Below are 57671 nucleotides of genomic sequence, written 5' to 3' on the forward strand. Positions count from 1 at the left end.
TATCCGTCACGCAGCTCTCGTTCATACCCGGTAACGCCAAGTCCAGCTCGGCCAGTACTTCCCGCACCGAACGGTGGCGATATAGTGCCAAGGCAATGACCAACCACACCACCTGTTGCGCAGGTAACCGGCGTTGCCGAATACTGGCTTTGCCCGTGTGGCTCAGCGCATCTTCTATCCATTCAAATGGCAAATGCTCGCCAAGGCGTCGCCAGTCGGGCGCGGGCAAGTCCGCTGTCGTTAGAGGAAGGGCATCGGAAAACATCGTGCCCGAAGGCTAACAGTTCCGCTTCGCGTTTACAACACCTTCCCGCAGGGTGGCTTCGGTCTTAACTTAACGGCATTAGGGTCAGAGTCGAATATTCCCCGACGCCAAGAGCATCGCCGACTTACAACCCTCCGTAGGCCTGCAACCCGGCATCAGATTCCAGTATTGTTCAGGTAGGTCGCAGGGACACTGGTTGGGCGTTTCAGCCCAACCTATAAAATCATCGATCAATGCAAATCCGGCAAAGCCTTAGTACGCTCAATCTGAACAGCCCGCAATTCCCTCGGATCCAGCGCCAGCAACGAGAGAATTGTCGGCGCAATCTGCGTAGTCTCGACATGATCATCATTTGACTGGTGTGCGATACCAGCACCCCATACTACGATCGGCACATGTCTATCCTGCTGCGCATTGCCGCCGTGCTCGGCAATCTTGGACAACTTGCCACCGGCCCAGACGACTCCTTGCTGCGCGATGCCGACTACATCGGGAACGCGTTCATCTCCACGTTTGGTACCGAACAAATCTTCAGCCTCTTCATCCGCATAGATTTTTGTGACGCCGGCTTGCGTGAATGGTTTGGAGACGGCGTTACCCAAAGTATCCGAGCCGACGCCGGTTCCCGAATAACCAAGCAGGAATTTCTTTGCAAAGTGCGTTGCTTTGGTCGAGCGGTCGGTGAGCCACATCAGAATGCCGTCGTCATCAATTGCATGGGCAACCAAATGGGTTTGGGCAGGGTCTTTGCAGCTTGCGCTATTGTTTTCCCATGCGCAGTTCAATGCGTCAATCATGTCGCCATCATTGACTATCGTCAGTGCCGTGCGGTTCTGTGGCGACTGGCCATGTTTTGCGGAGAGAATTACTACCGTGTTTTTGAGATCATGCGTGAGATCAAGCGCGCTGACCATCGTCTTGAGCTGGTCATCCACAAACGTTAATGCACTTTGCAATACCGGCCCTGGTACCGCGCCATTCAAGGTGTAACCGCCCAAGCCATTGGTCATGATGGTGTTGGGGTCGCTCGGGTCTGTGTAGTAGCCTGATTTGTTGAGTTTCTGCGCGGTGGAGACAGCCTGGAAGTTCATGCCGTAAATTGCTGGCGTACCCAATGCGTTATTGCCAGCATGGTCGAAACCTTTGATCCAATTCACGACCGCCTTTACTTTGAAGGCATCATATTTTTGCGTGTTGGTGTTGTCTTTGGTCCAGTCGTCACCGACACCCGCGGGTGCAGAAGGATCAGTGACTGAACTGTTGATTTCAGGTGCGAACAAGTCATCAATTCCCTTCCCGGATGGGCCGTTGAGAATTTCATACGCTGCGTGCTTGTCCGACCACGCTGTACGTAAATGATGCTGCTTCGCCACTTCAAAAATCGTATTCACTTGAAGATACTGGTGTGGATAGACTGGCAAACATGTTTTTGGATCTACTGGTAATGTTTTTGGATCTATCAAATCTTGTGCATGGCCAGTCAACTGAGAAATTTTTGTAAAGTCCGCATATAACCCGGGAATCTGTTGGCCACTGTCTAAGCGGTTCATGTCTTTTGCGTCAACTTCAGCATAGTAAACTTCCGCCCCCGGTTTCGCTCCTGCACAACTGGTCGTTCCCGCCGGCAGCAGCCCTCGGCTGTAGGCGTCATCGTAATAAATACCCGTGGTTTTCGGATTGCCGCCAGTGACTTGTCCGACCATGCCTGGAAATGAATCCGAAGGAAAAGGGGTTCTGGCGTTGGTGTAGTTCGCGCCTTCACGCACCATGCGTGCGATTGTGGAGTGCGGATACGCGGTAACGAACCAGTCAAGATCTGCCTGATGCAGGCCGTCGACTGAAATAAGCAGGACATGCCTGGCTGGTTTAGCTTGCTGTTTCTCAGCCTCCCTCTCATCAGCATGACTAAACGTCGTTGCACAAGCGAGCAAAGATAGCAGCGCCGCCAAAGTGAATTTTTTCGGGATTCGCATGGTTCTCTTCCTATAGTGAAATAGTGAAATAGAGACGTGAATTGGTAATGCAGACATCCAGCATAAGGTTCATATATGACCGGATAATTACGTACGGCAATATTTTTGTTTTGTAGGAACACTGCGTGTTCTCGCGGAGAAGATTACTAAAATGAGGGAGTTGTTTCGCGTGTTGTTCAGGAGGGAGCCGACGTGTCATGCTTAGAAAAATGACACCCAGTGTCCTAGTGCCGTTCAGTTAGGGGCAGAACGGCATGAAGTAGGGTGGGCAGATTTTCTGCCCGCGCTGAATGCGATCCTCGAGTAATCGATGTTCCGCGTGGGCACGGGTGCCCACCCTACCAGTTCCTGCAAATAAAAATGCCGTCCAGTCTTACCTGAACGGCATTACGCACTGTGTCCGGTGTGTCGCCTCAGCCCCGCCGCACCCACGTCACCTTACCTGCAGTAATCCCCAGCGTGCGCCGGGCTTCCTGGTAATCCATCGTTCCGGCGAATTGCTCGCCATCGCGCTCACCGATGCGCCAGACGCAGCCGGACAACATGGCGACGGCATCCTGTTCGGTCTTGCCTACCACCGCACTATCTTCCTGTTTGTCTGCCGCACACCCCGACGGCGAGTTGCTCGCATGCGTTTCGGTTTGTGGGGTTGGCGCTGGCTCATCCATAGGGGCGCATCCTTGCAGCGCAGCGAAACATGCGGCGGCCAATATAAGTCGATTCATGGTCATTTTCCGTAATCACAATTCAGTGAATTATCCGCAATGTATCAGCGTATCGGCAGCTTGGTAGTGTGCTTGACCTCTTCCATCACTGCATAAGTGTGCGTCTCGCGCACGCCTTTGAGCTGCAACAGCGATTTGCCGAGAAACTCGCGGTAGGCGTTCATGTCCTTGACGCGCGCCTTGACCAGGTAATCGAAGCCGCCGGCCACCATGTGGCATTCCAGCACTTCCGGGATGATTTGCACGCTTTGGCTGAATGCTTCGAATACTTCCGGCGTGGTGCGGTCCAGCACCACCTCGATAAACACCAATAACGCCACGTCCAGCAGCTGCGGATTGAGCTGGGCGGTGTAGTGCAAAATATAGCCGGCCTCCTGCAATTTGCGCACGCGCTCCAGGCAGGCGGCGGGCGACAAATTGACGCGGGCCGAGAGGTCGACATTGCTGATACGACCATCATTTTGCAATTCGGCCAGGATTTTCTTACTTATCTTGTCTAGCATGGGCTGTTTTCTGAAAAATTTTATTCGGTTAAATTTTCTCACCAATAACAAAATTTTGATAGCGGCCATTATTACCAGAATTAATCCATGCCGATGCCGCCTACAATCGAACAACTTAGATTTCTACCGAAACTAAAACAACAATGCCAGCGAGCAAATCTGCGGCTGGACGATGGTGTTGCAATTCCTGCAATATAACTGCGGGCAAAGTCAGCATTGTCGCCCGACAGCGGGTTGCTTACGGCTTGTGGGAGCAACCACAAGTTGACACCTGAATATTCTTACCGAGACCGAGACAATCGCCATGCCGCCGCTACCGCCGTCATCCCAGCCATCCAGCAACACTCCTTCCGCCACCATGTTCAGCACTCCATTCACCGCGTTCCACCACGAAGTCATGACCGATCCGACGCCATTGCGCGCCGCCATCACCGCTGCTTACCGGCGCGATGAAACGCTGGCCGTGCAATGGCTGCTGGCGCAGGTGCAGACCAGCGCCGGCTCGCATGCTGCCAGCCAGACGCTGGCGCGCAAGCTGGTGCAAGCGGTGCGGGAAAAGCGCACACGCGCTTCCGGCGTCGACGCTTTGATGCATGAATTCTCGCTGTCGTCGGAAGAAGGCGTGGCGCTGATGTGCCTGGCGGAGGCGCTGTTGCGGATTCCGGATCACCAGACTGCCGATCGCCTGATCGCCGACAAGATCAGCAAGGGTGACTGGCGCAGCCATCTGGGAGAATCGCCGTCGATGTTCGTCAACGCGGCCACCTGGGGCTTGCTGATTACCGGCAAGCTGGTGGCCACCAATAGCGAGCGTGGGCTGGGCTCGGCGCTGACTAAATTGATCGGCCGCGGTGGTGAACCGCTGATCCGCAAGGGTGTCGACGTTGCCATGCGCATGTTGGGCAATCAATTCGTCACCGGCCAGACCATCGCTGAAGCACTCGACAACAGCCGCGACAATGAAAAGCGCGGCTATCGTTATTCCTACGATATGTTGGGCGAAGCGGCTTTGACGGAAGAAGATGCGGCCGCCTATTACCGCTCGTATGAAGATGCGATCCATGCCATCGGCAAGGCTTCGGCCGGGCGCGGCATCAAGCAGGGGCCGGGGATCTCGGTCAAATTGTCGGCGTTGCACCCGCGTTATTCGCGCGCGCAACGGCAACGTACGATGGAAGAATTGCTGCCGCGTTTAAAACAATTGCTGCTGCTGGCTAAACAGTACGACATCGGTTTGAATATCGACGCTGAAGAAGCCGATCGCCTGGAATTGTCGCTGGATTTGATGGAAGCACTGGCGTTCGATCCTGATCTGGCCGGTTTCGACGGCATCGGTTTTGTGGTGCAGGGTTATCAGAAGCGTTGTCCTTTCGTGATCGATTATCTGGTCGACCTGGCGCATCGCAGCGGCCGTAAATTCATGGTGCGGCTGGTCAAGGGTGCTTATTGGGATTCTGAAATCAAACGCGCGCAGGTCGACGGCTTGTCCGGTTTTCCGGTATATACCCGCAAGGTGTACACCGATGTTTCGTATCTGACCTGTGCACAAAAATTGCTGGCGGCGACCGATGTCATTTACCCGCAATTTGCTACGCATAATGCGCATACGCTGGCTACCATCTACAGCTGGGCGCAAGAAAAAAATATAACCGATTATGAATTCCAATGCCTGCACGGCATGGGTGAAACCTTGTACGACCAGGTGGTCGGCAAGGACATGCTGGACAAGCCTTGCCGGATCTACGCGCCGGTCGGTTCGCATCAGACTTTGCTGGCTTACCTGGTGCGGCGCTTGCTCGAAAACGGCGCCAATTCTTCTTTCGTGAACCAGATCGTCGATGAGAATGTTTCGATTGATTCGCTGATTGCCGATCCGCTGCAAGCCGCACGGGAACTGGGCGGAGAGCCGCATCCGCAAATTGCATTGCCGTTGGCGATGTACGGCGCGGAACGCAAGAATTCGGCCGGCCTGGACTTGAGCAACGAAGAAGTACTGCGTCAGATCGAAAGCGCTTTCGGCGTATTCGGCAAGCAGCAATGGCATGTCGCGCCGATGTTGGCCGAACCGCAAACCTTCAACCAGGCTGCGCGTCCGGTATTGAATCCGGCCGACCAGCGTGACGTGGTCGGCAGCGTGATCGAAGCCAGCGTAGCCGATGTGGATAAAGCTTTGCACGCCGCCAGCGTCTACGCCATGGATTGGCAAACCCTGCCGCCGGCGGAACGGTCCGACAAACTGGATCGCGCCGCAGCATTGTTCGAAGATAATCAGCTGGAATTGATCGCCTTGGCGATCCGCGAGGCAGGAAAATCGCTGCCCAACGCTATTGCTGAAGTACGCGAAGCGGTCGATTTCTTGCGCTACTACTCGGCACAGGTCCGGCATGCGCAGAATGCGCTGGCGCTGGGGCCGGTGGTGTGTATCAGCCCGTGGAATTTCCCGTTGGCGATTTTCATCGGCGAAGTCAGCGCTGCGCTGGCCGCCGGTAACGTGGTGTTGGCCAAGCCGGCCGAACAGACGCCGCTGATCGCCGCGCGCGCAGTACAACTGATGCATGAAGCCGGCGTGCCGCACGCAGCCCTGCAATTCTTGCCGGGCCAGGGTGACACCGTCGGCGCTACACTTACCGCCGATTCACGCGTCAAGGGAGTGATTTTTACCGGCTCGACCGAGGTTGCGCAAATCATCAATCGCACCTTGGCCAAACGTTCGCAGGCGGAATCGGTCGACTTGCCGTTGATCGCCGAAACCGGCGGCCAGAATGCCTTGATCGTCGACTCCAGCGCGTTGCCGGAGCAAGTAGTGCAGGACGTGCTGAGTTCGGCTTTCGATAGCGCCGGCCAGCGCTGTTCTGCTTTGCGCGTACTGTGCCTGCAAAACGATATCGCTGATCGCACCTTGCATATGCTGAAGGGCGCCATGCAGGAGCTGCGGATTGGTAATCCCGATCGTTTGAGTACTGATATCGGGCCGGTGATCGATGCCGATGCGCAGGGCCAGTTGTTGGCCCATATCGAAAAGATGCGCACCACGGCGAAAGATTTCTATCAGTTGCCGCTGCCGGCTGAACAAAGCAACGGCACTTTCGTGGCGCCTACGCTGATCGAAATCGGTTCCATGTCTGAGTTGAAGCGCGAAGTATTCGGCCCGGTATTGCATGTGCTGCGTTATGCGCGCAACGACCTGCCGCAACTGATCGACGCCATCAACGGCAGCGGTTACGGCCTTACCCTGGGCATCCATTCGCGCATCGACGAAACCATCGATTTCATCGTCGCTCACGCGCACGTCGGCAATATCTACGTCAACCGCAATATCGTCGGCGCGGTAGTCGGCGTGCAGCCGTTCGGCGGCGAAGGAAAATCCGGCACAGGGCCGAAGGCCGGCGGTCCTTTGTATCTGAAACGCCTGCAACGTAATTCTGCAGTTTCGTTGGGTGCGCACACGATTCACGCACCGAATGCCGACGCCTCGATCGCAACACCGGTGCTGCAAGCCTTGCTGAGCTGGGCCCGGACCCACGGCCATCAACGCATCGCTGCGCTGGGCGAGGAATACATGCATGCCAGCTGGCTCGGTACTTCGCTGGTGCTGCCCGGTCCGACCGGTGAGCGCAATAGCTTGTCGTTCGCACCACGCGGCGCGATTCTGTGCAGTGCGGATAACGTCGGCGCCATGTTGAATCAACTGGCGGCGGTTTTCGCTACCGGCAATTTACCGGTGGTCGAAACGACTTCGTCTGCGATGATTCCGGAAGGTTTGCCACGTGCGGTGCGTTCTGCGATCCGGGTGGTCGAGAAACTCGCCGGCGACGACCATGCCACACGTCTGCAACTGGCTCTGGTTGACGGCGCAGGCACCGCGCGCCTGCGTCCTTTGTTGACTGCGCTCGGGGAACAAAGCGGGGCATTGGTGCCTTTGCTGGAAACTTCTGAATACGCCTCGATTCCATTGTGGCGTTTGCTGGCCGAACGCGCTGTTTGCGTCAATACCACCGCTGCCGGCGGTAACGCCAGCCTGATGACTTTGCAGGCTTAGGCTAATAGAAATCGAATAGCGACAGGTGAAAACAAGAAGGCTGGCTGAACCATGTGTTCAGCCAGCCTTTTTTTGAACAGCAGCTTAAGGCTAACTGTTTCGGCCGTCCCGATTACATTTTCTCAGCGCGCTTATTTGTGATCGTCTTCCTTCTTTTGCAGATGGATGCCGCCATTGTTATGCGGCTGCTCGTGATTTTGCTGCGGCTGAGCTTGTGGCCGTGGTTGCATTTGCGGCTGTGCCTGAGGTTGTGGCCGTGGTTGCATTTGCGGCTGTGCCTGAGGTTGTGGTCGTGGTTGCATTTGCGGCTGTGCCTGAGGTTGTGGTCGTGGTTGCATTTGCGGCTGTACCTGAGGTTGTGGCTGCGGCCGCACTTGTATTTGCGGTTGAGGCTGAGGCTGTGGCCGCGGTTCCGGACGGTTGAATACCTGAGGAGCAGGATTTGCCGGCGGCCGATTCATTTCCTGATGAAATTGCTGGCCACCATTAGGCCGGTTCTGGAACTGTTCCGGCTGCCGATTCTGCACATTCTGCGGTGGCTGAACTGGCTGTGGTTGTGGCTGCGGCCGTGTCATCTCCGGCGCGACAGGGCGGTTGATGTTCGGCCTTTGCATATTGCCGCCGAAAGGATGCTGGTTCAGGTTCGCGGGCTTTTGCGCTTCCACATTCCTGGGCGGAGCCGGGTGCAGGTTCTGCGCGTTTTGCTGTAGCTGATTCGGCATCGGTCTTGCATTCTGCCCAGGCTGGCCGAACGCCGGATGTCCCTGTTCGCCGGCTTGCGGCTGATTTGGCGCCGGCCGGACAAATCCCGGGCGCGCCAACTGATTCAGATTCGGTGCGCCACCTACACCATTTGCACCTGGCGGAACCTTGCCGAAATTGGGCTTGGTCATGTGGTTGAAATCCGGCTGCGGATGATTCGGCCGGGCATTACCGGCAAGCGGCGCGGCATTCTGATTCGCCTGCGGCTGTGCAGGATTTCCCTGCGCACCGAAGTTAGGCCGGGCTGCATTGAAATTGGGAGCGCCACCGCCTGGCTGGCCAGGGCGCCCGCCATTGGCTAACGCGGGATTGTTGGCAGGGCCGCCAAAATTATTGCGGTTGTTGTTATTGTTGTTGAAGCGGTTGTTATTGTTGTTGTTACTATTGTTATTGATCACCGTATTGTTATTCGTAACGTTATTGGTAACGCGGTTGACGATCGTGGTCGAACGCGACACATAGGTATTGTCGTTATACACAACCGCAGGGCGATGCCAGTTGCCGCCATTCCAGTTGCCACCGCCACCGCCGCCACCAGGACGACCGCCCCAATGCACGCCCCAGGAATTCCAACCCCAGTCGTGATGGCTGATAACGCTGCCCACTACAATCCCCAACCCGAAAGTAAGCACCCCGGCAGTCACAATTTCGCCAGGCGGATAATACACAGGGGCGGGTTCGTAGGAGTAGCCGGGATAAACCGGCAGCGGCTCGCCGTAGACCACTCCTGGATCGTAGGCGGGTACATACACTACGTCCGGTTCGGCCGGTTCAATCACGATGGTTTCCGGCGGCGGTTGCACCATTACCGGGCCGTCGTAGATCGGTGGCTCACCGGGCGCTTGCGCGTAATCGTAAGCTGGCGCCGGCTCGGCGCGCGGCCTCACCGCAATCCGCTGTTGTCTTGTGTTTTTCAGGTTGCCGCTGCTGGCGGCGCGCTGACGCATGACCTGAATCGCGTTCATGACATCGACAGGATCGTTGACATAGGCGTCGCCGAGAGCCGAGGTCCAGGGAATATTGCGGGCCATCTGGTCGAGCACGCTAGGGAACTGGGTCAAGCCTTTTACGCTGACATCCCAGGGTTGTTGATTGGCGGCGTCCTGCAATTGGCTGCCTTTCAGATTCTTGTTCTGCGCCAGCCAGTTGTCTGCAGCCGTCACCTGGTCGGGATAGCTGGATGCTGCCAGTACTTGCGCCACCAGTTTGTCAGGAAACAAGGCGATCGGGCCGACCAGCTGGTATAGCTGATCGGCGGTTGGCGGGACATACGCGGGGGCCGCCTGTGCTTGGGGCACTTGCGGCGCCGTCGCGGCGGGCGTGGTGTCGGCTTTTTTATCGCAGCCCGCGAGCGGCAACATTGCCACACACACGCTCAGCATCAGCGCCAATGGGGTTTTATTGTTTTGCATTTTTTCTCCCGACAGCAAGATATGGATTAGATCGAGGATCGTAGTTACAAGCTAGCACGGCAGATTGTCTATGCAACAAGGGGTTACAAACTCTTGCAAGTCTCACACTCTATATTCACACTCGGCAAACGGCCGGTCTGAATCTGCCCGTATCTTCATTTAACGTTCCCTCATCAGGTCTCGATGACACGCACGATGGCATACAATCATTTATCAAATTCAACATTGCAAAAATAGCAACCTAGATACTGCCGGGACACTTGTCAAATTGAACCTTTTCATCATGATTCAGATCACAAATCTATGACTACCCCTAAATTTCGACCCGCGCGGCTACTTTTATGGTCGATCGCGGCGTTGATCGGTTTGATCGCGCTATGTACAGCATTACTGCTTACCTTTGACTGGAACCGTGCCAAGCCATGGCTCAACGAGCGCGTCAGCAAGGCTACCGGACGCAATTTTGCAATTCGCGGCGATCTGTCGCTGACCTGGGAAAAATCGCAAACCGACCAGGATAGCTGGCGTCGCTGGGTGCCCTGGCCGCGTCTTAGCGCCAAGGACATCGTGCTCGACAATCCGGATTGGGCCAGGACAGGCCCGCATATGGCAGAGATCGGCCAGCTAACGTTTTCATTAAGTCCCTTGCCTCTGCTGGCCCACAATATCGTATTGCCTTCGCTGGAGCTGAACGCACCGAACATTGCATTGGAGCGCAAACCGGATGGCGACAATAACTGGACGTTCAAATCGAGCGGACCGTCTGCCTGGCAGCTGGAACTGAAAAAACTGGTGCTGGCCAAGGGCACGGTGAGATTGCTGGATCCGGTCAGCAAGATAGACATCAAGGCCGATATCGACAGCTTGCCGGTGACCAGTCCGGAAGGCTATGGTATCGGCTGGAAAGTTGGCGGCACGTTTAATAAAGCCGCTGTCAGCGGCGAGGGCAAGGCCGGCGCAGTGTTGTCCTTGCAAAATTCCAGCACGCCGTATCCGCTGCAAGCCAGCGTCCATGTCGGCAAGACCGCGATTGCCATACAGGGAACCCTGACCAAACCGAGCGACCTGGCGGCGCTTGACCTGCGTCTGAAATTGTCTGGCGCCAGCATGTCGAACCTGTATCCGTTGACCGGTATCGTGCTGCCGGCAACCCCGCCATTTGCCACCGAAGGGCGGCTGATCGGCAAGATCAACCGTACCGGCGGCGACTGGACCTACGATAAATTCAGCGGCCGTGTCGGCTCCAGCGATTTGTCCGGGACGCTTGAATATATCGCGCAGAAACCGCGACCATTGTTAAAAGGCGCATTGCTGTCCAACCAGCTCAGACTGCAGGATCTGGCGCCGTTGATCGGCGCTGACTCGAATGCCAGCAAGGCCAATCGTGGCGACGGCGTGGCCCAGCCAGGTAATAAGGTGCTACCTGTCGAGCAGTTCGACACCACGCGCTGGGGCAGCATCGATGCCGATGTGAAATTCACCGGTCGCAAAATTATCCGCGACAAGGAGCTGCCGATCCAGGATCTGGTGGCGGACCTGCATTTGAAAGATAGCGTGCTGTCATTGACGCCTTTGAATTTCGGCGTGGCGGGCGGTAATCTGATTTCCAACATCAAGCTTGATGGCAGCAATAAACAGATCAAGGCTGAGATGAAGATCTCGGCGCGACATCTGAAAATCAAGCAACTATTCCCGACATTGGAATCGGCCCAGGCCAGCCTGGGTGAAATAAACGGCGATGCTTCGCTATCGGCTGTCGGCAATTCCGTCGCCAGCATGCTGGGCAGCGCGAACGGCGAACTGAAAACACTCATCAATCAAGGCTCCATCAGCAAGTTCGTGCTGGAAGCGGCTGGCCTGAACATCGGCAATGTAGTTATTTCCAAGCTGTTCGGCGATAAGCAGGTCAAGGTGAATTGCCTGGCCAGCGATTTTGCGGTGACCAATGGCGTCATGGACGCCCGCACCTTCGTGATGGATACCGACGATGCGATCATCAACGTCGATGGCAAGATCAATCTGGCTCAGGAGTCGCTGGCCCTGATCATTCATCCTAAATCCAAGGGGCTGCGGATTTTCACGCTGAGAACGCCGATATACGTCACAGGCAGCTTCAAGAACCCTGATGTAGGGGTGGACAAGGGTGTATTGGCCTTGAAGGCTGGCGGCGCGATTGCGCTTGCCGTGCTGGCGCCGGTGACGGCTGTGCTGCCGTTGATTAACATCAGCCCGGATCAGCAGAGCGATTGCGCCGGTTTGCTGGCCGAAGCCAGGCAGAAGCCGGTAGCGCCGCCGCCCGGCAAGACTTTGCAGCAAAAGAGAGCTAAAGCGCACTAGGCGCATTTCCTCGCCCGAAGCGGCCGGGTAGGGTGGGACACTGGTGCCCACGCGTGAATTCACGCCACGTACATACCTATTTCTTTGCCGCGCTGGTCGGTACTCCGGTTATCGCGGTAACGCGTGGGCATTCGTGCCCACCCTACAATGGCAACACCGTCCGGCCGGTATTTCTCAATCCAATCCATCAAACACCGCATCGTCCGGCCCCACATGGTGTGGCGAACGCCAGCTGACATCTCGCATCGAATGCTGCACCTGATTCTCCACGCCTAGCAAAGTAGCAAAGATCGCCATTCTTACCGGTATGCCATTGTCGGTCTGGCGGAAAATCGCCAGGCGCGGATCGTGGTTTAGATCCGTGCTGAGGTCGTTGGCGCCGGGGCGGCCGTCGCGCGGCAAAGGATGCATGACGATGGTGTCGGCGCTGCAGGTGGCATCGATCATAGCCTGGTTAATCTGGAAATCCGGGGTATAGCCTTCTATCGCTTCATCGGCAAAGCGCTCCTTCTGGATCCGCGTGGCATATACGATATCGGCACCTTTCAACCCCTGCGCCAGGGAAGTGGATTGTTCCACCACATGGCCACCGCGTGCAATCCGGTCCAGGATATGCGCAGGCATCTCCAGCCCAGGCGGTGCGATCAGGGTGAACCTCAAGCCGCGATACAGCGCCAGCAGCTTGATCAGCGAATGCACTGTGCGGCCGTACTTCAAATCGCCCGCCATGACGATGTGGGCGCCATCTATCAGTTTCCCTAGCCGCGAGAATTCGCGTTGTATGGTGTACAGGTCGAGAATCGCCTGGCTCGGATGCTCGCCGGGGCCATCGCCGCCATTGATCACCGGGATATTCGTAGCGCGGGCGAATTCGTCGACCGCCCCTTGTTCCGGATGCCTGACCACCAACGCGTCGACATATCCGCTAATGACACGGCTGGTGTCGTAAATCGACTCGCCTTTGGTCATGGAAGAGAAGGTGAAGCCGGTTGTATCGCATACCGAACCACCCAGCCGGCAAAAGGCCGCCCCAAAACTGATACGCGTGCGCGTGCTGGCTTCAAAGAACAAATTGGCTAGCACGGCACCCTCGAGGATGCGCGAGACCTTCTGGCGCCTTGCAATGGGCTGCATGATGTCCGTCACGCGGAACAGCTGCTCGAGCGAATCTCGCGAAAACTGGTCTACCGACAGGAGTTGCGGTTTGCCGTTATAGGAAATCTGCTCGCGTAGCGGTGCATCTGGTCTTGCTATATATACGCTCTGCGTTAAAGGCGATTTCGTTGACTCGCCCGCAAGGATTTCGTTGACGAATTTGCTGACAATGTCAGGCATGACGCGGAATTCGCCGGAAGTTTCTGGAAGCAACCAGGTATCCAATGCGCGCTTTCGAACGCCGATTCGGTCGGAAAAATTATCCCTGGTGAGGTTCATGCGACGCATAGCGTCGCGGAGAAAAGTCTGTTGATCGCTCATTCGCATTTCCTTATATACGCTATGCGTACATTAAAGCTTTGAATTTCGCTTGTCCAGATTTTTCGTTTTTTTACCGCTGCTTATTATTTAGGCAGAAGAAAAATTTTCTTAAAAATTGCCTGTCTGAACTAAAAAACATCCGTAAACAGCCGTTTTTTTCGATTTTGTGGATAAATCTGTGGATATTGTGCTTTTCAATTGTGGATATCTGGAATAGTTTTCCACAGCCGTCTTTTTATCCAAGAACTATTCTTCGGGGATACACCGATTACTCAGCCTTTATCCAATTCGCAAGTCATTGAATGAATGGTAAAATTTATAGTTATCCACAGAAAAGCAGGACGTTAACTACTACTACTATTTATATATATAAATCTTTAAATACAAAACCGAAAAGCTTTTTCTTTTGAAGTTGCTTTGAAAAAATAATTAACGAAAAGAAGTTAAAAAGCCAACTTTTCAAAAAAAATTAGCTTTTTGTTCAAGTTCTATTTGATGGAGTTTACAAAAGACATCTACTTCAAAAGTAGAAAAGAAGGGGATCCAGAAAAGCAACTGTGGATAAGTCTTTGGATAACTACAGGAATCCATTGTGAATAAATACGTTAGATATCCACACCCTATTTTTTATCCAAGAAATGTTCTTTCCAGATACAAGGTTTACTCAGCCTTTATCCAAGTCGTAAGTACTTGAATGAATAGTCAAATTCGTACTTATCCACAGAAAAACACGTGGTTAACTACTACTACTATTTATATATATAAATCTTTAAATACAAAGCTGAAGAAGCTGGTTTTCCAAAAAAAGAGGGGTTATCCCTTAGAAAAATGCTTTTAAAGCATTAATTACGCCAAATCGTTTTCAATATTGCAAATATTGCAGCGATAACTGGATCGTCTTTACGTTTATCCAGGGTGATAAACGAAAGTTCGGTGGATAAATTGACCGTGTCTGAAATTACCAGGCCATGAGCATGTGCTTCCCGTAATGCAATTGACTCGCGCACCAAAGATAGACCAACTCCGGATTTCACCAGATCCAGCATCGATGGTTCCTGATCAACCAAAGCAACTTTATTCGGAGTAACTTTGTATTGAGCAAAGGTTTTACTGAGTAAACGATGATGGGCCGACTCTGGCGGAGTCCAAATCCAGGGTAATTCAGCCAATGCAGGCCAGTCTTTTCCGGAAACGCGGCTTTTCCAACCTGATGGTGCAAGCACACAGTAAGTAAATTGTGTCAGTGTGAGCCGATGGAAAGTTTTGCTTGGTGTGCCGAGGTAGTAGCCGACATCGAGATGGCCTGATTTGATCTGCCGAAGTACATCACCAGACATGCTGTGTTGCAACTGTGTAGAAAGCTGTGGATAACTTTCTACCAAACGCTGAAGGAAAGCGCCGAGCCGGATAAATTCAGGATCGAGAATAGTGCCGATCGCGAGTTTTCCGCCCAGTATTTCAGAGCTGTTTGAATGCAGGCTTTCTGCTTGTTGACGTAATTCGGACACGGCGGCGATTGCACGTTCGGCAAATGGCAGTAACTTGGTGCCATCAGCGGTTAACGTCATGCCGCTTGGGATGCGTGTAAATAATTGCAGATTCAAGCTGCTCTGCAACGACTTGATTTGCAGGCTGACAGCCGGTTGTGTGACATGTAGTAATTCGGCAGCGCGGGTCAGATTTCCTTCTCTGGCGACGGTGACGAAAGCGCGAAGTTGGGTAATATCCATTTGATTAATTTTTCATCATGGTGATTTGATTATTAGCATTGCTTATATTGATGTTGATCATAACTCATTGGATTGTTGGTAAAGCTAGCGATATTCTGTAAAAACGCTATCCCAACCCGGTTTCACCAAAAGGAATCCTTATGACTGCCTCATTCAATTCATCCAGTTCAACTCCACTAATCCAGCACTACATCAATGGCAAAGTGGTTGAATCCGGCAGCGGCCGCATGCAAGATGTGTTTAATCCCGCTACCGGTGCGGTTTCTGCAAAAGTTGTCCTGGGTAGCGTGGAAGAGGTCAACGCTGCAGTTGCTGCGGCGTCGGCCGCTGCGCCAGCGTGGGCTGACACTGCGCCGCTGAAGCGTGCGCGGGTCATGTTCAGGTTCAAGGAATTGATGGAACAGAATCACGATGCGCTGGCAGCGGCGATTACGCGTGAACATGGCAAGGTATTTTCCGATGCCAAGGGGGAAGTGACGCGTGGTATCGAGATCGTCGAATTTGCTTGCGGCATCCCGCATCTGCTGAAGACGCAATTTACCGACAATATCGGTGGCGGTATTGATAACTGGAATTTGCGTCAACCGCTGGGTGTTACCGTTGGCATCACGCCTTTCAATTTTCCGGTGATGGTGCCGCTTTGGATGGCGCCGATGGCGATTGCTACCGGTAATACTTTTATTCTCAAGCCATCTGAACGCGATCCGTCGCCATCATTGATGATGGCCGATCTATTTCACAAGGCAGGTTTGCCGGATGGCGTATTCAACGTTGTGCAGGGCGATAAGCTGGCAGTCGATACGTTGTTGCAGCATCCTGACGTGAAGGCGGTATCGTTTGTCGGATCGACGCCAATTGCAGAATACATTTATCAGGAAGGCGCCAGGCGCAAAGGCGCTTACCCGCTTAGAGTGCAAGCGCTGGGGGGCGCCAAGAATCATCTGGTGGTGATGCCGGATGCCGATCTGGACCAAGCGGTCGACGCGTTGATGGGGGCCGCTTATGGATCGGCCGGCGAGCGTTGCATGGCGATTTCAGTGGCCGTCGCAGTAGGTAATGTCGCGGACAAATTGATAGCCGCTTTGATTCCACGCGTGAAGGCGCTCAAGATCAAAAATGGCATGGAAGCGGATGCCGAAATGGGCCCGGTTGTCAGCGCCGCACACAAGGATAAGATCGAGACCTATATTGAAGGCGGCGTTGCTGCCGGAGCCAAGTTGCTGGTCGATGGCCGTGGCTTGAAAGTAGCCGGCCTGGAGCATGGATTCTTCCTTGGCGGATCGTTGTTCGATCAGGTTACGCCAGAGATGACGATTTATAAGGAAGAGATTTTCGGGCCGGTTCTGTGCATCGTACGGGTTCCGGATTTTGCTGCCGCCGTGAACCTGATCAACGCCCATGAATTTGGTAACGGCGTATCGTTGTTCACCTCGGACGGCAATACTGCGCGCGAGTTTTCACGTCGGGTTGAGGTCGGGATGGTTGGCATCAACGTACCGATTCCAGTGCCGATGGCATGGCATTCTTTTGGCGGCTGGAAGCGTTCTCTGTTTGGGGATACGCATGCGTATGGCGAGGAAGGATTGCGGTTTTATACGCGGTACAAATCGATCATGCAACGTTGGTCGCAGACGATTTCCAAAGGCGCTGAATTCACGATGCCGGTTGCAAAATAAATAGTATAAATAATAATATAAATAATTAGAAAATAGAAAGAGACGCATGGAAACAGCAGGTAAGTACGACTACATCGTGATTGGCGCGGGGACCGCCGGCTGTGTGTTGGCGAATCGTTTGACACAGGATAGTTCGGTCAGGGTGCTACTGATTGAAGCAGGCGCAAAAGACGATTACATCTGGATCCATATTCCTGTCGGCTACCTGTATTGCATCAATAATCCTCGCACCGACTGGATGTACCGTACTGAACCTGATGTCGGTTTGAATGGACGTAGCCTGATCTATCCGCGCGGTAAGGTATTGGGTGGAAGCTCATCGATCAACGGCATGATTTACATGCGCGGCCAGGCGCGTGATTATGATCAGTGGGCGCAGCTTACCGGCGATCCGGCATGGCGCTGGGAACAGGTGCTGCCATTGTTTAAAAAGAGCGAAGATCACTACGGCGGCGCTAATGAATTCCACGGCGCTGGCGGTGAGTGGCGCGTTGAAAAACAGCGTTTGTCCTGGAAAATCCTGGATGCTTTCCGGGATGCTGCTGCTGAAGTAGGGATCCCTAAGGTTGACGACTTTAATCGCGGCGACAATGAGGGATCCGGCTACTTTGACGTCAACCAGAAACGCGGTATTCGCTGGAACGCAGCCAAGGCGTTTTTGCGTTCCGCCAGCGGCCGCGGCAATTTAACGATCATGACTGGCTGCCAGGCCAAGCGGCTGGTGCTGGAGCGCAGTGAGCAGGGGCTGGTGTGCAAAGGGGTTCAGTTTTCTGGCGGCGGCAAGGAGTGGCATGCCGAGGCCAGCCGCGAAACTTTATTAAGTGCGGGCGCTGTAGGTTCTCCGCAAATTTTGCAATTGTCCGGCATCGGTCCGGCGGCGCTATTGCAGCAGCATCAAATTCCGGTCATGCAGGATACGCCGGGTGTGGGCGAGAATCTGCAAGATCATTTGCAGATCAGGATGGCGTTCAAGGTTAGCGGCGTCAAGACTCTGAACACGATGAGTAACAACTGGTTTGGCAAAGCTAAAATCGGCATGGAATATCTGCTGAGGCAGAGCGGCCCGATGTCGATGGCGCCTTCGCAATTGGGAGCGTTTGCCAAATCCGATGCAGCGCAGTCGACTGCGAATCTGGAATATCACGTGCAGCCTTTATCGCTGGAGAAATTCGGCGATCCTTTGCATGCGTTTCCAGCTTTTACCGCTAGCGTCTGTAATTTGCGTCCGACTTCGCGCGGCCAGGTACGGATCGGTTCAGGTGCGGCGGAGGCAGCACCAAAAATCACGTTGAATTATCTGGATACCGATGAAGACCGTAAAGTGGCGGCAGCTTCGTTGTTGCTTACCAGAAAAATTATTGCTGCACCGGCGTTACAAAGGTATCTGCCGGAAGAATTCAAGCCTGGTTTGCAATACCGGACTGAAGAAGAATTGATCAAGGCTGCCGGTGAGGTAGGCACCACGATTTTCCATCCGGTAGGGACCTGCAAGATGGGCCGTGGCGACGATCCGATGGCGGTGGTAGATAGCCAGCTCAGGGTTAAGGGCGTAGCCGGATTGCGCGTGGTTGATGCCTCCGTGATGCCGACGATCACCTCCGGCAACACCAATTCACCGACCTTGATGATTGCGGAAATGGCAGCAAAATTCATAAAGGAAGGCCGCTAGCAGAGACTATTCAGGGTAATCTAGTTTCCTTGCGTAAATATCGAGCAAACTATTTTGTCAGGCATAGTTAATTTCTGTAAAGTTTTTGTATAGTATTTCTACGTATTGCTCCAGTAGAGTGGCAACGGTAGTATCCATAAAAAAATATAAGGCTGATAAGATGATTGCCATATTATCTTTACGCCAGGAATGTTCCTAACAAGCAATATCAATAGGAGACCAGATGACCGACATCATCTTGGAGACAAAAAACCTGACCAAGGAGTTCAGGGGGTTTACGGCCGTTAATGGCGTTAACCTGCAGGTCGAGCGCGGCCATATCCACGCACTGATCGGTCCCAACGGGGCAGGGAAGACGACTTGTTTCAATCTGCTGACTAAATTCCTGGTGCCGACTTCCGGCCAGATCCTGTTCAATGGCCGCGATATCACCACCGATGCGCCGGCCCAGATCGCGCGCCAGGGGATCATCCGTTCCTTCCAGATTTCTGCTGTTTTCCCGCATTTGAGCGTGATGGAGAATGTCCGCATAGGATTGCAGCGCACACTGGGGACTTCGTACCATTTCTGGAAAAGCGGCAAGTCGCTGGCGCAATTGAATGAGCGCGCGATGGAGTTGCTGGCAGAAGTCGACCTCACCGAGTTTGCCGATACCCTGACAGTCGATTTGCCATACGGCCGCAAGCGGGCGTTGGAGATTGCCACTACCCTGGGTATGGAGCCGGAACTGATGCTGCTGGATGAACCCACGCAAGGCATGGGACATGAAGACGTCGACCGGGTCACGGCACTGATCAAGAAGGTATCTGCCGGCCGCACCATCCTGATGGTGGAGCACAACATGAATGTGGTGTCAGGCATCTGCGACAAGATCAGCGTGCTGCAACGTGGCGCGATGCTGGCGGAAGGCCGCTATGAAGAAGTCTCGAAGAACCCGTTGGTAATGGAAGCCTATATGGGCACCACTACCGAGGTACTGGCAGGAGCGCATTGATGTCTGCAGTTGATTCCCCACAATCCCCATCTGTCGGCGCGGCTGCTAAAGGTACGCCTGCGCTAGAGCTCGAAAATCTGCAAGCCTGGTATGGCGAATCGCATATTTTGCACAATGTGAATCTGAGTGTGAACAAGGGCGAAGTGGTGACGCTGCTGGGCCGCAACGGCGCCGGCCGCACCACCACCATGCGCGCGATCATGGGCCTCACCGGTGCACGTAAGGGATCGATCAAGATCGGCGGCGTTGAAACCATCGCGCTACCGACCTACAAGATTGCCCATCACGGCGTTGGTTATTGTCCTGAAGAGCGCGGCATTTTTTCGTCCCTGTCGACGGAAGAAAACCTGCTGTTGCCGCCGTCGCTGTCGACCACTGAAAAGGGCATGTCTGTCGAAGAAATCTATGACATGTTTCCCAACCTGAAAGAACGCAGGAACAGCCAGGGCACGCGGCTCTCCGGCGGTGAACAGCAGATGCTGGCGGTTGCGCGCATCTTGCGCACCGGTGCACGTTTGTTGTTGCTGGATGAAATTTCCGAAGGCCTGGCGCCGGTGATTGTGCAAACGCTGGCACGCATGATCACCACGTTGAAAGCCAAGGGTTACACGATCGTGATGGTGGAGCAGAACTTCCGGTTTGCAGCGCCTTTGGCCGATCGTTTTTACGTGATGGAACACGGTCAGATTGTCGAGTCGTTTGCGTCGTCGCAGCTGGAAGAAAAGATGCCGGTGTTGAATGCATTATTAGGTGTGTAGTTTGGGCAGGGAGTCTCGCTAATTGCGAGATGACGAGTCGTTTAAAAAATGGAGAAGACAATGAATATCAAATTAAAGACTTTGGCAGTCGCGGTGAGCAGCACCATCGCTCTCGGTTTTGCAGTGCCTGCATCGGCGCAGATTTCCGGTGACGTCATCAAGATCGGTTTCATCACCGACATGTCGAGCGTCTACTCCGACATCGACGGCCCTGGCGGCGCTGAAGCGATCAAGATGGCGATTGCCGATATGGGCGGCAGCATCAACGGCAAGAAGATCGAACTGGTGACGGCTGATCATCAGAATAAAGCCGACATCGCATCGAGCAAGGCACGCGAATGGTTTGACCAGCAAGGACTGGACATGCTGATCGGCGGCACCAACTCCGGTACTGCTTTGGCGATGGCAAAGATTACCGCTGAAAAGAAGAAGCCGTTCTTCGAAATCGGCGCCGGCAGCACGCGCCTGACGAATGAAGAATGCACACCTTACACCGTGCACTATGCTTACGATACCTACGCCTTGGCCAAAGGTACCGGCTCGGCCGTGGTAAATCATGGTGGCAAGACCTGGTATTTCCTGACCGCCGACTATGCATTTGGCGCGTCGCTGGAAAAAGATACGACCGCAGTGGTGAAAGCTGCCGGCGGCACCGTATTGGGCGCGGTCAAGCATCCGCTGAACGCTTCCGATTTCTCTTCCTTCATGCTGCAGGCACAATCGTCCAAAGCACAAATCATCGGCCTGGCGAATGCCGGCGGCGATTTGATCAATGCGGTCAAGGCAGCCAACGAATTTGGTGTCACCAAGAACGCCAAGCTGGCCGGTTTGCTGGTGTTCATCAACGACATCCATTCGCTGACACTGAAACAAACTCAGGGCATGTACCTGACCGACAGCTGGTACTGGGATCAAAACGACGAATCGCGCAAATGGGCCAAGCGCTATTTCGAAAAAATGAAAAAGGAACCGTCCAGTTTGCAAGCGGCCGATTATTCCGCCGCGATGCAATACCTGATGGCGGTCAAGGCGATCGGCACGGATGACGGCGAGAAGGTGATGGCGCACCTGCGCACCGCCAAGTTCAACGACATGTATGCCAAGAACGCTTATCTGCGTCCAGATGGCCGGGTGGTGCATGACATGACGCTGTATCAGGTCAAGGCGCCGGCTGACTCGAAATACCCTTGGGATTACCTGACCAAGATCCAGACTATCCCTGGCGAGCAGGCTTTCACCACCAAGGCCGAGAGCAAGTGCGGATTGTGGAAATGATATAGCAGCTCTGCAGTAACCGCACTTGACCGTGGTTAAGAACCAAGGTTGTGAGCCAAGGTCAATTGCGTGGTCTGAAGATATGCCTGGCGCATCGTCAACCTGCTGCCGGCCTGCACATTTCCGATGAGATGCGCAGGCCGGTTCGCTGTTTGATATTTTGTCCGATGCGCTGTTCGATTGTCCTTCACTCGCCCGAGTGATTTTTTTGATGACATTGCCATGGAAATATTCGGCATTCCTTTTCAAGCCTTGATGAGCCAGCTGTTGCTGGGCCTCGTCAACGGTTCGTTTTACGCCATGCTGTCGCTCGGCCTGGCGGTGATCTTCGGCCTGCTCAACGTGATTAATTTCGCGCACGGTGCGCTGTACATGATGGGCGCGTTCCTGGCCTGGATCGGCCTGACTTATTTCAACCTGAATTACTGGGTGATGCTGATCCTGGCGCCGCTGCTGGTGGGCTTGTTCGGCATCGTCATAGAGAAGACCATGCTGCGCTGGCTGTACAAGCTGGATCATCTTTACGGCTTGTTGCTGACCTTCGGCATCACCTTGATGGTGGAGGGGATCTTCCGCTCGTTCTATGGCGTCTCAGGGCAGCCGTTTTCGGTTCCTGACCTGTTGAGTGGCGCTACCGATCTCGGCTTCATGGTGCTGCCGAATTACCGCGCCTGGGTGGTGGTGGCATCGCTGACGGTGTGTTTCTCAACCTGGTTCGTGATTGAAAAGACCAAGCTCGGCGCATATCTGCGCGCCGGTACCGAGAATCCGAAACTGGTTGAAGCGTTCGGCGTCAACGTGCCGCTGATGGTGACCTTGACTTACGGCTTCGGCGTCGCTTTGGCGGCCTTTGCCGGGGTGCTGGCGGCGCCGGTGATCCAGGTCTCGCCACTGATGGGCTCGAACCTGATTATCGTCGTATTCGCGGTTGTAGTGATCGGTGGCATGGGTTCCATCATGGGATCGATCATTACCGGCCTGGCGTTAGGCGTAATTGAGGGGCTGACCCGGGTGTTTTATCCGGAAGCGTCGGCCACGGTGGTGTTTATCGTGATGGCGATTGTGCTGATGATCCGGCCGGCAGGCCTGTTCGGTAAAGAGAAATGAGCGGAGCAGCTATGAGCATGAGTATGAATACCAAGAAGATCGGCTACGGCTTGCTGTTAGTGGCCTTACTGGCAGCACCGTTCGGTATTTACCCGGTGTTCCTGATGAAGATCATCTGCTTCGCGCTGTTTGCCTGCGCCTTCAATCTGCTGATCGGCTTTACCGGTTTGTTGTCGTTTGGACATGCCGCATTTTTTGGCGGCGCCGGATACATTGCCGGTTATATGTTGACGACTCTGGGCTTGCCAACGGAAGTCGGGCTGATTGCAGGTACTGCCGCGGGTGCTTTGATCGGGCTGGTGATGGGCAGCCTGGCGATCCGTCGCCAGGGGATTTACTTCACGATGATCACTTTGGCGCTGGCGCAGATGCTGTATTTCGTTTGTCTGCAAATGCCGTTCACTGGCGGCGAGGATGGTTTGCAAGGTGTACCGCGCGGGCATTTGCTGGGCTTCATCGATCTTGGTAACGACTTGAATTTGTACTATGTGGTGTTGGCGATTGCCGTGGCCGGCTTTGCGCTGATCGTGCGTACCGTGAATTCTCCGTTTGGCCAGGTACTGAAAGCCATCAAGGAAAATGAGCCGCGCGCCATTTCGCTGGGCTACGACGTTAATCGTTACAAGCTGCTGGCCTTCGTGTTGTCGGCTGCTTTGTCGGGCCTGGCCGGTTCTACCAAGACGCTGGTGCTGGGTTTCGAAACGCTGACCGACGTGCATTGGACGATGTCCGGATTGGTGGTGTTGATGACGCTGGTGGGTGGCTTGGGTACTATCATCGGTCCGATTGTCGGTGCGTTGATCATCATCATGCTGGAAAACAAACTGGGCGATATTGGTACCTGGCTTGCATCTGTTACCCATATTGACTGGTTTAACGGGCTGGGCGAATCGGTGACTATCGTTACCGGTTTCATTTTTATCGTTTGCGTGCTGGCGTTCCGGCGGGGGATTGTCGGTGAGATTTCTGCTTTGATTAGTAAGCGATCTTCCGAAAGTAGATAGTCGATGACGTAATCCTGGCCCGTGGTTAAAAACCCGTACTCAGCTTAGCTGGTACGGGTTTTTTGTTTTAGGGTAAGGATTAACATCATCTGCCCAAATAATAGGCAGCCCGGTAGGATGGGCACGATGTGCCCATCCTACCGGGCTTATCCGAGCCTCCCCATTTTTTCCAGCTAATCGAATTACTTGGATAGCTATGACTAAATAACATAGCCATCCTGCATGCCTATTCAGGTTCAGACACGTAAAATTGCATGTCTTCAATATCCATCAAACTTCGTTTGCCACACCATGCCTGAGTTATTTCCCGATTTTCTTATTTTGGCCGTTGCCAGTTTCGTTGCAGGTTTGATTGATGCGGTGGTTGGAGGAGGGGGCTTGATCCAGATTCCAGCCCTGTTCTCGATGCTGCCTAATACAGCACCAGCCACCATCTTCGGGACTAATAAACTGGCGGGGATATTCGGTACTAGCGCTGCGGCAATCAATTTCTCCAGGCGGGTCAAGCTGGCATGGAGTGCTGCACTGCCTGCGGCGGGAGCGGCATTTGTGCTTTCCTTCCTGGGTGCTTATGTCGTTACCCATATACCGACCGAGGCGATTCGTAAGTCTCTACCCTTTATTTTGCTGGCTGTCGCCATATATACGGTGAAGAAGAAAGACTTCGGTAGCATCCATGCCCCCCTGCATACCGGATCGAAAGAGAAACTGCTCGCGATATTGATTGGTGGCGGTATCGGATTTTATGACGGTGTTTTTGGCCCTGGCACAGGTAGCTTCCTGATTTTCCTGTTTGTACGGTTTTTTGGCTTCGATTTCCTGGCGGCTTCGGCCGTATCCAAGGTTATTAACGTCGCGACCAATTTGGCTGCCTTGCTGTGGTTTGGATATAGCGGACATATCATCTGGCAGCTTGGATTGATAATGGCTATCTGCAATGTCGGTGGATCGTTGGTCGGTACAAGGCTCGCACTCAAACATGGCAGTGGCTTTGTGCGGAAGCTGTTTTTGCTGGTGGTGTCGGTATTGATCTTGAAAACTGGTTACGATGCTTTCCTTAAATAGGTGCCCAAGCAGGTGAGCAGGTAGGTAGAGATACTTTTCCATAAGCGGCGATTGTTTCACGTGAAACAATCGCCGTTTTTGTTTTGACGTTTTCAAGAATCCGATATTGCAATGTTTCACGTGAAACATCTGTTGTGTTGTGGTCGCCGTAGTGATCTGCACACTACACTAGGAGTGTAGGCGAAGGCTGCATGCTTTATAATCACGCCTCTGCTCACTGTTTTTCATCGTCTCTAAGAGGCGCACTATGCTTTTTCCTACAAATTTTGATGTAATCGTCGTCGGCGGCGGTCATGCCGGCACCGAAGCCGCGCTGGCGTCCGCTCGCATGGGCCAAAAGACTTTATTGTTGACTCACAATATCGAGACCTTGGGTCAGATGTCGTGCAATCCTTCAATTGGTGGGATAGGCAAGGGCCACCTTGTAAAAGAGGTTGATGCCATGGGTGGCGCGATGGCTATCGCCACCGATGAAGCAGGTATCCAGTTTCGTATCCTGAATTCCTCAAAAGGTCCGGCAGTACGCGCAACCCGCGCGCAAGCCGACCGTATCCTGTACAAGCAAGCGATTCGCTCCCGGCTGGAAAATCAGGAAAACCTTTGGTTGTTCCAGCAAGCCGTGGATGATCTGCTGGTAGAGGGCGATCGCGTGGTTGGCGCCGTGACGCAAGTTGGCATCCAGTTCCGTAGCAGGGCAGTGGTCTTGACCGCCGGTACTTTCCTGGATGGGAAGATCCACGTTGGTCTCAATAACTATTCGGCTGGTCGCGCCGGCGATCCACCGGCGATTTCCTTGTCGGCACGCCTGAAAGAACTGAAGCTGCCGCAAGGTCGTCTGAAGACCGGCACGCCACCACGTATCGATGGCCGCACCATCGATTTTTCGGTGATGCAGGAGCAACCGGGCGATCTCGATCCGGTGCCAGTATTTTCCGTGATGGGGAATACTGCGATGCACCCGGCGCAACTGCCATGCTGGATTACCCATACCAACCAGCAAACGCATGACATCATTCGTGCCGGCCTCGATCGCAGCCCGATGTATACCGGCGTGATAGAGGGAGTGGGGCCGCGTTACTGTCCATCCATCGAAGACAAGATCCATCGCTTTGCCGGCAAGGATTCGCATCAGATATTCCTGGAACCGGAAGGCTTGACCACCAACGAGTTCTACCCGAATGGCATTTCGACAAGTTTGCCATTCGATGTGCAGCTGGCTTTGGTGCATTCGATGCGCGGGTTGGAGAACGCGCACATCCTGCGCCCCGGTTACGCTATCGAATACGATTACTTCGATCCACGTGGTTTGAAGGCTTCGCTGGAAACCAAATTGATTCAAGGCTTGTACTTTGCGGGTCAGATCAATGGCACTACAGGTTATGAAGAGGCAGCGGCCCAAGGTATGCTGGCCGGCTTGAACGCCGCTTTGCAAACACAAGAACGCGATGCCTGGACTCCACGGCGCGACGAGGCTTACCTTGGTGTACTGGTCGACGACCTGATTACCCAAGGCGTGCAAGAGCCTTACCGCATGTTCACCAGCCGCGCCGAGTATCGCCTCAGCCTGCGCGAAGATAACGCTGACTTGCGCCTGACAGAGATCGGCCGTCAGCTCGGTTGCGTCGGTGATGCGCAATGGGTGCAGTTCGAGAAGAAACGCGAAGCGGTAGCGCTGGAGATGGAACGCCTGCGTTCAACCTGGGTGAATCCCCGCATCGTGGCCGAAGCAGAAGCCGAGCGTTTGCTTGGCAAGTCCATTGAGCGCGAATATTCCCTGGTCGACCTGTTGCGCCGGCCAAACGTTACTTATGATCAACTGATGACGCTCAAGGGTATCGATGGCCAGGATCTGGGTGGCCCGGGCGTTCAGGACGATACGGTCAAGGAACAAGTCGAGATCCAGGTTAAATACGCCGGCTACATTGACCGCCAGGCGAAAGAAGTAGAGCGCCATGAGCACAATGAAAACCTGAAGCTGCCTGCCGATCTGGATTACATGGATGTGCAAGCCTTGTCGATTGAGGTGCGCCAAAAGCTGAACCTGCACAAGCCGGAAACTTTCGGCCAGGCTTCGCGGATTTCAGGCGTCACGCCGGCGGCGTTGTCGCTGTTGCTGGTGCACCTGAAAAAAGGTGGCATGAAGCGTCTGGATGCAGACGATCAGGCTGCCTGATTGCTAAATTACGTAATTGCTTAATAATCAACTACCATCAAGGTAATTGCCGGGATAATCGAGGAGTGGCACCATGAGTTCAACGCAGACCGCGCCAGCGGCACAACAAGCGCTGGAAGCGAGCCTGCAGCAAGGTGCGCAAGCATTGGGGATCGAATTGGATCCCCAACAGCAGCAGCAATTGCTGGCTTATCTGGCATTGTTGGCGAAGTGGAACCGGACCTATAACCTGACTTCGATCCGCGAACCAGCGCAGATGATGACGCACCATTTGCTGGACTCCCTGGCGGTGGTGCCGGCCTTTGCCGCGGCGGAGCATGTGCTGGACGTCGGCTCGGGCGGCGGCCTGCCAGGAGTGATCCTGGCGATCTGGGCTGCCAAGGCCAAGCCGGCGATGCGGGTGTCGATGATCGACACGGTGCACAAGAAAACGGCATTCCTGACGCAGGTCAAAGCCGAGCTAGGCCTTGCCAACGTCACAGTTCATACCGCAAGAGTAGAGCAGTTGCAGGTAGTGCAAAAATTTGATGTGATCACTTCCAGGGCATTTGCCGAGCTGGCGGATTTTATTAACTGGTCAGCGCATTTGTTGACGGATAATGGCCAATTCATTGCTCTCAAGGGCATACAGCCGGACGAAGAAATCGCGCGCCTGCCAGCCGGTTGGCAAGTGACGGAAGTGCGGCCACTAAAGGTGCCGGGACTGGATGCAGAACGCCATCTGATTTTTATCAAACGCAGTGCAGCGTAGACGAAGCAGTAATACCAAACTACAGTAAGGTAGCCTGTCCAATCTCAGCCTGATCCATCACAGGAGTAAATTCATCATGAGCGCCTTGTTTCATACCCTCGGCATTACCGATGTCTGGCAATTGATCGTCGCCACCATGGTGTTCCTGATGCTGCCGGGTGCCGGTACTTTTTGTATCCTGACCAGCGCCGGCCGGCATGGCGTGCGGGGCGGTTATGCATCGCTGTTCGGCATCATGCTGGGCGACGCCGTGCTGATGTTTTTGGCAGCGATAGGCGTAGCAGCCTTGCTGACAGCGAATCCGCTGGTGTTCAAGGGCGTGCAATATTTAGGCGCTGCTTATCTGGCTTACCTCGGCTGCAAATTGTTATTTGCGAAGAAGGGTGCTGACGCCAGTGCCGCTGTCGGTTTTACCGGCGCCGGCAATTTTTCCCGCGGCTTCCTGGTGACCTTGGTCAATCCCAAGGCAATTGTGTTTTACATGGCGTTTTTCCCGTTGTTCATCGATCCGGCGACGCAGCGCGGCAGCCTCACATTCCTGACCATGGCTGCAATCATCTCCAGTTGCGCGCTGTTTTACGGTAGTCTGCTGGTACTGCTCGGGAACACTGCTGCCAAACGCCTGGGACACAATCGCCGTATTGCCGCATTCGCCTCCAAAGCCGCAGGAATTTTCCTGATCGGTTTTGGCATCAAATTAACGACTAACTAAATCACGACCTTCATACCAATACATGGCAAAAATATTTTGTGTCGCCAATCAAAAGGGCGGGGTCGGTAAAACCACCACCGCCGTCAATCTGGCCGCTGGCCTGGCGCAACTGAATCAACGCGTCTTGCTGGCCGATCTCGATCCACAGGGTAATGCCACCATGGGCGCCGGGATCAACAAGGGCACGCTGACGGCGTCGATCTACGAAGTGCTGTTGGGGATGTCGGATATCAAAGCGGTCCGCAAAACTTCAGAGACCGGCGGCTTTGATGTGCTACCGGCAAATCGTGAACTGGCCGGTGCCGAAGTGGAAATGGTCGAGCTGGAAAATCGCGAGAAACGTTTGAAGGATGCTTTCACCAGCGTTGCAGACGAATACGATTTCATCCTGATCGACTGTCCGCCGGCGCTCTCGATGCTGACGCTGAACGGATTGTGCGCAGCGAACGGGGTAATCATCCCGATGCAGTGTGAATACTATGCGCTGGAAGGTTTGTCGGACCTGGTCAACACCATCAAGAAGGTACACGCCAACCTGAATCCCGACCTCAAGATCATCGGCCTGCTGCGTGTCATGTTCGATCCACGCATGACTTTATCGCAACAGGTTTCGGAGGAGTTGGAAAAGCACTTTGGCGACAAGGTGTTCAAGACGGTTATCCCGCGCAACGTGCGTCTGGCGGAAGCGCCGTCGTATGGCATGCCGGGTGTCACTTTTGACGCCGCTTCCAAAGGGGCGCAGGCTTATATCGCCTTTGGCGCCGAGATGGTAGAACGTATCAAGACAATGTAATACATAAGTTGTACACCGGCTATACACCGCCTTTGCACAGACTTATACGCAACTCATCAACAGCTTATCAATATGGTTGCAAACAGGGTTATCAACAGAGTTATCCACAACCCCGTTGCAAGGTAATCAGTAATTTACGGTAGGAAAAGATGGTCACGAAAAAATCAAAAGGATTGGGCCGCGGCCTGGAGGCTTTACTGGGCGGCTCCACCGATATCACGGAAGCTGTGCCGACTATTGCCGGCGCGCCATCGGTATTGGCGGTCACCGTCATGCAAGCCGGTAAATACCAGCCGCGTACGCGCATGGACGAGGGCGCCTTGGCCGAGCTGGCAGCGTCGATCAAGGAGCAGGGCTTGCTGCAGCCGATCCTGGTGCGGCCGATCGCCTTGCACAATGGTTCCCAGCACTATGAAATCATCGCGGGTGAGCGGCGCTTCCGTGCGGCGCAGCTGGCCGGCCTGATCGAGGTGCCGGTGCTGGTCAAGGATGTCGACGACCAGACCACTGCGGCGATGGCGCTGATCGAAAACATGCAGCGCGAAGACCTGAATCCGCTGGAAGAAGCGCAAGGTATTCACCGTCTGATCACCGATTTCAGCTTTACCCATGAGCAGGCAGCGGTATCGGTAGGGCGTTCGCGCAGTGCGGTCTCGAATCTGTTGCGATTGCTGAACCTGGCCAGGCCGGTGCAAACCATGCTGATGGCGGGCGATATCGATATGGGCCACGCGCGGGCGCTGCTGGCGGTGGACGCCGCAACCCAGATCACGCTGGCCAACCAGGTCGTGGCCAAACGGATGTCGGTACGCGATACCGAAAAACTCGTGGTGCGCACCACCACCGAGGCCGATTCAGCTAGCCGGCCAGCCAAAACCAAGGAAAAGTCGCGCGATATCGCGCGGCTGGAAGAAGAGTTGTCTGATTTGCTGGCGACCCAGGTAACAATCAAGACCGCAGCCAAGAATCGCGGTCAGCTGATTATCGATTTCTCGGATCTGGATACGCTTGACGGTTTGATTGCTCGTCTCAAAGGTGCAGAGTAGAAAAAACGCAAAACGGAAAAAATAGGGCGGTCTCACAATATTGGTGCATCGGTCACAATCAAATTGACTGCCGATCCGATTGCATGACACGCAAGGCCGACCTTTTTAATCAAGTCCAGGTGTTGCATAAGCTTATGATTCGGCAGCAAAAGTTTGACGAAAGCCGCGGCCAGCCTTTATAATCCTCGGGCTTCTAAAACAGCCGTAGACTAGAATGAGCTGGGGGGAATTAGCTGCGCTGCATCGACTAAGTTGCAGTCGCGTTCTGTTCGGCGAATAGCTTTCGCACAATATTGGGTCAGTATGCTGCGCATCGTGCTTATGCAATTCATTACTACGGTCGTGCTGGCAGCTGTGGCAGGTTTACTGGCCGGCGTATCCGGATTTTGGTCCGCGCTTTTAGGTGGTGTGTGTTGCGCGGTTCCCAACGGATTGTTTGCTCTCCGTCTTTACATCAGCGCGCGCAAACCAGGCGGCGCCAACCCGATGTCTTTTTTCATCGGTGAGTTTGTCAAAATTGCTACAACGATTGCGCTGGTTGGCGCGGTCGTATGGTTGTATCACGATTTGAATTGGCCGGCATTTATCGTCAGCTTCATTGTGGTACTCAAAAGTTACATAATTTTACTTTTTAGACATCGATCATGACTGTAGCTCCAAGCGAAGCACTAACCCCCTCAGAATATATTGTCCATCACCTCGGACATTTTTCCACTGGCCATCAATCCAAGATAGTCGATTTTTCGATTATCAATATCGACACGATCTTCTGGTCGGTATTTGCAGGCGTAGTCGGTTGCCTGTTGATGTATCTCGCCGCGCGTAAAGCGACTGCGGGCGTACCAGGGCGCTTCCAGGCTTTCGTCGAAATGGTAGTCGAGATGGTCGACGATCAAGCCAAGGGCATCGTCCACGGCGATCGCAGCTTTATCGCACCGTTGGCGCTGACCGTATTCATCTGGGTCGCCCTGATGAACTCGCTCGACTTCCTGCCGGTCGACATGTTCTCCACCCTCTTCAAATGGGTCGGTCTGGATGGTGTCATTTCCCATCATCGCGTAGTACCTACCGCCGACTTGAACGGCACCATGGGCATCGCCCTGGGCGTACTGGTGCTGATGCTGTACTACAGCTTCAAGATCAAGGGCATCGGCGGTTTCCTGCACGAACTGGTCGCCGCGCCTTTCGGTATCTGGCTTGCTCCAGCCAACCTCTTGCTGAACATCATTGAATTTGCTGCAAAAACCGTGTCGCTGGCGATGCGACTTTTCGGCAACATGTATGCCGGTGAGTTGTTGTTCCTGTTGATCGCGTTGCTCGGTTCGACTGCTACTGCGTTCGGTTTCGTGGGCCACGTCATTGCCGGTTCCATCTGGGCGATTTTCCATATCCTGATCGTGTTGTTACAAGCGTTTATTTTCATGATGCTGACTCTGGTGTACATCGGCCAGGCACATGAGGCTCACTAAAGAGCGCCGGTTTTGAATTTGTGGTTTTAGTTTTAGATCTGTTTTTGTATTAGTTTCTGTATTGATTTTTTGTATTAATTTTCTGTATTAATTTTTGTATTCACTTAACTTTGAAGGAATTGTCATGACTGATCTGTCTTTTGTTGCTTTGGCTTGTGGTTTGATCATCGGTTTGGGCGCTATCGGTGCTTGTATCGGTATTGCAATCATGGGCGGTAAGTACCTGGAAGCATCGGCACGTCAACCAGAACTGATGAACACTCTGCAAACCAAGATGTTCCTGTTGGCTGGTCTGATCGACGCTGCGTTCCTGATCGGTGTTGGTATCGCTATGTTGTTCGCATTCGCAAATCCGTTCATCGCTAAGTAATTTAATCGAGCGTAACCGAATCGGCTGAAAGCATTTCAGCCCACGTTATTCTGAGAAGGAAATTACTGTGAACTTAAATGCAACATTGTTTGCGCAGTTCCTGGTCTTCTTTATCCTCGCCGGCTTCACGATGAAATTCATCTGGCCGCCGCTGATAAAAGCGCTTGATGAGCGCGCCAAGAAGATCGCGGACGGCCTGGCAGCCGCTGATCGCGGCAAGGCAGATCTGGCAGCCGCTGAAAAGCGTGCTTCGGCAGAACTGGCAACCGCGCGCGACGAAGGTCAAAAGCGTATTGGCGAAGCTGAAAAGCGCGGCCAGCTGATCGTCGACGAAGCCAAGAAAACGGCTTCCGAAGAAGCTGCCCGTATCATCGCTAACGCTAAAGCCGAAGCGGAACAGCAAATGACTAAAGCACGCGAAGCTCTGCGCGGTGAAGTTGCGACCCTTGCGGTCAAAGGCGCCGAACAGATCCTCAAGCGCGAAGTCGATACTGCGGCACATGCCGATTTGCTGAACCAACTGAAGACAGAGCTGTAATCATGGCTGAACTTGCAACGATTGCTCGTCCTTATGCAGAAGCACTGTTCCGTGTAGCCAAGTCGCAAGACCTGGCTGCGTGGGCGAATCTGGTTGTCGAGATGGGCCAGGTAGCGGCCAATTCCGATGTCAAGGCGCTGGCACACAATCCTGCCCTTACGCATCAGCAAATCGCCGATACGTTCCTGGCGCTGTTGAAATCGCCGCAAGCAGCGACCGCCGAAGTGAAGAACTTCGTCGCGACGCTGGTTGATAACGGTCGTTTGATCGCGCTGCCGGAAATCGCCGAGCAATTTCAAGTGCTGAAGAACGCACAAGAAGGTGCTGCGGATGTCGAGATCACCAGTGCTTTTGAAATGACCGAAGCGCAAGTGAAAGATTTGACCGCCACGCTGGAAAAGAAGTTCGGCCGCAAGCTGAACCCTTCGGTAACTGTGGATAACTCGCTGATTGGCGGCGTACGCGTAGTAGTCGGCGATGAAGTGCTCGACACATCGGTGCGCGCCAAGCTGCAAGAACTGCATGCTGCCCTGGCTGCGTGATTATCGATTGGCTTTGACCTTTGCTTATCTGCGTAACCGAGCAACGAGAAAATTTTAGGAGTTAATATGCAACTCAACGCGTCTGAAATCAGCGAACTGATCAAGAGCCGGATTCAAGGCCTTGGCGATACCGCTGAAATTCGCAATCAAGGCACGGTTATTTCCGTGTCCGACGGTATCTGCCGTATCCATGGTCTGTCTGACGTGATGCAAGGTGAGATGCTGGAATTCCCAGGTAACACATTCGGCCTGGCGCTGAATCTCGAGCGCGACTCTGTCGGTGCCGTTATTCTGGGTGACTTCGAACACATTTCCGAAGGCGATACAGTTAAATGTACCGGCCGTATTTTGGAAGTGCCTATCGGTCCGGAACTGCGCGGCCGTGTAGTGAACGCGCTGGGCCAGCCGATCGACGGCAAGGGTCCGGTCAACGCCAAGCTGACAGCTCCGATTGAAAAGATCGCGCCGGGCGTTATTGCCCGTCAATCCGTTTCGCAGCCAATGCAAACCGGTATCAAGTCGATCGACTCGATGGTACCTATCGGCCGCGGCCAGCGCGAACTGATCATCGGCGACCGCCAGACCGGTAAGACCGCTGTTGCGATCGATGCGATCATCAATCAAAAGGGCCAGGACGTGACATGTATCTATGTCGCTATCGGTCAAAAGGCATCGTCGATCAAGAACATCGTGCGTTCGTTGGAAACACACGGCGCCATGGAATACACCATCGTGGTTGCTGCATCGGCTTCCGAGTCGGCTGCGATGCAATACCTGTCGGCTTACTCCGGCTGCGCAATGGGCGAATATTTCCGTGACCGCGGTGAAGACGCACTGATCGTGTATGACGATTTGTCCAAGCAAGCTGTTGCATACCGTCAGGTATCGCTGCTGTTGCGCCGTCCACCAGGCCGTGAAGCTTACCCTGGCGACGTGTTCTACCTCCACAGCCGTTTGCTGGAACGCGCAGCACGTGTGAACGAAAAATACGTTGAAGATTTCACCAAGGGTGAAGTCAAGGGCAAGACTGGTTCGCTGACTGCTTTGCCGATCATCGAAACCCAGGCTGGCGACGTTTCCGCTTTCGTTCCGACCAACGTGATTTCGATTACCGACGGTCAGATCTTCCTGGAAACTTCGTTGTTCAACGCTGGTATCCGTCCTGCGATTAACGCTGGTATTTCGGTATCGCGCGTTGGTGGTGCTGCTCAGACCAAGGTTATCAAGAATCTGTCCGGCGGTATCCGTACCGACTTGGCGCAGTATCGTGAACTGGCTGCGTTTGCGCAGTTTGCTTCCGACCTCGACGAAGCGACCCGCAAGCAGTTGGACCGCGGTGCACGCGTGACCGAGCTGTTGAAGCAAGCGCAATACTCGCCGTTGTCGATCTCGCTGATGGCTGTGACTTTGTTCGCGGTCAACAAGGGCTTCCTGGACAGCATCGACGTCAAGCAAGTACTGCCATTCGAAAGCGGTCTGCATAACTACATGAAGACCAGCCACGCGCCTTTGCTGCAAAAGATCGAAGAAACCAAGCAACTCGACAAAGATGGTGAAGCTGCATTGTCTACCGCCGTTGCTGATTTCAAAAAATCGTTCGTGGCTTAATTTAACTGGAGCACGGAATGGCTACAGGTAAAGAGATACGCAGCAAGATCAAGAGCGTAGAAAATACGAAGAAGATCACCAAGGCGATGGAAATGGTCGCCGCATCCAAAATGCGCAAGGCGCAGGACCGGATGCGTGCGGCACGTCCCTACAGTGACAAGATTCGTAATATCGCTTCTAACTTGTCGCAAGCCAATCCAGAGTACACGCACCCGTTCATGGTGAAGCAGGACAACTCCAAGAACGTTGGTTTCATCGTTGTAACGACCGACAAAGGTCTGTGCGGCGGCATGAACACCAACTCCTTGCGTTTGCTGACCGCGAAACTGCGTGAGCTGGAAGGACAAGGCAATAAGGTTCAGGCAGTAGCGATCGGCAACAAGGGTCTGGGTTTTCTGCACCGGATCGGCGCCAAGGTCGTTGCGCATGCCGTGCAACTGGGCGATACGCCGCATCTGGACAAGCTGATCGGACCAGTCAAAGTACTGCTCGACGCTTATCAGGAAGGTCGCCTGGACGCGGTTTATCTGGTGTACACCAAGTTCATCAACACGATGAAGCAAGAGCCGATGCTGCAGCAGTTGCTGCCGTTGTCGAGCGATCGTCTTGAGGCTGATAAAGAAGGTTCGCATTCCTGGGACTACATTTACGAGCCGGATGTGCAAAGCGTCATCGATGAATTGCTGGTGCGTTACGTGGAAGCGCTGATTTATCAGGCTGTCGCCGAAAACATGGCGTCCGAGCAATCGGCGCGGATGGTGGCGATGAAGTCGGCTAGCGACAACGCGGGTAACGTGATTGGCGAACTGAAACTGGTATACAACAAGACGCGCCAAGCTGCGATCACGAAGGAATTGTCTGAGATCGTCGCCGGTGCTGCTGCGGTGTAACGCAAACTGCGTTTAACAGAAATTTATTTTATATATTGAAGGAACGAAAATGGCTGATGGCAAAATCGTTCAGTGTATCGGCGCTGTGGTGGACGTTGAGTTTCCACGTGACGCGATGCCTAAGATTTACGATGCCTTGAAGATGGATGGCTCGGAACTGACGCTGGAAGTACAACAACAGCTGGGCGACGGCGTAGTCCGTACCATTGCGCTGGGTACATCCGACGGTTTGCGCCGCGGCATGACAATCAAGAACACAGGCCAGCCAATCATGGTGCCGACCGGTAAAGCAACACTGGGCCGCATCATGGACGTGCTGGGTAACCCGATCGACGAATGCGGTCCGGTAAGCCACGAAACCACTGCCTCGATTCACCGCAAAGCTCCTGCATACGACGAACTGTCGCCATCGCAGGAATTGCTGGAAACAGGTATCAAGGTTATCGATCTGGTTTGCCCGTTCGCCAAGGGTGGTAAAGTTGGTCTGTTCGGTGGCGCGGGTGTGGGTAAGACCGTGAACATGATGGAACTGATCAACAACATCGCCAAGGCACACAGCGGCTTGTCCGTGTTTGCCGGTGTTGGTGAACGTACTCGTGAAGGTAACGACTTCTATCACGAAATGGCTGACGCTAAAGTGGTTGATCTGGAAAATCCGGAAAAATCCAAGGTAGCGATGGTTTACGGTCAGATGAATGAACCGCCAGGTAACCGTCTGCGCGTTGCGCTGACCGGCCTGACGATTGCTGAAGGCTTCCGTGACGAAGGTAAAGACGTGTTGTTCTTCGTCGATAACATCTACCGTTACACACTGGCCGGTACCGAAGTTTCGGCGCTGCTGGGTCGTATGCCTTCCGCCGTGGGTTACCAGCCTACACTGGCTTCGGAAATGGGCCAGCTGCAAGAACGTATTACATCGACAAAAACCGGTTCGATCACATCGATCCAGGCCGTCTACGTTCCAGCGGATGACTTGACCGACCCGTCGCCTGCAACTACGTTTGCTCACTTGGATTCCACCGTTGTGTTGTCGCGTGATATCGCCTCGCTGGGTATCTACCCTGCGGTTGATCCACTCGATTCGACTTCGCGTCAGCTGGATCCGCAAGTGGTTGGCCAAGAGCACTACGAAACCGCCCGCGCTGTGCAAGGTATCTTGCAACGCTACAAAGAATTGCGCGACATTATCGCGATTCTGGGTATGGACGAACTGGCTCCGGAAGACAAGTTGCTGGTGGCGCGTGCACGTAAGATGCAGCGTTTCCTGTCGCAGCCTTTCCACGTTGCTGAAGTGTTTACCGGTTCGCCAGGTAAATACGTTTCGCTGAAGGACACGATCAAGGGCTTCAAGATGATCGCCAGCGGCGAACTCGATCACCTGCCGGAACAAGCGTTCTACATGGTCGGCACGATCGAAGAAGCAATCGAAAAGGCCAAGAAGATCGGCTAATTGACAAGCGCTGCAGCTGAGCGTGGTGGCGAGTAACTGGCAGCGCAGCTGCTGGTTACTATTCCGCTCAACGGTTGGCGATGGCGCTTCTCGGTAGTTGATTTAATGGACAACAAAGGGTTTAAGATGGCACACACTATTCACGTAGACGTTGTTTCCGCGGAAGAGCTGATCTTCTCCGGTGAAGCCGAATTCGTCGCGTTGCCGGGTGAGTCGGGCGAGCTGGGGATTTATCCTCGTCATACCCCGCTGATCACGCGCATCAAGCCGGGTGCTGTTCGGATCAAGGTGGCAGGCCAGGCGCAGGACGAATTTGTATTCGTTGCCGGTGGTCTGCTGGAAGTGCAGCCGAATAACGTCACCGTTCTGGCCGACACCGCAATCCGCGGCGCCGATCTGGACGAAGCGAAGGCAACCGAATCCAAGCGTCGCGCGGAAGAAGCGCTGAGCAACAAGGAATCCGTGATCGATTACGCAAAAGCACAGGCCGAGTTGTCGGCAGCTATTGCGCAATTGGCAGCGATTGCGAAATTGCGTCAAAAAGGACGCTGATTTTGTAATTCAGCTGTACTTCGGATGGCAACAAGAAAAAGCAGCTTCGGCTGCTTTTTTGTTGCCTGAACGGTTTGTCTTTAACATTTGTTGTCGCAGTTTTAACGGCGCAGCCAGCCATGGAGGAACGCGCGCGGGTAAAAAAACTGCCTACCCCGCGTGCTAAGATGTATCAAGCTTCACGCGTATATAAAACGCGGCAAGGAGAAGACAAATGAAAATCCGGTTATTGCATTTGTTCATCATCACGCTGTTGGCAATCGGCCTGTGCGCTTGCGAGAAACCCGTCGACACGGCGCCGACACCTAAAGTCCACGAGGTCGGCGCTACCGCAGACAACCATCAAGCAGAAAATGCCCGGTAAAAACAGCAACACGCGGTGCGTTTGAAAGCCGGCCGTTGCTATTGAAGAAGATCGACAACGGTGGCGTGTTCTGAGCTTGCTGGCAGGAAATCAGATTCTCGCGGTAAGATCGTGTAAAGCGTTTTAAGCAAGACTCCTTAAGTAAGATTCCACTTACGCCGACAAGCCCTTCATCGAACCCATGCCAAATACGACCGCTCCCGTTCCCAACCCAGCCAACCCGATCATCGCCATCGTCGGCCTGTCGTCCAAACCAGACCGGCCGAGCTACGGTGTAGCCCGTTACATGCAGGAGCGCGGTTATCGGATTATCCCGGTCAATCCGATGCATGTAGGCGCTCACATCCTCGGAGAGCATTGCTACGCCAATCTGTATGATGCGGCGAAAGCACTTGCTGCGGACAACCAGAAAATCGACATCGTCGATTGTTTCCGCAAGGCAGAGGACATTCCCCCTATCGTGGGCGAGGCGATCATGATCGATGCGCGCTGCATCTGGATGCAGCTTGGCATAGTCAATGAGCCCGCTGCGGCAAAGGCGCGTGCCAACGGCATCCAGGTCGAGATGGATAGCTGCATCAAGATTGAGGATGCTCTTGGCAATCTGCACGGTATTTTGTAAGCAAGCGGCATAACCGCCAAAATATCACCCGCACATAGTCACGTTATCGGAGAGAACGATGAAAGCATGCAAGCAGTTTCGTGCTGGTAAGAACACCAGGATCAAGGATGTCGACGCGGCGCAGAAGCCGCTTTCGAGCGGCGACAAAATCAAGGACAAGGAACTGGTGACCGAGTTGGCGACCCAGATCGCGGCGCAACAGGAAATGTTGTTCGCCGGCCGGAGTCGCAAAATATTGGTGGTGTTGCAGGGCATCGATACCAGCGGCAAGGATGGCACGGTAAAAGAGGTGTTTAGCGTCATCAACCCGCAAGGCGTCCAGATTGCAAATTTCAAGGCCCCCAGCGACATCGAGCGCGCCCACGACTATTTATGGAGGGTGCATCAGCAGGTGCCGCAGTGGGGCGAGATCATGGTTTTCAACCGTAGTCACTACGAAGACGTATTGATAACCCGGGTGCATGACTGGATCGATGAGGCCGAATGCGAGCGCCGCTACGGACAAATTCGCGATTTTGAACGGATGCTGGCCGAAACTGGGACTACAATAATCAAGTGCCTGCTGCATATTTCGAAAGATGAGCAGCGCGATCGTTTGCAGGAGCGCATTGATGACCCGGCCAAGCACTGGAAATTCGATATTCAGGACCTGGAGGAGCGTAAAAGCTGGGATAAGTACCAGGAATTGTTTGGCAAGGCGATCCAGGCAACCGATGCTGACCATGCTCCCTGGTATGTAATCCCGGCCAATTCCAAGACCCATCGTAATTTAGCGATTGCCAGCATTCTGCTGGAAACGCTGATTGATCTGAAACTGAAACCGCCAGCTGCCAAGCCGGAGTTAAAAGGTTTGAAGATCGAGTGAATTTGCAGGCGCTAACCACTATAATTGCTTGCCGTTGAGCAAAACGTTGAGCAAAACGTTGAGTAAAATCATATAAATAAATAGTTTGATCCTGGACCATAGTAGTAATCAAGGAGACATGAAGTGCGCCGCTGGTTGCCGGAACTGATTGCATTACCGCTCTTGCCATGGCTGATCATACAAGGCCGTCGCACCCGCCGCATCACACCACGCCTGCCGGAAGCCAAGGGACCGACAATCGGCCAGGCCCAGATTGCCAGTGCCACGGAACCGCCACAGCGGCCGCTAGCATTACTGACTATCGGCGAATCGCCGGTAGCCGGAGTCGGCGTCGCCACCCATTACGAAGCGATCACCGGTCAGTTTGCCGCTGCGCTGGCGATGCGCCTGCAGCGTACCGTGACCTGGCAGGCGGTCGGAGAAAATGGCGCGACCCTGAGCGACGCGGTCAAGACCATGTTGCCGCAGGTGGCGTCGCAAAAAGTTGACATCGTGCTGATCGCCTTTGGTGTCAATGACACCACCGCGTTTCGTTCCTGCCGCCGCTATCGGGCCGAGCTGTTGCAATTGATGCGTGACTTGCAGGCGCATTTGTCGCCGCGCCTGATCGTGATTTCCGGCATTCCGCCTATCCACGCTTTCCCGGCGCTGCCAGAGCCCCTGCGTTATGTGCTTGGCATAAAAGCCAAAGCACTGGATGAAACGGTGGAAGAACTGATCGCCAATCTGCCCGCGGATCTCAATCGTTTGCGCGTGACGCGTGTGCCGATCCTGATCGACATCAACGATCACGCGCTGATGGCTTCGGATGGTTACCATCCTTCGGCCAGCGGTGTCTCGCTATGGGCACGCCAGCTGGCGACAGCCGTCGCCGCGCATCTGAAATCGATCAAGAAGAGCAAGATTGCGCAGCAGTCGGCCAGCAAGCAGGGATAGTCTTCGCAACCTGGTGCTATTTAAGCCACTGGTTGAACACCCGGTCATAGTCGCCGGTTGCCTTCAGCTGGTGCATCCAGGTGTCGACGAATTCCTTGAACGGCATATCACCGCGCGGCAGCATGAAGGCTTTTTCCGAGAATTGCAGCGGCTGGTCGGGACGAATCGAACATAGCTGCGGATGCAGCTTCGCCTGCCACAGGGTTTCGCTGGCGTCGGTCACCATCACATCGGCTTTTCCCTGCACGATCTGGTCGAAGATGGTGACGTTATCCGGATGCAGGATCAGCTGCGCCTGCTTGTAGTTGGCGCGGGCGAAACGCTCATTGGTGCCGCCCGGATTGACGATGGCGCGGGTCGTCGGCTGGTCGATCGCGGCCAGCGACTGGAACTTGCCGACATCGGTACAACGTGCAATCGCGGCCTTGCCATCCACCATATGTGGCGCCGAAAACGACACTTTCTTTTGGCGCTCCAGCGTCACCGACACCCCGCCCATGGCTATATCGCACTTCTCAAGGAAATCACTGGTCAGGTTGGTCCAGCTGGTTTTGACAAAGCGCGCCTCGACACCGAGTGCCTTGGCCAGCGATTTGGCCAGATCGACATCGATACCTTCAAAACTGTTGTCGCTCCTGAAAAAAGTGAACGGCTTGTAATCGCCCGTCATGCAAACGCGGAGACTCCCGGATTTGATGACTTCGTCCAGTCGTGACGGCGGCACCTGGGCCGACGCTGAGGTGGCTACAGAGGTACCTGCGGCGCTGAGCAACAACATCAACGTAAAAACAAACTTCTTCATGGGTTCTCCTTGGTTTCGGTCTGGATCGGGACAGCTTTCATTTTTCATTTCCAATGCGCTTTTATGATGGCCGCCAGCTTGTCGAAAGCTGGCGCTATCTGCTCATTTGGGACACATGCATAGCCCAGCAGCAAGCCATTGCGCGTAGTTTCGGCATTCATGTAATAACGCGACAGCGGCCGCGCCACAATACCCGCTTCACGCGCGGCACGACTGATCGCCAGATCGTCGCATTGCACCGGCAAGCCCAGCGCCAGATGCAGGCCGGCCTCGCCGCCGGTAAGCGTGATGCGGTCGCCGAAATGACGTGCGATTGCGGCTTGCAGCAGATGCAAACGCTCGGCGTACAACACCCGCATGCGGCGGATGTGCGAAGCGAAATGTCCCTCTGTCATGAAATCGGCCATGATCGCCTGCATGAATACCTGGCTGCCGCGATACAGCTCGGAAACCCCGATTGCAAACGTCGCGGCGAGCGATTCCGGCACCACCATGAAGCCGATGCGCAGACTGGGGAACATGGTCTTGCTGAAGGTCCCCATGTACAACACGCGGTCGTCGGTATCCATGCCTTGCAAAGACGCCAGCGGCCGGCTGCCGTAACGGAATTCGCTGTCGTAGTCGTCTTCGATGATCCAGACTTTGCGGGTCGCCGCGTACTCCAGCAACATGCGCCGCCGTGACAGACTCATTACCATCCCTAGCGGATACTGATGCGACGGCGTGGCGCAGATAAAGCGTGGCGGCTGGCGCAGGTTGGCCAGCCGCATGCGCATGCCTTCCGAGTCGACCGGGATCGCCACCGGCTTGATGCCGAGCGAATTGAGGACGCTGCGCGTGCCCCAGTAACAGGGATCTTCGACCCAGGCGCTATCGCCATGTTCTCCCAGCAGCTTGACGACGATATCCAGCGATTGATGGATCCCGGTAGTGATGATTACCTGGTTGGCATTGCAGTTGACCGAGCGCGCGATGCGCAAATATTCAGCGATCGCCTCGCGCAGCGGCATGTAACCGCCGGCGTCGCCATAGGTCAGCAGTTCTGCGCGTGAGCGGCGCCAATGCTTGTTTTGCAGGCGGCTCCAGATCTTGTTCGGGAATAGCGTCACGTCCGGCACACCGGGCATGAACGCGCCCCACTGCAAATCGCTGACGCCAGCCTGCTGGATCAGTTTCGCGCCGTGTGCTGACAATTCTGATTCACCGCTGGGATCTGTCAGTGGCGGTGTGTTCAAGCGCATCTCTGGAATCTGGTCAGGCGTGGTATCGGCGATGAAGGTGCCGGAACCGGCCCGGGTTTCCAGATAACCTTCGGCGATCAGCTGCTCGTAGGCATAGGTCACCGTATTGCGCGATATCGTCAGTTCGCGCGCCAGATCGCGCGATGACGGCAGTTGCCAGCCGGATGGCAGCAATTGCGACAAGATAGCCTCGCGGATGGCCTGGTAAATCTGCCGGTTAAGGGGAGTGCTGACAGCCTTGGCGATAGCGCCATCGGCGCCGCGCTCTATGCGCATCAGCAAAAAATCGGTGAGCGAGGCGATGCGCAAAGTGGCTCCATTAGAAAACTGAAAGTGGCACTATATTATAGATCCAGCTCGGCCTTAGTATGCATCAAAGCTAATACAAAAACCGCATAACGCGTACAACGCATTTAGGAGCCATTATGAAAAACGACGGATATCACGCAGCCGCCGCTGCAGATGTAGCAAACTCAAACACCAACGCAGCATTGCATCAACGCAAAAACGCCGCCACCCCGCGCGGCGTCGGCGTCATGTGCGATTTCTACGCGTCGCACGCACTCAACGCAGAAATCTGGGATGTGGAAAACCGCCGCTTCATCGACTTCGCTGCCGGCATCGCCGTCCTGAACACAGGCCATCGCCATCCAAAACTGGTGGCCGCAATCCAGGAACAACTGGGCAAATTTACCCACACCGCTTACCAGATCGTGCCGTACGCCAGCTATGTTGAACTGGCTGAGCGCATCAACGCCGTCACGCCAGGCGATCATGCAAAAAAAACCACTTTCTTTTCAACCGGCGCCGAGGCGGTAGAAAACGCCGTCAAGATCGCCCGTGCCGCTACCGGACGTAGCGCGGTGATCGCGTTTTCCGGCGCCTTCCACGGTCGCACCATGATGGGCATGGCGCTGACCGGCAAAGTCGTGCCGTACAAGGTCGGCTTCGGGCCGTTTCCGGCCGAGGTCTATCACGTACCGTTCCCGATCGAACTGCATGGCGTCAGTGTGGAAAGCTCGTTGGCGGCGTTGCAATCGCTGTTCAAGGCGGACGTCGATCCCAAGCGTGTCGCCGCCATCATTCTGGAGCCGGTACAAGGCGAGGGCGGTTTCTACGCTGCGCCGCCGGAATTGATGCAGGCGCTGCGCAAATTGTGCGATGAGCATGGCATCTTGCTGATAGTTGACGAAGTGCAAACCGGCTTTGCCCGTACCGGGAAGATGTTCGCGGTGGAACATTCCGGTGTGATTCCGGATTTGATGACGATGGCCAAGAGCCTGGCCGGCGGCATGCCTTTGTCGGCAGTGTGCGGCCGCGCCGAGATCATGGATGCGGCAGCACCCGGCGGCCTGGGCGGCACGTACGCCGGCAATCCGCTGGCAGTGGCCTCCGCGCTGGCAGTGCTGGAGGTGATCGAGGAAGAGAAGCTGGTCGAACGCGCCAATCTGCTCGGCGCCAAGCTGAAGCAGGCTTTGGAAGGCCTGCGCGCAGAGATTCCGCAGATTGCCGATATCCGTGGCCTGGGCGCGATGGTGGCGGTGGAATTCCTGCAACCGGGCACCCGCCAGCCGGATGCCGAGTTTACCAAGAAGGTACAGGCGGAAGCCCTCAAAAATGGCTTGCTGTTGTTGAGCTGCGGGATCTACAGTAATGCGATCCGCTTCTTGTTTCCGCTGACAATTGAGGATACCTTGATGGATGAGGCACTGGGCATCCTGAGTGCCGCGATGCGCACCGTCGCAGCTGCTTGAAACTTGTCGGGAGAATGAGTTGAAGCAAGAAAATATCGCTACCCACCTGCCCTTGGTTTCCAAGGAAGTTGCCGATAAACCAGGCACACCGGATATCCTGGTGCAGTTTTCCGGCGTCAAGAAAACCTATGACGGCGAGAATCTGGTCGTCAAGAACCTGAACCTGGATATCCAGCGCGGCGAGTTCCTGACCTTGCTGGGCCCATCTGGTTCCGGCAAGACCACCTGCCTGATGATGTTGGCCGGATTCGAGTTTCCGACTGGCGGCGAAATCCGGCTGGACGGGCAGCTGCTCAACAAAGTGCCACCGCATAAACGCAACATCGGCATGGTGTTCCAGAACTACGCCCTGTTTCCGCACATGACCGTGGCGCAGAACGTTGCCTATCCGCTGCAGGTACGCAATATCAGCGGTAGCGAGCGCGTCGAAAAGGTAAAAAAAGCGCTGGATATGGTGCAGATGGGTAAATTCGGCGATCGTTATCCGGCACAACTCTCCGGCGGCCAGCAGCAGCGGATCGCGTTGGCGCGGGCGTTGGTGTTCGATCCTAAGCTGGTGCTGATGGATGAACCGCTGGGTGCGCTCGACAAGCAGTTGCGCGAACATATGCAGCTGGAGCTGAAAGCTTTGCACAAGCGTCTCGGCGTGACGTTTGTCTACGTCACCCATGATCAAAGCGAAGCGTTGACCATGTCGGACCGCGTCGCCGTATTCGACCAGGGCATCATCCAGCAACTGGCTGTGGTCGACCGTCTCTACGAATATCCGGAAAATCAATTTGTGGCCGGTTTCATCGGCGACAACAATCGTTTCAATGGCGTGCTGGCTGCGACCGATGGCGGTAGCGCCACCGTGCGCTTGCCGCACGGCGGCTTGTTGAACGGCCTCAATGCCAACCAGGCCAGCGTCGGTCAGCAAGTAGTGGCGTGCATCCGGCCGGAACGGATTCGTTTGTTGCCGCTCGCCGATGCCCCGGAAAGCGCCTTGCGTGTCAGTGTCACTAGCCTGATCTATTTCGGCGATCACGTGCGGGTGCGCTGCGCGATCCCGCAGCAAGACGACTGCTTCATCAAACTTACCCTGAACGACCCGGCGCTGGCCGGGTTATACGAAGGCACCCAGGTCGCATTGGACGTAGATCCCAAGCACCTGCGCATTTTTCTTTAGTAACAACCCTACCTTTGTCTGTTGGTTTTTCTTTGCAATTTAACCGTTTTATCTAGTCAGTTGAGGACAGAGTAATTCGCCACGCTACGGTGGCTTTTAAACTCTGTCCCGCAATTATTATAAAAGGAGACGTGATGAAGTCATTTATAAAAGCTGCCAAACCAGTTTTCACCAGCATCGTATTGTCGCTGGCCGCAGTCGGCATGGCGCAGGCCGCAGCCCTTACCGTGGTTAATTTCGGTGGCGCCAACGGCGCCGCGCAAAAGGTTGCCTACATCGATCCCTATGCCAAGGCTAGCGGCGACAAGATCACGGTAGTGGAATTCAATGGTGAGCTGGCCAAGGTCAAAGCAATGGTCGAAGCCAAGAAGGTAAGCTGGGACGTAGTGGAAGTGGATGCCGGTGATATCGGCCGCGCTTGCGAAGAAGGCTTGCTCGAAAAAATCGACTTCAGCAAGATCGGCAACAAGGCCGATTTCAGCCCTGCAGCCATTCACGAATGCGGCGTTGGTGCTTTTGTCTGGTCGACCGTGCTGGCCTACGATGCCGACAAACTGAAAGTCGCACCGAAGACCTGGGCCGATTTCTGGGACGTCAAGAAATACCCCGGCAAACGCGCTATGAAGAAGGGCGCCGAGTACACGCTGGAATTCGCGCTGATGGCGGATGGCGTGGCGCCGAAAGACGTGTACAAAATACTCGGTACAAAAGCCGGTGTCGATCGCGCCTTCAAGAAACTGGACGAACTTAAACCGAATATCCAATGGTGGGAAGCCGGTGCGCAGCCGCCGCAATTCCTGGTGGCAGGCGATGTCGTGATGTCGACCGCATTTAACGGCCGTATCGATGCCGCGCAACGGGAAGGCAAGAATCTGAAAGTCAGCTGGATCGGCAGTATCTACACACTGGATTTCTGGGTGATCCCAAAGGGCACGCCGAACAAGGCCGACGCTGAGAAATTCATCGCCTTCGCCAGCAAGCCGGATTCGCAAAAAGCCTACGCCAGCAATATCTCTTACGGCCCGGTGAACAACAATGCACTCAAGCTGCTGGACCCGAAAGTGCTGGCTAATTTGCCGACCTCGCCGACTAACGCCAAGGATGCCTTGCAACTGAGTTTGTCGTTCTGGACCGATCACGGTGAAGAACTGGAGCAACGCTTCACTGCCTGGGCAGCCAAGTAAAAGATTGGGTTAACCGCAAACGGTACTGTGTGTAAGTACAGCACAGCACAGCACCGCTTGCGGTAGTTCTTTGCAATTCACTATTCAGCATACCCGGAACACCATGACTTCTATTGCATCTGCCGGCGTCGGCTCTGTCATGACGCCGCCTGCATCACCGCAGAATTCCCACCTCAAGCGCGAACTGCGCCAGGCACAATTTCGCAAGCGCGCCGCCGCGCTGGCATTGATCGCACCGTTGGCGATTTTCCTGTTGCTGACCTTCCTGGTGCCGATCGCCATGTTGCTCAAGCGCGCCGTGGAAAACCCGGAAATCGCGACCACACTGCCGCACACCGTGGCGGCATTAAACAATTGGGATCGCAAGAGCACGCCGCCGGATGCCGCCTATGCCGGACTGGCAAGCGATCTGTTGCAAGCTAAAGAAGACAGCTCCGCCGGTTCGCTGGCGCGCCGTCTCAATTCGGAAATCTCCGGCGCCCGTTCGATCATCATGAAAACCGCGCGTGCTTTGCCGCTGCTGGATGCAGACGGCAAGCCGCTGCCGGCCACGCAGATCAAACAGGCGTTGATCGATATCGATGAACAATGGGGTCAGCTGCCGTACTGGCAAGTGATTGCCAAGAATGGTGCGCCTTATTCGCCTTATTACCTGCTGGCGGCGCTGGATCTGAAGCAAGACGCCTTCGGCCATATCGAAAAGGCGGATCCCAGCGCCTCGGTATATCAAAAGATTTTCGGCCGCACTTTCTGGATGGGCCTGGTTGCTACGCTGGCCTGCCTGGTGCTTGGCTATCCGCTGGCGTACTGGCTGTCAACCATGTCGGAACGGCGCGCCAACCTGTTCATGATCCTGGTGCTGATTCCATTCTGGACTTCGATCCTGGTGCGGGTCGCGGCCTGGATCGTGTTGCTGCAATCGGAAGGCCTGGTTAACAAAGCCCTGATGGTGACCGGCCTTACCCAGGCGCCGCTGGAGCTGCTGTTCAACCGCATCGGCGTGTATATCGCGATGACGCACATCCTGCTGCCGTTCATGATCCTGCCTTTGTATAGCGTGATGAAGGCGATCCCGCCGACTTACCTGCGCGCGGCGGTATCACTCGGCAGCCATCCGTTCGCCGCGTTCTGGCGCGTATATGTGCCGCAGACGTATCCGGGTATTGGCGCCGGCGCTTTGCTGGTGTTTATCCTGTCGGTCGGTTACTACATCACGCCAGCTTTGTTAGGCGGACCGAACGAACAGATGGTCAGTTATTACATCGCTTATTTCACCAATGTCACCATCAACTGGGGCATGGCTTGCGCGCTCGGTGCCTTGCTGTTTGCCGCGACGCTGGTGCTGTACGGTGTGTATCGCCGCTTCACAAAAAACGATGTGGCGATGGGGTAAGAAAATGAAAACGAAACTATTTCCGCAATTTCCTCCCTACGTCTCATTGACCGAACGCGTCTGGTTTTTCTTTTCACGCGGCTTCAATCTGCTGGTGCTGCTGTTCCTGCTGCTGCCGATCCTGGTCATCATTCCGCTGTCGTTCAGCGACAGTACTTTCCTGGTGTATCCGATCCACGGCTTTTCCTTGCGCTGGTATCAAAACCTGGTGCAATCTGAAGAATGGGTTAGCGCTGCCAAGAACAGTTTCATCGTGGCGCCGTTGGCTACCGTGCTGGCGACCATACTTGGCACCTTGGCGGCGGTCGGCCTGAACAAGGCGGACTTCCGCGGCAAGGGTTTGCTGATGGCGGTGCTGATTTCGCCGATGGTGGTGCCGGTAGTGGTGGTGGGTGTCGGCGTCTATCTGTTTTTTGCGCAGATCGGTTTGTCCGACAGTTATACCGGCCTGATACTGGCGCATGCAGCGTTGGGCGCACCGTTTGTGGTAACCACAGTGCTGGCGACGCTGCAGGGATTCAACCAGAACCTGGTGCGTGCCAGCCTTAGCCTGGGCGCCAATCCGCTCTCTACTTTCTTCCGGATTACCTTGCCGGTGATTGCACCGGGTTTGATCTCCGGCGCGTTATTCGCCTTCGCCACCTCGTTCGACGACGTAGTGGTAACCTTGTTTGTAGCCGGTCCCGGACAAGCTACTTTGCCGCGTCAGATGTTTACCGGCATCAAGGAAAACATCAGCCCGACGATTGCTGCGCTGGCCACCATCCTGATCGTGTTTTCCACCTGCCTGCTGCTGGTGCTGGAATGGATACGAGGACGCAACAAGGCGCTCGCCAAATTCTAAAGTAGCACAGCACAAGCTACTACTTTCTACTGTTTTCGGCGCGCATATCTTCGCTTGATATGCGTGTCTTCAACGTTCACAGGAGTTATCCACATGATGCAATTAAAAGATCCTTCATTGTTCCGTCAGCAAGCCTACATCAATGGCGAATGGTGCAACGCCGATAAAGGTGGCAGCCATGCCGTGACCAATCCTGCTACCGGCGAAACCATAGGCAGCGTGCCGCTGATGGGCGCCGCCGAGACCAAGCGCGCGATTGCCGCCGCCAACGACGCCTGGCGCCAATGGCGCCGCAAAACCGCCAAGGAACGCAGCATCATCCTGCGCAAATGGAATGACCTGATGCTGGCCAATCTTGACGATCTGGCGCTGATCATGACTGTCGAGCAGGGCAAGCCGCTGGCCGAAGCCAAGGGTGAAATCGCTTACGCTGCTTCGTTCATCGAATGGTTTGCGGAAGAGGGCAAGCGCGCCGGCGGCGATACCATTCCATCGCCGTCGCCGAGTTCGCGCATCGTGGTGGTGAAAGAGCCGATCGGGGTTTGCGCGGCGATCACGCCGTGGAATTTTCCGGCGGCGATGATCACCCGCAAGGCCGGCCCGGCGCTGGCCGCAGGCTGCACCATGGTGCTCAAGCCGGCTGAGTCGACGCCATTCTCGGCACTCGCCCTGGCGGTGCTGGCCGAGCGCGCTGGCATACCCGCTGGCGTGTTCAGCGTGGTGACCGGCTCCGCCCGCGAAATCGGCGCGGAAATGACCAGCAACCCTATCGTGCGCAAGCTGACCTTTACCGGCTCCACCGGTGTCGGCAAGCTGTTGATGGAACAATGCGCAGCCACCATCAAGAAACTGTCGCTGGAACTGGGTGGCAACGCACCGTTCATCGTGTTCGACGATGCCGATCTGGATGCAGCCGTGGAAGGTGCAATGGCTTCCAAATATCGCAATGCCGGGCAAACCTGCGTATGCGCCAACCGCCTGTATGTGCAAGATGGCATCTATGACGCTTTCGCCGAAAAGCTGGTGGCCGCGGTGGCCAGGCTGAAGGTCGGCAACGGTCAGCAAGAGGGAGTCACCCAAGGCCCGCTGATCGACCAGAAGGCGGTCGCCAAGGTTGAAGAGCATATCGCCGATGCGGTGGCGAAAGGCGCGCGCATCCTGGCCGGCGGCAAGCGCCATGCGCTGGGCCAGAGTTTCTTCGAACCGACCGTGCTGGCCGATGTGACTTCCGACATGATCGTTGCACGCGAAGAGACCTTTGGTCCGATGGCGCCCCTGTTCCGCTTCAAGACCGACGAAGAAGTGCTGGCGCTGGCCAACGACACCGAATTCGGTCTCGCCAGTTATTTCTACTCACGCGATATCGGCCGTATCTGGCGTGTGGCCGAAGGCCTGGAAAGCGGCATGGTCGGCATCAACACCGGTTTGATTTCGAATGAGGTCGCGCCGTTCGGGGGCGTTAAGCAATCCGGGTTGGGGCGCGAAGGTTCGAAGTACGGCATTGAGGATTATCAAGTCATTAAATATCTATGCATGGGCGGGATTTGAGATCGACCGATCGCCAATCTTGCTGTGATTGATACAGCAGCAACGATTTCTAAACTATTCATCTGCCTCGCCTGTCTTTAAAAGCAGGCGAGTTTTTTTGCATCTATGCATTTTTTGCCAAAGTAACATATCGTTACTGAAATTACACCGCGTAAAGGCATGCAAGGTTTGCTTGCCGGTTTAATAGATTTTGTTATTTCATCATCGCATGACGTCCCTTTCCTGGAAACGGCGGAAACAAAATGGACTGGCATCATCAACTGCTCGACAGTGTCATCTGGCTTTGCAAGGCATTCGCTATCAGCATGGTGGCAATCGCCTGTATTACGGCCCTGCTTGGCAAATTCACCTATTGGGGACAACAGTTCTTACGGGTAACCTGGGTCTGGTTTTCACCGGTCCGCAACTGGCGACCGCTGGGGATACTCTCGTTGCTGATCCTGATGACCTTGTTCGCGGTGCGCATGGATATCTTGTTCACGTTCTGGAGCAACGGCATGTACACCTCGCTGCAGAACTTCAATGCTGCTGCGTTCTGGTCGCTGATGGCGGTGTTCGGTATCCTTGCGAGCGTTCATGTAGTGCGCGGACTGGTGAATTTTTACATCAGCCAGGCGTTCCAGATTCATTGGCGTGTCTGGCTGACAGAGAACCTGATGGCGCGCTGGCTGGACCAGCAGGCTTACTACCGCAGCCAGCATCTGCCCGGCAGAACCGATAATCCGGATCAGCGTATCCAGCAGGATATCTCCGGTTTTGTCAGCAGCTCGCTCACGCTATTCCTAGGGCTCATCAGCTCTGCGGTTTCACTGTTTTCGTTCACGCTGATCCTGTGGAGCTTGTCCGGCACGCTCACCCTGTTTGGCGCGGAAATTCCACGGGCAATGATTTTTCTGGTCTATGCGTATGTACTGGTTGCCACGGTGTTTGCAGTGAAACTCGGGCGCCCGCTGATCAAGTTGAATTTTCTGAGCGAAAAGCTGAACGCCGATTTTCGTTATGCCTTGATACGTTTGCGCGAGTACGGAGAGAATATTGCTTTCTTCCGAGGCGAAGCGGTGGAGCATCGGACCTTGCTCAAGCGCTTCTCGCATGTCATCGAGAATACCTGGGCGATTGTCTTTCGATCACTGAAATTCCAGGGCTTCAACCTGGGGATTAACCAGTTGGCCGTCGTGTTTCCGGTAGTGGTGCAGGCGCCGCGCTTCTTCAGCAAGCAGATCACGCTGGGTGATCTGATGCAGGCCTCGCAGGCTTTTGGACAGGTTCAGGATGCCTTGTCCTTCTTCCGAACCTCATATGACGAATTCGCCAGTTATCGCGCCATCGTCAACCGCCTGACCGGTTTCCTGGATACAGTCGATGCCGCCGATCAACTCACCATGCCGCAGATTGCACATCAGGGACAAAATTTTGCGGTCGAAGCGCTAACTGTCAAAAGTCCGGGCGGCGCGATATTAACTGCAAATCTGAACTTGGCTTTGGCGCCCGGCGCCGCATTGCTGGTGCGCGGCCCTTCCGGTGTCGGTAAAACCACGCTGTTACGCGCGATAGCGGGATTGTGGCCGTATGCCGACGGCAAGATCGTCTATCCGGCTGGACAGCAATGCCTGTTCTTGCCGCAGAAGCCTTACCTGCCACTGGGGACTCTGCGATCGGCCCTGTATTACCCCTCGGCCGAGCCGGCCCAACCGGACGACAGCGCGGTTCGCGCGATATTGGAACAGATACAACTCGGACATCTGACGGTACAGCTGGATACGGAGAGTGAATGGAGCAACATCCTGTCGCTCGGCGAACAACAGCGGTTGGCGTTGGGGCGCGTGCTGTTGCACCGACCGCAACTGGTCTTCCTCGACGAAGCCAGTTCTGCCATGGACGAAGGCCTGGAGCATGCAATGTACAGTTTGCTACGCAAGCAACTGCCGGATGTGATCCTGATCAGTGTCGGCCATCGCAGCAGCCTGGCGGCATTCCACAGCAGCGAACTGATATTGCAGCATGGCGGGAAATGGATCCTGAGTAATTTGCCATGAACAGCTGATTGTTACTCGTTGGCTATATCGCAAAAATCCAACACTTTCCTCATCGGCGCGCCTATTTCATGTGTGAAATCTGGTAGCGCTACCACAAATAAATCGCCGTTGATATAATGTTGCTTCGCACCATCTCCCCCGGTGCGCGCCTCCGACCGCCACGCAGCTTATTCCCGGCGGTTCCATTTCCGGACGATCATCATGCTGTCTTTGCCCCTATTTGCCCTTGCTGTTGCCGCTTTCGGTATCGGTACGACGGAGTTCGTCATCATGGGTTTGCTGCCTGATGTCGCGCGTGACCTGGGGGTGACAATCCCGGCGGCCGGGATGCTGGTGACCGGTTACGCATTGGGCGTGACAATCGGCGCGCCGATCGTGGCGATTGCCACCGCCAACATGCCGCGGCGGACGGCGCTGCTAAGCTTGATGGGCTTGTTTATTATCGGCAATGTCTTGTGCGCCTTGTCGCCCAATTACACCGTGTTGATGCTGGCACGGGTGGTGACAGCGTTTTGCCATGGTGCGTTCTTCGGTATCGGCTCGGTAGTGGCGGCTGGACTGGTGGCGCCGAACCGGCGTGCGCAGGCGATCGCCCTGATGTTCGCCGGCCTGACCCTGGCCAATGTGCTCGGCGTGCCGTTCGGCACGGCTCTCGGGCAACAACTGGGCTGGCGCTCGACGTTCTGGGCAGTGACGGTGATCGGCGTACTGGCGGCAATTGCGCTGGCGCTCTGGCTGCCGAAAAAAATCGAGATGCAAAAGACCAGCCTGCTGCAGGAATTTGCGGTGCTCAAGGACAAGCAGGTACTGATGGTGCTGGGGATCAGCGCGCTGGCTTCGGCCAGCTTGTTTTCGGTATTCACTTACATCACGCCGATCCTGGAAGATGTCACCGGGCTGACACCGCATGCCGTGACGTTGGTGCTGCTGGTATTCGGCCTTGGCTTGACGGTGGGCAGCGCACTCGGCGGCAAACTGGCCGACTGGCGCCTGATGCCGTCGCTGATCAGCTTCCTGGTGGCGCTGGCAGTAATCCTGACTATATTTACCCTGACCATGCGTACGCCGTTGCCGGCAGTAATCACGATATTTATCTGGGGCGTGCTGGCCTTCGCGATCGTGCCGCCGTTGCAGGTGCTGGTAGTGGAACGCGCCAGCGCTGCACCGAACCTGGCTTCGACCTTGAACCAGGGCGCCTTTAATCTCGGCAATGCAGGCGGCGCCTGGTTTGGCGGCATGGCCATCGGCGCCGGCTTCCAGTTGACTACTTTGCCTTATGTCGGCGTAGTGGTGGTGGTGTTGGCGTTGGGCCTGACTTTATGGTCGGCCGCCATTGAGCGCAATGATGGCTTGGCGATGACGCCGAGCGAGTAGGGCGATCGCGCCCATACTCAATTTTTTCCAACGCTTTTACCAACTTCTTTTGCCCAGGATCTTCTCGCCCAGTTCGCTCAACTGCGCGAGGGGATAACGGGTTTTTTCCCATTCGCGCGGGTCGCCGGGGAAGGCATAACCATCCGGCGGCGTGCGCTGCTCCCAACTCTTCACCCGCCAATCCCGCAATTCCGCCTGTTCTTCACGTGCTGGCGTAAACGCGATGTACTGCGCCAGCCGGACCTTGTCGTCGGACGTGTTGGGACGGATGCCGTGCGCCAGCACGCTGTTGAATATCAGCAGGTCGCCAGCTCGCATCGGTATGAACTTTGCCTGCCACGGTAGCGCTTCCACATCGGGACGCAACGGATTGCGATCCTGGGGCGCGTTCTTGCGCCATTCGGCGAAGTGCTGGAACAGTTCGGGGATGCATTGAAAACCGCCACCTTCCGGCGTCGTATCCGATAACGCCAGCACGCCCTGGACATTCACCGGCAGCGGCTCCAGCGAGGTGTCGGCATCCCAATGGATAAAGCCGCCGAAACGCCTCGCGCCCTGGTTCGGCGTATTCAGGTTGGCGCGGTCTATGGTTACCCACAGGTCTTCGCGATCCCAGATGTCGACGAAAGCGTCTACTACGCGCGGCGTCTGGCGGTTGTCCCAGAAGGTCTGGTGATGATAGGCCTCGACCATGCCGGAACCGTTCAACTCTTTCATTTCATGGTCGCGCAACTGCGCGCGATTCCAGGTTTCAGGTGCATTGGGATCCAATTCCTGGAACTCCCACAGGAAGTCGACGGTGCGTTGCACTTGTTCGGCGCTTACGGCGTTCCTGACGATCACATAACCATAGGTTTGCCAGTGATAGAAGTCAGCTGCAGTCAGTACGCGCAGCGGTAAGGTTTTTTGTATGTCGCGCAGTTGCGCCTGTTCGGGATAAAGCACGGACGGGTTGCTGAGACGCTGCGTGGCGGCTACGTAAGGCTGGTTCATGGAAATCTCCGCGTTGGTTTTATGGGATGGGGCAGTTAGATTCTGGGCCCGCAGTCCTCATCAGATTTCGCCGCAACTGCCGCTTATTGATACTATTCTGATATAGTTACTCACTGAAAGGTCAGAATGAGACCGCAATATGAACATCTCACCCTCTCGCCCGGACATTCCTGGCAACTGTTGTGGCGTGAGCTGCCGGAGTTACCGTTTCTCTGGCATTACCATCCGGAGTTCGAGCTGACCTTGACCTTGAACGCGCGTGGCCAGCGTTATGTGGGCGACCATCTGGCTGATTTCTCGGATGGCGACCTGATCTTGCTGGGGCCGAATCTGCCGCACACCTGGTCGGCTAGTGAACGCATAGCGCCCGAGCGCCAGATGCTGGCCGTGGTGGTCTGGTTTTCACGCGACTGGCTGATCCAGTTGCAAACCAGCTTGCCGGAGCTGGCCGGTTTGCTGCAACTGGGCAAGCGAGCGGATAGGGGATTGCAGTTCTCGGCCGATACAGCGATCCGCGTCAGGCCATTGATGCTGCGCATGGAGAAACTGGCGCCGGCGCAGCGGCTGCCTCTATTGCTGGAGTTGCTGTTGCTGCTGGCGCAAGATGATTTGGCGCAGCCGCTGGCCTCGGTCGCTTCGGCATCGATCGCGGTGGATGCGCAACGCCAGCGCATGGGGCGGGTGCTGGATTACATGCATGCGCATTTTCAGACGGCGTTGCCGGTGGAACTGCTGGCCGAGCGGGCGGCGTTGTCGGTGGGCGCCTTCCACCGGTTTTTCAAGCGCCACACACAGTTGACGGTTACCGCCTATCTGGCCCAGCTGCGGATCGGCAGCGCCTGCCAGCAACTGATCCAGACCGACAAGGCGATAGGCGTGATTGCGCAGGAATCGGGCTATCGCAACCTGGCCCATTTCAACCGGCAGTTCCGTGCCGCCAAGGGTGTCAGTCCGCGTGACTTCAAACAAAGATATAGATGAAATATAGCTAAATCGGAGTGTCCGCGCTTACTTCTGATCTATAAATTTGGTCAGGATGGCACTACCGAACGGGCCCATGTGAGATCGCTGCTAAGCCAGCGAGCGGCCTCGCTTTGCTGGTCTTGCTTGCTCCAGATCAGGTCGACGCTCTTCAGGAAAGCCGGTTCCTGATACTCGTGCGCCAGGATTTTCAAGCCGTCCCTGGCATCGATTTCCTGCATAGCGTGCTGTGGCAGGAAAGCCCAGCCCATTCCCCGCTTGAGCAGATCCAGCAGCAATTCCGGACTTTCTATACGCCACATGATCTCGCTGTAACGTCCGAAGATCGGTGCGTCGCCGCCATTGCGGCTGGACGCCAGCAATTGCCGGTGTTGCGCCAGATCGCTGTTATGCACCAGCGGCAAGCGGCTCAATGCATGATCGGCCGCCGCCACCGGAACGAATTGCAGCTGTCCCAACGAGCTGGCGTTGAAGTCGCTTGGCATGGGATCGACCGTGACTGCAATCGCGATGTCCAGCAAGCCACGCCGCATCAGGTCAGTGGCATCGATACTGGTAGGGCGGAACAATTCCAGTTGCAATTCTGGAAAGCGGCGTTCCAGCTCTGCACACAAGGCATGGCTACGGGTCACCGGCAAGGCCTGGTCAATGCCCAGCCGCAAGCGATGGCCGTGACCGGCGCTCAGGCTATGTGCCTTGCGTTCCAGGTTGCCGGCCGCGGTCAGAGTCGAGCGGGCAAAACCGAGCAGTACTGCGCCGTCGGCAGTTAGCGCCAGATGATGCAAATCGCGTTCGAACAAGCGCGTGCCCATATCCACTTCCAGGTTGGCCAGCGCGGTGCTGACGGTCGATTGCGCCTTGCCCAGGCGCCGCGCCGCCGCCGACAGGCTGCCGCAGTCGGCGATGGTGGCAAATACCAGCAGGTTTTCGAGAGTCATGGGAATGGCATGAAGGGTGATAGGCGGAAGATATACGGCAGCGTTATCGACAAAACAGATGACCGTTAATTATGGCATGGCGGGCTTCATGATTAGTATGCATCGGCAGCTAGCCAATCTACTATCTTGGAGACAAGCATGACCACAGAAGCTAAACAAAGCGCGCTGGACTGGGTGAGCGACAACGCCAGTCAGTTATCCGACTGGCATCAAACTATCTGGCACTACGCCGAACCGGCTTTTCGCGAGTACAAATCCAGCGCCTGGTATGTTGCCATGCTGCGTGAATACGGTTTTGAAGTCGAAGTCGGCAGCGGCGGCATGCCGACCGCCTTTGTCGCCACTTTCAAGAACGGCGAGGGGCCGACGATTGCCACTTATGCTGAATACGATGCAGTGCCGGGCAACTGCCAGGCGGCGTCGACCAGGAAAGAACCGCGCAAGGGTTTGTCCAAATACGCGCCGGGCCATACCGATCCGCATTCGGCGCTGGGGATCAGCGCACTCGGCGGCGCCCTGGCTGCTCAAAGCGCCATGTTGAAATTCGGGATACAGGGCACGCTCAAGATTTTCGGCGAACCGGCTGAAAAATTGCGGGCATCCAAACCCATCCATGCCGCCAAGGGTTATTACGATACGCTGGATGCGGCAGTGAGTTTTCATCCGACCTATATGTTGCCGCTGTGTAACACCACGGTCTGGGACGCGCATTGCGGCGTCGGCTACAACTATATCTACACCTTCACCTGCGACGCGCCGGAAAACTGGATTGCCGCCGACAAGTTCAGCCCGATACCGCAAAACCACCTGGCTGCGCGTGCCCCCGGTGCCAACGATGCGCTGGTGCTGTTCTACAACCTGAATGAGAGCCTGCGCCGTTCGATGCTGCCGGCCACCGGTTTGTGGAGTTTCAACGAAGCCATCCTGTGCGCCGGCCAGGCCACCGCCGACAACCTGACGCCGC

General features: G+C 55.2%; 49 protein-coding genes (1 of these 49 running past the window's edge). 38 read left to right on the top strand and 11 right to left on the bottom strand.

Annotated elements, in window-relative coordinates:
• The 4 genes from BM029_RS18120 to BM029_RS18135 all read right to left on the bottom strand — a co-directional run.
• Positions 1-265: transposase domain-containing protein (locus tag BM029_RS18120; protein WP_170851131.1), on the bottom strand; the 265-nt coding region annotated here is incomplete at its 3' end.
• Between the two features lie 230 nt (positions 266-495).
• Positions 496-2238: an alkaline phosphatase family protein gene (locus tag BM029_RS18125; RefSeq protein WP_092438398.1), complete on the bottom strand. Its 1743-nt coding sequence runs from the start codon at positions 2236-2238 to the stop codon at positions 496-498.
• 413 nt (positions 2239-2651) lie between these two features.
• Positions 2652-2963 carry a hypothetical protein gene (locus BM029_RS18130; protein ID WP_244545117.1) on the bottom strand — a complete coding sequence of 104 codons (312 nt, stop codon included), beginning with the start codon at positions 2961-2963 and terminating at the stop codon, positions 2652-2654.
• A gap of 44 nt (positions 2964-3007) precedes the next feature.
• Positions 3008-3466: an Lrp/AsnC ligand binding domain-containing protein gene (locus tag BM029_RS18135; RefSeq protein ID WP_014008389.1), complete on the bottom strand. Its 459-nt coding sequence runs from the start codon at positions 3464-3466 to the stop codon at positions 3008-3010.
• Positions 3467-3824: 358 nt separating this feature from the next.
• Here BM029_RS18135 and putA point away from each other — a divergent pair, with 358 nt between their 5' ends.
• Complete coding sequence (gene putA / locus BM029_RS18140) at positions 3825-7505, top strand: trifunctional transcriptional regulator/proline dehydrogenase/L-glutamate gamma-semialdehyde dehydrogenase (protein WP_092438402.1); 3681 nt, start codon at positions 3825-3827, stop codon at positions 7503-7505.
• 131 nt (positions 7506-7636) lie between these two features.
• On the opposite strand, the gene BM029_RS26125 is transcribed toward putA, so the two are convergent.
• Complete coding sequence (locus BM029_RS26125) at positions 7637-9679, bottom strand: DUF3300 domain-containing protein (protein WP_211482507.1); 2043 nt, start codon at positions 9677-9679, stop codon at positions 7637-7639.
• A gap of 303 nt (positions 9680-9982) precedes the next feature.
• On the opposite strand from BM029_RS26125, the gene BM029_RS18155 reads away from it, so the two are divergent.
• The gene (locus BM029_RS18155; RefSeq protein WP_092438404.1) at positions 9983-12016 is read left to right on the top strand and encodes an AsmA family protein; all 2034 of its coding nucleotides are present in this window, start codon (positions 9983-9985) and stop codon (positions 12014-12016) included.
• A gap of 174 nt (positions 12017-12190) precedes the next feature.
• Here BM029_RS18155 and BM029_RS18160 read toward each other — a convergent pair whose 3' ends face one another.
• Positions 12191-13498, bottom strand: coding sequence for an aspartate carbamoyltransferase (locus tag BM029_RS18160; RefSeq protein ID WP_371329138.1), 1308 nt, complete (start codon positions 13496-13498; stop codon positions 12191-12193).
• 836 nt (positions 13499-14334) lie between these two features.
• On the bottom strand, positions 14335-15222 hold the full coding sequence (locus BM029_RS18165) for a LysR family transcriptional regulator (protein ID WP_092438408.1): 888 nt from the start codon (positions 15220-15222) through the stop codon (positions 14335-14337).
• A gap of 140 nt (positions 15223-15362) precedes the next feature.
• On the opposite strand from BM029_RS18165, the gene BM029_RS18170 reads away from it, so the two are divergent.
• The 26 genes from BM029_RS18170 (at position 15363) to BM029_RS18290 (ending at position 40451) form a co-directional block, all read left to right on the top strand.
• On the top strand, positions 15363-16898 hold the full coding sequence (locus BM029_RS18170) for a CoA-acylating methylmalonate-semialdehyde dehydrogenase (protein ID WP_092438410.1): 1536 nt from the start codon (positions 15363-15365) through the stop codon (positions 16896-16898).
• Positions 16899-16944: 46 nt separating this feature from the next.
• Positions 16945-18567 carry a GMC family oxidoreductase gene (locus tag BM029_RS18175; RefSeq protein WP_092438412.1) on the top strand — a complete coding sequence of 541 codons (1623 nt, stop codon included), beginning with the start codon at positions 16945-16947 and terminating at the stop codon, positions 18565-18567.
• A gap of 223 nt (positions 18568-18790) precedes the next feature.
• The gene (locus BM029_RS18180) at positions 18791-19561 is read left to right on the top strand and encodes an ABC transporter ATP-binding protein (RefSeq protein WP_092438414.1); all 771 of its coding nucleotides are present in this window, start codon (positions 18791-18793) and stop codon (positions 19559-19561) included.
• Entirely contained in the window at positions 19561-20319 is a 759-nt protein-coding gene (locus BM029_RS18185) for an ABC transporter ATP-binding protein (protein ID WP_092438416.1), read from the top strand. The genes BM029_RS18180 and BM029_RS18185 overlap by 1 nt, the downstream gene beginning before the upstream one ends.
• Positions 20320-20385: 66 nt before the next feature.
• A complete protein-coding gene (locus BM029_RS18190) occupies positions 20386-21594 on the top strand; it encodes an ABC transporter substrate-binding protein (RefSeq protein ID WP_092438487.1) in 1209 nt (402 codons plus the stop codon).
• Positions 21595-21816: 222 nt separating this feature from the next.
• Positions 21817-22701, top strand: a complete 885-nt coding sequence (locus BM029_RS18195) for a branched-chain amino acid ABC transporter permease (RefSeq protein WP_092438418.1) — start codon at positions 21817-21819, stop codon at positions 22699-22701.
• Positions 22698-23705, top strand: a complete 1008-nt coding sequence (locus BM029_RS18200; RefSeq protein WP_371329139.1) for a branched-chain amino acid ABC transporter permease — start codon at positions 22698-22700, stop codon at positions 23703-23705. Before BM029_RS18195 ends, BM029_RS18200 begins: the two co-directional genes overlap by 4 nt.
• A gap of 291 nt (positions 23706-23996) precedes the next feature.
• Positions 23997-24770 carry a sulfite exporter TauE/SafE family protein gene (locus tag BM029_RS18205; protein ID WP_092438422.1) on the top strand — a complete coding sequence of 258 codons (774 nt, stop codon included), beginning with the start codon at positions 23997-23999 and terminating at the stop codon, positions 24768-24770.
• A gap of 247 nt (positions 24771-25017) precedes the next feature.
• A complete protein-coding gene (gene mnmG / locus BM029_RS18210; protein ID WP_092438424.1) occupies positions 25018-26943 on the top strand; it encodes a tRNA uridine-5-carboxymethylaminomethyl(34) synthesis enzyme MnmG in 1926 nt (641 codons plus the stop codon).
• A gap of 73 nt (positions 26944-27016) precedes the next feature.
• On the top strand, positions 27017-27694 hold the full coding sequence (gene rsmG, locus BM029_RS18215; RefSeq protein WP_092438426.1) for a 16S rRNA (guanine(527)-N(7))-methyltransferase RsmG: 678 nt from the start codon (positions 27017-27019) through the stop codon (positions 27692-27694).
• A gap of 76 nt (positions 27695-27770) precedes the next feature.
• A complete protein-coding gene (leuE, locus tag BM029_RS18220; RefSeq protein ID WP_092438428.1) occupies positions 27771-28406 on the top strand; it encodes a leucine efflux protein LeuE in 636 nt (211 codons plus the stop codon).
• Between the two features lie 22 nt (positions 28407-28428).
• Positions 28429-29199: a ParA family protein gene (locus BM029_RS18225; RefSeq protein WP_092438430.1), complete on the top strand. Its 771-nt coding sequence runs from the start codon at positions 28429-28431 to the stop codon at positions 29197-29199.
• 149 nt (positions 29200-29348) lie between these two features.
• A complete protein-coding gene (locus BM029_RS18230; RefSeq protein ID WP_092413156.1) occupies positions 29349-30245 on the top strand; it encodes a ParB/RepB/Spo0J family partition protein in 897 nt (298 codons plus the stop codon).
• A gap of 303 nt (positions 30246-30548) precedes the next feature.
• A complete protein-coding gene (locus tag BM029_RS18235; protein WP_092438432.1) occupies positions 30549-30893 on the top strand; it encodes an ATP synthase subunit I in 345 nt (114 codons plus the stop codon).
• Positions 30890-31714, top strand: coding sequence for a F0F1 ATP synthase subunit A (gene atpB, locus BM029_RS18240; protein WP_092438433.1), 825 nt, complete (start codon positions 30890-30892; stop codon positions 31712-31714). Before BM029_RS18235 ends, atpB begins: the two co-directional genes overlap by 4 nt.
• Positions 31715-31838: 124 nt before the next feature.
• Positions 31839-32084, top strand: coding sequence for a F0F1 ATP synthase subunit C (gene atpE / locus BM029_RS18245; RefSeq protein ID WP_011872763.1), 246 nt, complete (start codon positions 31839-31841; stop codon positions 32082-32084).
• Between the two features lie 67 nt (positions 32085-32151).
• On the top strand, positions 32152-32622 hold the full coding sequence (locus BM029_RS18250) for a F0F1 ATP synthase subunit B (protein WP_092438435.1): 471 nt from the start codon (positions 32152-32154) through the stop codon (positions 32620-32622).
• 2 nt (positions 32623-32624) lie between these two features.
• Positions 32625-33164 (top strand): F0F1 ATP synthase subunit delta, encoded by a 540-nt coding sequence (locus BM029_RS18255; RefSeq protein WP_092354802.1) that lies wholly within the window; start codon positions 32625-32627, stop codon positions 33162-33164.
• A gap of 66 nt (positions 33165-33230) precedes the next feature.
• Positions 33231-34772 (top strand): F0F1 ATP synthase subunit alpha, encoded by a 1542-nt coding sequence (atpA, locus tag BM029_RS18260; RefSeq protein ID WP_092413166.1) that lies wholly within the window; start codon positions 33231-33233, stop codon positions 34770-34772.
• 17 nt (positions 34773-34789) lie between these two features.
• Positions 34790-35662, top strand: coding sequence for a F0F1 ATP synthase subunit gamma (gene atpG, locus BM029_RS18265; RefSeq protein WP_092413168.1), 873 nt, complete (start codon positions 34790-34792; stop codon positions 35660-35662).
• 49 nt (positions 35663-35711) lie between these two features.
• Positions 35712-37112 (top strand): F0F1 ATP synthase subunit beta, encoded by a 1401-nt coding sequence (gene atpD / locus BM029_RS18270; RefSeq protein WP_014008363.1) that lies wholly within the window; start codon positions 35712-35714, stop codon positions 37110-37112.
• A gap of 126 nt (positions 37113-37238) precedes the next feature.
• The gene (locus tag BM029_RS18275; protein WP_092438489.1) at positions 37239-37664 is read left to right on the top strand and encodes a F0F1 ATP synthase subunit epsilon; all 426 of its coding nucleotides are present in this window, start codon (positions 37239-37241) and stop codon (positions 37662-37664) included.
• Positions 37665-37878: 214 nt separating this feature from the next.
• Positions 37879-38028, top strand: coding sequence for a hypothetical protein (locus tag BM029_RS25695; RefSeq protein WP_211482508.1), 150 nt, complete (start codon positions 37879-37881; stop codon positions 38026-38028).
• A gap of 181 nt (positions 38029-38209) precedes the next feature.
• Positions 38210-38650 carry a CoA-binding protein gene (locus BM029_RS18280; RefSeq protein WP_092438437.1) on the top strand — a complete coding sequence of 147 codons (441 nt, stop codon included), beginning with the start codon at positions 38210-38212 and terminating at the stop codon, positions 38648-38650.
• 58 nt (positions 38651-38708) lie between these two features.
• On the top strand, positions 38709-39515 hold the full coding sequence (locus tag BM029_RS18285; protein WP_092438439.1) for a PPK2 family polyphosphate kinase: 807 nt from the start codon (positions 38709-38711) through the stop codon (positions 39513-39515).
• Positions 39516-39638: 123 nt separating this feature from the next.
• Complete coding sequence (locus BM029_RS18290) at positions 39639-40451, top strand: SGNH/GDSL hydrolase family protein (protein WP_092438441.1); 813 nt, start codon at positions 39639-39641, stop codon at positions 40449-40451.
• A gap of 16 nt (positions 40452-40467) precedes the next feature.
• Here BM029_RS18290 and BM029_RS18295 read toward each other — a convergent pair whose 3' ends face one another.
• A complete protein-coding gene (locus BM029_RS18295; protein ID WP_092438443.1) occupies positions 40468-41253 on the bottom strand; it encodes a transporter substrate-binding domain-containing protein in 786 nt (261 codons plus the stop codon).
• A gap of 44 nt (positions 41254-41297) precedes the next feature.
• Positions 41298-42803 (bottom strand): MocR-like pyridoxine biosynthesis transcription factor PdxR, encoded by a 1506-nt coding sequence (locus BM029_RS18300; RefSeq protein WP_092438445.1) that lies wholly within the window; start codon positions 42801-42803, stop codon positions 41298-41300.
• Between the two features lie 116 nt (positions 42804-42919).
• On the opposite strand from BM029_RS18300, the gene gabT reads away from it, so the two are divergent.
• The 8 genes from gabT (at position 42920) to BM029_RS18340 (ending at position 53795) form a co-directional block, all read left to right on the top strand.
• Positions 42920-44248, top strand: a complete 1329-nt coding sequence (gene gabT, locus BM029_RS18305; protein ID WP_170851132.1) for a 4-aminobutyrate--2-oxoglutarate transaminase — start codon at positions 42920-42922, stop codon at positions 44246-44248.
• Positions 44249-44300: 52 nt separating this feature from the next.
• Positions 44301-45416, top strand: coding sequence for an ABC transporter ATP-binding protein (locus tag BM029_RS18310; RefSeq protein WP_244545119.1), 1116 nt, complete (start codon positions 44301-44303; stop codon positions 45414-45416).
• 203 nt (positions 45417-45619) lie between these two features.
• Complete coding sequence (locus BM029_RS18315; RefSeq protein WP_371329140.1) at positions 45620-46600, top strand: ABC transporter substrate-binding protein; 981 nt, start codon at positions 45620-45622, stop codon at positions 46598-46600.
• 103 nt (positions 46601-46703) lie between these two features.
• Positions 46704-47993: an ABC transporter permease gene (locus BM029_RS18320; protein ID WP_092438449.1), complete on the top strand. Its 1290-nt coding sequence runs from the start codon at positions 46704-46706 to the stop codon at positions 47991-47993.
• Positions 47994-47997: 4 nt separating this feature from the next.
• Positions 47998-48837 carry an ABC transporter permease gene (locus BM029_RS18325; protein WP_092438451.1) on the top strand — a complete coding sequence of 280 codons (840 nt, stop codon included), beginning with the start codon at positions 47998-48000 and terminating at the stop codon, positions 48835-48837.
• 93 nt (positions 48838-48930) lie between these two features.
• Positions 48931-50385 (top strand): NADP-dependent succinate-semialdehyde dehydrogenase, encoded by a 1455-nt coding sequence (gabD, locus tag BM029_RS18330; RefSeq protein ID WP_092438453.1) that lies wholly within the window; start codon positions 48931-48933, stop codon positions 50383-50385.
• A gap of 242 nt (positions 50386-50627) precedes the next feature.
• Positions 50628-52421: an ABC transporter ATP-binding protein/permease gene (locus tag BM029_RS18335; RefSeq protein ID WP_092438455.1), complete on the top strand. Its 1794-nt coding sequence runs from the start codon at positions 50628-50630 to the stop codon at positions 52419-52421.
• A 204-nt stretch (positions 52422-52625) separates the two neighbouring features.
• The gene (locus BM029_RS18340) at positions 52626-53795 is read left to right on the top strand and encodes an MFS transporter (RefSeq protein ID WP_092438495.1); all 1170 of its coding nucleotides are present in this window, start codon (positions 52626-52628) and stop codon (positions 53793-53795) included.
• A gap of 36 nt (positions 53796-53831) precedes the next feature.
• Here BM029_RS18340 and BM029_RS18345 read toward each other — a convergent pair whose 3' ends face one another.
• A complete protein-coding gene (locus BM029_RS18345) occupies positions 53832-54788 on the bottom strand; it encodes a phytanoyl-CoA dioxygenase family protein (RefSeq protein WP_092438457.1) in 957 nt (318 codons plus the stop codon).
• Between the two features lie 126 nt (positions 54789-54914).
• On the opposite strand from BM029_RS18345, the gene BM029_RS18350 reads away from it, so the two are divergent.
• Entirely contained in the window at positions 54915-55769 is an 855-nt protein-coding gene (locus tag BM029_RS18350) for a helix-turn-helix domain-containing protein (protein WP_092438459.1), read from the top strand.
• Positions 55770-55819: 50 nt separating this feature from the next.
• On the opposite strand, the gene BM029_RS18355 is transcribed toward BM029_RS18350, so the two are convergent.
• The gene (locus BM029_RS18355; protein ID WP_092438461.1) at positions 55820-56707 is read right to left on the bottom strand and encodes a LysR family transcriptional regulator; all 888 of its coding nucleotides are present in this window, start codon (positions 56705-56707) and stop codon (positions 55820-55822) included.
• Positions 56708-56845: 138 nt separating this feature from the next.
• Here BM029_RS18355 and BM029_RS18360 point away from each other — a divergent pair, with 138 nt between their 5' ends.
• Positions 56846-57671, top strand: partial view of a zinc-binding metallopeptidase family protein gene (locus BM029_RS18360; protein WP_092438463.1) — the 5' portion only. It continues 761 nt past the right edge of the window; only the first 826 of its 1587 coding nucleotides appear in the window; it begins with the start codon at positions 56846-56848; the stop codon falls past the right edge of the window.

Source organism: Collimonas sp. OK607, from assembly GCF_900111995.1.
GTDB lineage: Bacteria > Pseudomonadota > Gammaproteobacteria > Burkholderiales > Burkholderiaceae_D > Collimonas.

Bases quoted from the DNA above. Each gene is read 5' to 3' on its own strand.
- BM029_RS18255 (WP_092354802.1), top strand. From the start codon at position 32,625: ATGGCTGAACTTGCAACGATTGCTCGTCCTTATGCAGAAGCACTGTTC.
- atpE (WP_011872763.1), top strand. From the start codon at position 31,839: ATGACTGATCTGTCTTTTGTTGCTTTGGCTTGTGGTTTGATCATCGGT.
- BM029_RS18325 (WP_092438451.1), top strand. From the start codon at position 47,998: ATGAAAACGAAACTATTTCCGCAATTTCCTCCCTACGTCTCATTGACC.
- rsmG (WP_092438426.1), top strand. From the start codon at position 27,017: ATGAGTTCAACGCAGACCGCGCCAGCGGCACAACAAGCGCTGGAAGCG.
- BM029_RS18345 (WP_092438457.1), bottom strand. From the start codon at position 54,788: ATGAACCAGCCTTACGTAGCCGCCACGCAGCGTCTCAGCAACCCGTCC.
- BM029_RS18320 (WP_092438449.1), top strand. From the start codon at position 46,704: ATGACTTCTATTGCATCTGCCGGCGTCGGCTCTGTCATGACGCCGCCT.
- BM029_RS18355 (WP_092438461.1), bottom strand. From the start codon at position 56,707: ATGACTCTCGAAAACCTGCTGGTATTTGCCACCATCGCCGACTGCGGC.
- BM029_RS18230 (WP_092413156.1), top strand. From the start codon at position 29,349: ATGGTCACGAAAAAATCAAAAGGATTGGGCCGCGGCCTGGAGGCTTTA.
- BM029_RS18155 (WP_092438404.1), top strand. From the start codon at position 9,983: ATGACTACCCCTAAATTTCGACCCGCGCGGCTACTTTTATGGTCGATC.
- BM029_RS18185 (WP_092438416.1), top strand. From the start codon at position 19,561: ATGTCTGCAGTTGATTCCCCACAATCCCCATCTGTCGGCGCGGCTGCT.
- atpB (WP_092438433.1), top strand. From the start codon at position 30,890: ATGACTGTAGCTCCAAGCGAAGCACTAACCCCCTCAGAATATATTGTC.
- atpA (WP_092413166.1), top strand. From the start codon at position 33,231: ATGCAACTCAACGCGTCTGAAATCAGCGAACTGATCAAGAGCCGGATT.
- BM029_RS18125 (WP_092438398.1), bottom strand. From the start codon at position 2,238: ATGCGAATCCCGAAAAAATTCACTTTGGCGGCGCTGCTATCTTTGCTC.
- BM029_RS18130 (WP_244545117.1), bottom strand. From the start codon at position 2,963: ATGAATCGACTTATATTGGCCGCCGCATGTTTCGCTGCGCTGCAAGGA.
- BM029_RS18335 (WP_092438455.1), top strand. From the start codon at position 50,628: ATGGACTGGCATCATCAACTGCTCGACAGTGTCATCTGGCTTTGCAAG.
- gabT (WP_170851132.1), top strand. From the start codon at position 42,920: ATGAAAAACGACGGATATCACGCAGCCGCCGCTGCAGATGTAGCAAAC.
- atpD (WP_014008363.1), top strand. From the start codon at position 35,712: ATGGCTGATGGCAAAATCGTTCAGTGTATCGGCGCTGTGGTGGACGTT.
- BM029_RS18295 (WP_092438443.1), bottom strand. From the start codon at position 41,253: ATGAAGAAGTTTGTTTTTACGTTGATGTTGTTGCTCAGCGCCGCAGGT.
- BM029_RS18205 (WP_092438422.1), top strand. From the start codon at position 23,997: ATGCCTGAGTTATTTCCCGATTTTCTTATTTTGGCCGTTGCCAGTTTC.
- BM029_RS18285 (WP_092438439.1), top strand. From the start codon at position 38,709: ATGAAAGCATGCAAGCAGTTTCGTGCTGGTAAGAACACCAGGATCAAG.
- atpG (WP_092413168.1), top strand. From the start codon at position 34,790: ATGGCTACAGGTAAAGAGATACGCAGCAAGATCAAGAGCGTAGAAAAT.
- BM029_RS18350 (WP_092438459.1), top strand. From the start codon at position 54,915: ATGAGACCGCAATATGAACATCTCACCCTCTCGCCCGGACATTCCTGG.
- BM029_RS18160 (WP_371329138.1), bottom strand. From the start codon at position 13,498: ATGCGAATGAGCGATCAACAGACTTTTCTCCGCGACGCTATGCGTCGC.
- BM029_RS18135 (WP_014008389.1), bottom strand. From the start codon at position 3,466: ATGCTAGACAAGATAAGTAAGAAAATCCTGGCCGAATTGCAAAATGAT.
- BM029_RS18175 (WP_092438412.1), top strand. From the start codon at position 16,945: ATGGAAACAGCAGGTAAGTACGACTACATCGTGATTGGCGCGGGGACC.
- BM029_RS18195 (WP_092438418.1), top strand. From the start codon at position 21,817: ATGGAAATATTCGGCATTCCTTTTCAAGCCTTGATGAGCCAGCTGTTG.
- gabD (WP_092438453.1), top strand. From the start codon at position 48,931: ATGATGCAATTAAAAGATCCTTCATTGTTCCGTCAGCAAGCCTACATC.
- BM029_RS25695 (WP_211482508.1), top strand. From the start codon at position 37,879: ATGAAAATCCGGTTATTGCATTTGTTCATCATCACGCTGTTGGCAATC.
- BM029_RS18200 (WP_371329139.1), top strand. From the start codon at position 22,698: ATGAGCGGAGCAGCTATGAGCATGAGTATGAATACCAAGAAGATCGGC.
- BM029_RS18180 (WP_092438414.1), top strand. From the start codon at position 18,791: ATGACCGACATCATCTTGGAGACAAAAAACCTGACCAAGGAGTTCAGG.
- BM029_RS18315 (WP_371329140.1), top strand. From the start codon at position 45,620: ATGGCGCAGGCCGCAGCCCTTACCGTGGTTAATTTCGGTGGCGCCAAC.
- BM029_RS18275 (WP_092438489.1), top strand. From the start codon at position 37,239: ATGGCACACACTATTCACGTAGACGTTGTTTCCGCGGAAGAGCTGATC.
- BM029_RS26125 (WP_211482507.1), bottom strand. From the start codon at position 9,679: ATGCAAAACAATAAAACCCCATTGGCGCTGATGCTGAGCGTGTGTGTG.
- BM029_RS18280 (WP_092438437.1), top strand. From the start codon at position 38,210: ATGCCAAATACGACCGCTCCCGTTCCCAACCCAGCCAACCCGATCATC.
- putA (WP_092438402.1), top strand. From the start codon at position 3,825: ATGTTCAGCACTCCATTCACCGCGTTCCACCACGAAGTCATGACCGAT.
- leuE (WP_092438428.1), top strand. From the start codon at position 27,771: ATGAGCGCCTTGTTTCATACCCTCGGCATTACCGATGTCTGGCAATTG.
- BM029_RS18165 (WP_092438408.1), bottom strand. From the start codon at position 15,222: ATGGATATTACCCAACTTCGCGCTTTCGTCACCGTCGCCAGAGAAGGA.
- BM029_RS18225 (WP_092438430.1), top strand. From the start codon at position 28,429: ATGGCAAAAATATTTTGTGTCGCCAATCAAAAGGGCGGGGTCGGTAAA.
- BM029_RS18170 (WP_092438410.1), top strand. From the start codon at position 15,363: ATGACTGCCTCATTCAATTCATCCAGTTCAACTCCACTAATCCAGCAC.
- mnmG (WP_092438424.1), top strand. From the start codon at position 25,018: ATGCTTTTTCCTACAAATTTTGATGTAATCGTCGTCGGCGGCGGTCAT.
- BM029_RS18235 (WP_092438432.1), top strand. From the start codon at position 30,549: ATGCTGCGCATCGTGCTTATGCAATTCATTACTACGGTCGTGCTGGCA.